The 57,671-nt window shown below is 57.2% G+C and carries 53 protein-coding genes and 1 tRNA gene (1 of these 54 running past the window's edge); 35 read left to right on the top strand and 19 right to left on the bottom strand.

Going from position 1 to position 57,671, the window contains the following annotated elements; translation table 11 throughout:
- Nucleotides 1-761, bottom strand: the 5' portion of a protein-coding gene (locus AC2TEM_RS10425; RefSeq protein ID WP_170422384.1) for a LacI family DNA-binding transcriptional regulator. It extends 277 nt beyond the left edge of the window; 761 of the gene's 1,038 nt are visible here — the first part of the coding sequence; its start codon is at nt 759-761; its stop codon lies beyond the left edge, outside the window.
- A gap of 171 nt (nt 762-932) precedes the next feature.
- Here AC2TEM_RS10425 and AC2TEM_RS10420 point away from each other — a divergent pair, with 171 nt between their 5' ends.
- The 15 genes from AC2TEM_RS10420 (at nt 933) to AC2TEM_RS10350 (ending at nt 13,483) form a co-directional block, all read left to right on the top strand.
- A complete protein-coding gene (locus AC2TEM_RS10420) occupies nt 933-1,124 on the top strand; it encodes a hypothetical protein (RefSeq protein WP_170420469.1) in 192 nt (63 codons plus the stop codon).
- Nucleotides 1,125-1,155: 31 nt separating this feature from the next.
- A complete protein-coding gene (locus AC2TEM_RS10415; protein WP_170392537.1) occupies nt 1,156-2,301 on the top strand; it encodes a TRAP transporter substrate-binding protein in 1,146 nt (381 codons plus the stop codon).
- 102 nt (nt 2,302-2,403) lie between these two features.
- Nucleotides 2,404-2,919 (top strand): TRAP transporter small permease, encoded by a 516-nt coding sequence (locus tag AC2TEM_RS10410; protein WP_170420467.1) that lies wholly within the window; start codon nt 2,404-2,406, stop codon nt 2,917-2,919.
- Between the two features lie 15 nt (nt 2,920-2,934).
- Nucleotides 2,935-4,266, top strand: a complete 1,332-nt coding sequence (locus tag AC2TEM_RS10405) for a TRAP transporter large permease (RefSeq protein WP_170392539.1) — start codon at nt 2,935-2,937, stop codon at nt 4,264-4,266.
- A 36-nt stretch (nt 4,267-4,302) separates the two neighbouring features.
- Nucleotides 4,303-5,610 carry a histidinol dehydrogenase gene (gene hisD / locus AC2TEM_RS10400; protein ID WP_170392540.1) on the top strand — a complete coding sequence of 436 codons (1,308 nt, stop codon included), beginning with the start codon at nt 4,303-4,305 and terminating at the stop codon, nt 5,608-5,610.
- An 8-nt stretch (nt 5,611-5,618) separates the two neighbouring features.
- Nucleotides 5,619-6,356: an SDR family oxidoreductase gene (locus tag AC2TEM_RS10395; RefSeq protein WP_170420465.1), complete on the top strand. Its 738-nt coding sequence runs from the start codon at nt 5,619-5,621 to the stop codon at nt 6,354-6,356.
- Nucleotides 6,353-7,315: an alcohol dehydrogenase catalytic domain-containing protein gene (locus AC2TEM_RS10390; RefSeq protein WP_170420463.1), complete on the top strand. Its 963-nt coding sequence runs from the start codon at nt 6,353-6,355 to the stop codon at nt 7,313-7,315. The genes AC2TEM_RS10395 and AC2TEM_RS10390 overlap by 4 nt, the downstream gene beginning before the upstream one ends.
- An 18-nt stretch (nt 7,316-7,333) precedes the next feature.
- On the top strand, nt 7,334-7,639 hold the full coding sequence (locus AC2TEM_RS10385) for a UxaA family hydrolase (RefSeq protein ID WP_170392543.1): 306 nt from the start codon (nt 7,334-7,336) through the stop codon (nt 7,637-7,639).
- Between the two features lie 12 nt (nt 7,640-7,651).
- Nucleotides 7,652-8,830: a UxaA family hydrolase gene (locus AC2TEM_RS10380; protein WP_170420461.1), complete on the top strand. Its 1,179-nt coding sequence runs from the start codon at nt 7,652-7,654 to the stop codon at nt 8,828-8,830.
- Nucleotides 8,831-9,039: 209 nt separating this feature from the next.
- Nucleotides 9,040-9,456: a universal stress protein gene (locus AC2TEM_RS10375; RefSeq protein WP_170402133.1), complete on the top strand. Its 417-nt coding sequence runs from the start codon at nt 9,040-9,042 to the stop codon at nt 9,454-9,456.
- 155 nt (nt 9,457-9,611) lie between these two features.
- Nucleotides 9,612-10,499, top strand: coding sequence for a helix-turn-helix domain-containing protein (locus AC2TEM_RS10370; protein WP_170402136.1), 888 nt, complete (start codon nt 9,612-9,614; stop codon nt 10,497-10,499).
- A gap of 113 nt (nt 10,500-10,612) precedes the next feature.
- The gene (locus AC2TEM_RS10365) at nt 10,613-11,566 is read left to right on the top strand and encodes an alpha/beta hydrolase (protein ID WP_170420459.1); all 954 of its coding nucleotides are present in this window, start codon (nt 10,613-10,615) and stop codon (nt 11,564-11,566) included.
- Nucleotides 11,567-11,624: 58 nt separating this feature from the next.
- A complete protein-coding gene (locus tag AC2TEM_RS10360; protein ID WP_480439098.1) occupies nt 11,625-12,119 on the top strand; it encodes a nuclear transport factor 2 family protein in 495 nt (164 codons plus the stop codon).
- Between the two features lie 110 nt (nt 12,120-12,229).
- Nucleotides 12,230-12,679 carry a nuclear transport factor 2 family protein gene (locus AC2TEM_RS10355; protein WP_480856179.1) on the top strand — a complete coding sequence of 150 codons (450 nt, stop codon included), beginning with the start codon at nt 12,230-12,232 and terminating at the stop codon, nt 12,677-12,679.
- Nucleotides 12,680-12,790: 111 nt separating this feature from the next.
- The gene (locus AC2TEM_RS10350; RefSeq protein ID WP_170392549.1) at nt 12,791-13,483 is read left to right on the top strand and encodes an SDR family NAD(P)-dependent oxidoreductase; all 693 of its coding nucleotides are present in this window, start codon (nt 12,791-12,793) and stop codon (nt 13,481-13,483) included.
- A 3-nt stretch (nt 13,484-13,486) separates the two neighbouring features.
- On the opposite strand, the gene AC2TEM_RS10345 is transcribed toward AC2TEM_RS10350, so the two are convergent.
- On the bottom strand, nt 13,487-14,323 hold the full coding sequence (locus AC2TEM_RS10345; protein WP_170420455.1) for a LysR family transcriptional regulator: 837 nt from the start codon (nt 14,321-14,323) through the stop codon (nt 13,487-13,489).
- Between the two features lie 91 nt (nt 14,324-14,414).
- Between AC2TEM_RS10345 and AC2TEM_RS10340 the strand changes: the two genes are divergently transcribed.
- Together AC2TEM_RS10340 and AC2TEM_RS10335 are read left to right on the top strand one after the other, a co-directional pair.
- A complete protein-coding gene (locus AC2TEM_RS10340) occupies nt 14,415-15,410 on the top strand; it encodes a zinc-binding dehydrogenase (RefSeq protein WP_170420453.1) in 996 nt (331 codons plus the stop codon).
- Between the two features lie 37 nt (nt 15,411-15,447).
- Nucleotides 15,448-16,188: an SDR family oxidoreductase gene (locus AC2TEM_RS10335; RefSeq protein ID WP_170420451.1), complete on the top strand. Its 741-nt coding sequence runs from the start codon at nt 15,448-15,450 to the stop codon at nt 16,186-16,188.
- Between the two features lie 28 nt (nt 16,189-16,216).
- On the opposite strand, the gene AC2TEM_RS10330 is transcribed toward AC2TEM_RS10335, so the two are convergent.
- Nucleotides 16,217-17,104, bottom strand: a complete 888-nt coding sequence (locus tag AC2TEM_RS10330) for a MurR/RpiR family transcriptional regulator (protein ID WP_170420449.1) — start codon at nt 17,102-17,104, stop codon at nt 16,217-16,219.
- A 130-nt stretch (nt 17,105-17,234) separates the two neighbouring features.
- Between AC2TEM_RS10330 and AC2TEM_RS10325 the strand changes: the two genes are divergently transcribed.
- The 4 genes from AC2TEM_RS10325 to AC2TEM_RS10310 all read left to right on the top strand — a co-directional run bounded on the left by AC2TEM_RS10325 (nt 17,235) and on the right by AC2TEM_RS10310 (nt 21,253).
- Nucleotides 17,235-18,317, top strand: a complete 1,083-nt coding sequence (locus AC2TEM_RS10325) for an alcohol dehydrogenase family protein (RefSeq protein WP_480790503.1) — start codon at nt 17,235-17,237, stop codon at nt 18,315-18,317.
- Nucleotides 18,314-18,892 (top strand): dimethylsulfonioproprionate lyase family protein, encoded by a 579-nt coding sequence (locus AC2TEM_RS10320; protein ID WP_170420447.1) that lies wholly within the window; start codon nt 18,314-18,316, stop codon nt 18,890-18,892. Before AC2TEM_RS10325 ends, AC2TEM_RS10320 begins: the two co-directional genes overlap by 4 nt.
- Nucleotides 18,893-18,917: 25 nt before the next feature.
- Entirely contained in the window at nt 18,918-20,024 is a 1,107-nt protein-coding gene (locus tag AC2TEM_RS10315) for a mandelate racemase/muconate lactonizing enzyme family protein (RefSeq protein WP_480856178.1), read from the top strand.
- A 107-nt stretch (nt 20,025-20,131) separates the two neighbouring features.
- Nucleotides 20,132-21,253, top strand: a complete 1,122-nt coding sequence (locus tag AC2TEM_RS10310; RefSeq protein ID WP_170422380.1) for an aminotransferase — start codon at nt 20,132-20,134, stop codon at nt 21,251-21,253.
- Here AC2TEM_RS10310 and AC2TEM_RS10305 read toward each other — a convergent pair.
- From AC2TEM_RS10305 to AC2TEM_RS10285, 5 genes are all read right to left on the bottom strand, one after another.
- On the bottom strand, nt 21,250-22,332 hold the full coding sequence (locus tag AC2TEM_RS10305; RefSeq protein WP_170420443.1) for an ABC transporter ATP-binding protein: 1,083 nt from the start codon (nt 22,330-22,332) through the stop codon (nt 21,250-21,252). The genes AC2TEM_RS10310 and AC2TEM_RS10305 overlap by 4 nt on opposite strands.
- 3 nt (nt 22,333-22,335) lie before the next feature.
- Nucleotides 22,336-23,991 carry an alpha-glucosidase gene (locus tag AC2TEM_RS10300; RefSeq protein WP_170420441.1) on the bottom strand — a complete coding sequence of 552 codons (1,656 nt, stop codon included), beginning with the start codon at nt 23,989-23,991 and terminating at the stop codon, nt 22,336-22,338.
- A gap of 9 nt (nt 23,992-24,000) precedes the next feature.
- Nucleotides 24,001-25,149, bottom strand: a complete 1,149-nt coding sequence (locus tag AC2TEM_RS10295) for a carbohydrate ABC transporter permease (protein ID WP_170392558.1) — start codon at nt 25,147-25,149, stop codon at nt 24,001-24,003.
- A 12-nt stretch (nt 25,150-25,161) separates the two neighbouring features.
- Nucleotides 25,162-26,169: a carbohydrate ABC transporter permease gene (locus tag AC2TEM_RS10290; RefSeq protein WP_480856177.1), complete on the bottom strand. Its 1,008-nt coding sequence runs from the start codon at nt 26,167-26,169 to the stop codon at nt 25,162-25,164.
- 65 nt (nt 26,170-26,234) lie between these two features.
- On the bottom strand, nt 26,235-27,590 hold the full coding sequence (locus tag AC2TEM_RS10285) for an ABC transporter substrate-binding protein (RefSeq protein WP_170512843.1): 1,356 nt from the start codon (nt 27,588-27,590) through the stop codon (nt 26,235-26,237).
- Between the two features lie 214 nt (nt 27,591-27,804).
- On the opposite strand from AC2TEM_RS10285, the gene AC2TEM_RS10280 reads away from it, so the two are divergent.
- A complete protein-coding gene (locus tag AC2TEM_RS10280) occupies nt 27,805-28,836 on the top strand; it encodes a substrate-binding domain-containing protein (protein ID WP_170420435.1) in 1,032 nt (343 codons plus the stop codon).
- A 1-nt stretch (nt 28,837) separates the two neighbouring features.
- A complete protein-coding gene (locus tag AC2TEM_RS10275) occupies nt 28,838-30,157 on the top strand; it encodes a GH1 family beta-glucosidase (RefSeq protein ID WP_170420433.1) in 1,320 nt (439 codons plus the stop codon).
- Nucleotides 30,158-30,191: 34 nt separating this feature from the next.
- On the opposite strand, the gene AC2TEM_RS10270 is transcribed toward AC2TEM_RS10275, so the two are convergent.
- A complete protein-coding gene (locus AC2TEM_RS10270) occupies nt 30,192-30,731 on the bottom strand; it encodes a ZrgA family zinc uptake protein (protein ID WP_170420431.1) in 540 nt (179 codons plus the stop codon).
- 231 nt (nt 30,732-30,962) lie between these two features.
- Between AC2TEM_RS10270 and AC2TEM_RS10265 the strand changes: the two genes are divergently transcribed.
- From AC2TEM_RS10265 to speB, 10 genes are all read left to right on the top strand, one after another.
- A complete protein-coding gene (locus AC2TEM_RS10265; RefSeq protein WP_170420428.1) occupies nt 30,963-32,231 on the top strand; it encodes an imelysin family protein in 1,269 nt (422 codons plus the stop codon).
- 128 nt (nt 32,232-32,359) lie between these two features.
- Complete coding sequence (locus AC2TEM_RS10260; RefSeq protein WP_170420427.1) at nt 32,360-32,653, top strand: (2Fe-2S)-binding protein; 294 nt, start codon at nt 32,360-32,362, stop codon at nt 32,651-32,653.
- On the top strand, nt 32,601-33,086 hold the full coding sequence (gene bfr / locus AC2TEM_RS10255) for a bacterioferritin (protein WP_170392566.1): 486 nt from the start codon (nt 32,601-32,603) through the stop codon (nt 33,084-33,086). The genes AC2TEM_RS10260 and bfr overlap by 53 nt, the downstream gene beginning before the upstream one ends.
- A 16-nt stretch (nt 33,087-33,102) precedes the next feature.
- The gene (locus AC2TEM_RS10250) at nt 33,103-34,593 is read left to right on the top strand and encodes a di-heme oxidoreductase family protein (protein WP_480856175.1); all 1,491 of its coding nucleotides are present in this window, start codon (nt 33,103-33,105) and stop codon (nt 34,591-34,593) included.
- Between the two features lie 3 nt (nt 34,594-34,596).
- Nucleotides 34,597-35,607, top strand: a complete 1,011-nt coding sequence (locus AC2TEM_RS10245; protein WP_170420423.1) for an imelysin family protein — start codon at nt 34,597-34,599, stop codon at nt 35,605-35,607.
- A 3-nt stretch (nt 35,608-35,610) separates the two neighbouring features.
- The gene (locus tag AC2TEM_RS10240) at nt 35,611-36,696 is read left to right on the top strand and encodes a DUF1513 domain-containing protein (protein ID WP_170420421.1); all 1,086 of its coding nucleotides are present in this window, start codon (nt 35,611-35,613) and stop codon (nt 36,694-36,696) included.
- 102 nt (nt 36,697-36,798) lie between these two features.
- Nucleotides 36,799-38,688, top strand: a complete 1,890-nt coding sequence (gene speA, locus AC2TEM_RS10235) for a biosynthetic arginine decarboxylase (protein ID WP_170420419.1) — start codon at nt 36,799-36,801, stop codon at nt 38,686-38,688.
- A gap of 22 nt (nt 38,689-38,710) precedes the next feature.
- Nucleotides 38,711-39,922, top strand: a complete 1,212-nt coding sequence (locus AC2TEM_RS10230) for a saccharopine dehydrogenase family protein (RefSeq protein ID WP_170420417.1) — start codon at nt 38,711-38,713, stop codon at nt 39,920-39,922.
- 87 nt (nt 39,923-40,009) lie between these two features.
- Nucleotides 40,010-41,179, top strand: a complete 1,170-nt coding sequence (nspC, locus tag AC2TEM_RS10225; protein WP_170420415.1) for a carboxynorspermidine decarboxylase — start codon at nt 40,010-40,012, stop codon at nt 41,177-41,179.
- Entirely contained in the window at nt 41,176-42,018 is an 843-nt protein-coding gene (gene speB, locus AC2TEM_RS10220) for an agmatinase (RefSeq protein WP_170420413.1), read from the top strand. The genes nspC and speB overlap by 4 nt, the downstream gene beginning before the upstream one ends.
- Here speB and AC2TEM_RS10215 read toward each other — a convergent pair.
- Complete coding sequence (locus tag AC2TEM_RS10215; protein WP_170420411.1) at nt 42,015-42,605, bottom strand: HD domain-containing protein; 591 nt, start codon at nt 42,603-42,605, stop codon at nt 42,015-42,017. The two genes, speB and AC2TEM_RS10215, sit on opposite strands and share 4 nt — an antisense overlap.
- A 102-nt stretch (nt 42,606-42,707) precedes the next feature.
- Between AC2TEM_RS10215 and AC2TEM_RS10210 the strand changes: the two genes are divergently transcribed.
- The gene (locus tag AC2TEM_RS10210; RefSeq protein WP_170402209.1) at nt 42,708-43,541 is read left to right on the top strand and encodes a LysR family transcriptional regulator; all 834 of its coding nucleotides are present in this window, start codon (nt 42,708-42,710) and stop codon (nt 43,539-43,541) included.
- A 2-nt stretch (nt 43,542-43,543) separates the two neighbouring features.
- Here AC2TEM_RS10210 and lptF read toward each other — a convergent pair whose 3' ends face one another.
- The 8 genes from lptF to AC2TEM_RS10170 all read right to left on the bottom strand — a co-directional run bounded on the left by lptF (nt 43,544) and on the right by AC2TEM_RS10170 (nt 56,244).
- Nucleotides 43,544-44,683: an LPS export ABC transporter permease LptF gene (lptF, locus tag AC2TEM_RS10205; RefSeq protein WP_170420409.1), complete on the bottom strand. Its 1,140-nt coding sequence runs from the start codon at nt 44,681-44,683 to the stop codon at nt 43,544-43,546.
- Nucleotides 44,684-44,755: 72 nt separating this feature from the next.
- Nucleotides 44,756-46,171, bottom strand: a complete 1,416-nt coding sequence (gene qhpG / locus AC2TEM_RS10200) for a flavin-dependent monooxygenase QhpG (protein ID WP_480856174.1) — start codon at nt 46,169-46,171, stop codon at nt 44,756-44,758.
- Nucleotides 46,172-46,175: 4 nt separating this feature from the next.
- Nucleotides 46,176-47,486, bottom strand: a complete 1,311-nt coding sequence (locus AC2TEM_RS10195) for a radical SAM/SPASM domain-containing protein (protein ID WP_170420405.1) — start codon at nt 47,484-47,486, stop codon at nt 46,176-46,178.
- Nucleotides 47,483-49,243 carry a ferritin-like domain-containing protein gene (locus tag AC2TEM_RS10190; RefSeq protein ID WP_170420403.1) on the bottom strand — a complete coding sequence of 587 codons (1,761 nt, stop codon included), beginning with the start codon at nt 49,241-49,243 and terminating at the stop codon, nt 47,483-47,485. Before AC2TEM_RS10190 ends, AC2TEM_RS10195 begins: the two co-directional genes overlap by 4 nt.
- Nucleotides 49,236-50,909: a hypothetical protein gene (locus AC2TEM_RS10185; RefSeq protein WP_170420401.1), complete on the bottom strand. Its 1,674-nt coding sequence runs from the start codon at nt 50,907-50,909 to the stop codon at nt 49,236-49,238. The genes AC2TEM_RS10190 and AC2TEM_RS10185 overlap by 8 nt, the downstream gene beginning before the upstream one ends.
- Nucleotides 50,910-50,948: 39 nt before the next feature.
- Nucleotides 50,949-52,514 carry an FAD-binding oxidoreductase gene (locus tag AC2TEM_RS10180; protein ID WP_170420399.1) on the bottom strand — a complete coding sequence of 522 codons (1,566 nt, stop codon included), beginning with the start codon at nt 52,512-52,514 and terminating at the stop codon, nt 50,949-50,951.
- Nucleotides 52,515-52,634: 120 nt separating this feature from the next.
- Nucleotides 52,635-55,940, bottom strand: coding sequence for an adenylate/guanylate cyclase domain-containing protein (locus AC2TEM_RS10175; protein ID WP_170420397.1), 3,306 nt, complete (start codon nt 55,938-55,940; stop codon nt 52,635-52,637).
- A 228-nt stretch (nt 55,941-56,168) separates the two neighbouring features.
- Nucleotides 56,169-56,244 (bottom strand) — tRNA-Trp (locus AC2TEM_RS10170).
- 142 nt (nt 56,245-56,386) lie between these two features.
- Here AC2TEM_RS10170 and AC2TEM_RS10165 point away from each other — a divergent pair.
- The gene (locus tag AC2TEM_RS10165) at nt 56,387-57,091 is read left to right on the top strand and encodes a DUF374 domain-containing protein (protein WP_170402235.1); all 705 of its coding nucleotides are present in this window, start codon (nt 56,387-56,389) and stop codon (nt 57,089-57,091) included.
- A gap of 34 nt (nt 57,092-57,125) precedes the next feature.
- On the opposite strand, the gene AC2TEM_RS10160 is transcribed toward AC2TEM_RS10165, so the two are convergent.
- Nucleotides 57,126-57,347, bottom strand: a complete 222-nt coding sequence (locus AC2TEM_RS10160) for a hypothetical protein (protein WP_170420395.1) — start codon at nt 57,345-57,347, stop codon at nt 57,126-57,128.
- Nucleotides 57,348-57,671 lie beyond the last annotated feature (324 nt).

Below are 57,671 nucleotides of genomic sequence, written 5' to 3'. Positions count from 1 at the left end.
ACGCACATCACGGCAGTCGTTTCTGGTGCGGCTGTCATGACCTCGCGCAAAGCAACTTCACCAGTTTCAACGCCGTAAGCGGTCTCGACAAGAAACATTGTATTCGGGTCTTGACCGGCCTCTTGTTTGGCATCCCGAATGCCTTGAACGCGTTCCCTTGCCCGATCATTCGAAGCGGTCGGAGCAGAGATACACGCGATATGCCGATGCCCATATCCAATGACCTGCCGGGCAAGGGCAAACATCGCAGCCCGATTGTCAAAGCCGATGGCCGGCGGGGATTGGTCAGGATCAAATGACCAGGCGATCAGAGTTGGTACACGCTGCTTTTCCAGAAACGCATAGATTTCCGGTTCGCGATCGTACCCAATCAGCAGCAACCCATCTGCACCCCGCGCTACCAACGCACGCACCTGTTGTTCTTCCAGCTCTGAATCATAGGCGGACGAAGCAACCAGAAGCGTTTTACCATGCCTCACCAGCTCTTCCTGAAACGCCTGTAATCCGCGTGCAAAAACAGCGTTCTCCATAGTCGGTATCACGGCGGCGATGGTATTTGTCTGCCTTGCTGCAAGGGCTTGGGCTCCGAAATTTGGCGCGTACCCAAGTTCTCGTACGGCTGCCAGAACTCGTTCCCTTGTGCTTTGCCCTACCCGCTCTGGCGAGTTCAGGCACCGCGAGACAGTTGCGGTGGACACGTTCGCATGTCGGGCAACATCTGCAAGGGTTGGGACTGTGTTTTCGTGACCGCTTTGAGGCATGGTTTTTCTTGTCATTCTGGATGGGCAACTAGCTCAAGACGAATTCTATCAAAAGCACGATTTGTCGGGAACCTACAGCACATATGCAATGTAAGCGCTTGCATAACAAAATGTAAGCGCTTACATTGCAGGCGACTCAGTGCGAGACATTGGATGGGTTGGGGAGGACGCATGCCATACTTGATAGCAGCGATATTACTGCTCGCGTTTGTTGCGAATGTGGTGATCGGAGCGGTCACGAAGGCGCCTCTGGTCAATAATGTCTGGGAAATGCTGATCTTGTTTGCGGCGGCCATCGCCTTTTCGGTCGGCATACTTCGCAGCGAAGCACAAGAAATTTCGGAGGAAAAACAAAAGGAATAAATCCGAAAAAGTCCAAACGGGAGGAGAACACATGGACAAGACTAAACAGGAGCTAGCTTCGGCCGAGCGTCGAAATTTTTTGAAACTCGCGGGCACCGGCTCGTTCACGGCAGCCATGGTCGCCGGTGCGGCTGGGACATTGTGGTCCAGCGAAGCGGCAGCACAGACCGCCGCCGAGGAACGCGATCGCGAAAACGCGGCTGAATTCAAGATGACGCTGGCGACGGCTTATGTACTGGGCGCGTCTCGCAGCTATCCGATCATGCAGCTGGACCTGAAAGAAAACATCCAGAACATGACGAATGGCAAGGTCTATGTGAAACTGGCGCCCGGTGGTCAGCTTGGCGCTGGTGGTGCACTGGCGCAGGCGGTTCAGGGGGGGACCATTCAAGCCGCGCAACACTCGCTGTCGAATTTCGCGCCCTTTGCGAGCGTGGTTGATCTGATCAACCTTCCATATTTCTGTGGGTCCAACCAGCGGTTCACGAACCTGACTTCCTCCGAAGCTTGGAAGGCGGAAGTAGACCCCAAGATCGCGGCATCCGGCTTTAAAGCGCTGATGTATATCGTGATCGATCCGCGCGTCGTCGCTGTTCGCCAGGGAGGCAACGCAATTATCACCCCCGGCGATATGTCCGGTGTCAAATTCCGCGTACCCGGATCAAAAATGCTGCAGCAGTATTATGGCATGGTGGGTGCGAACCCGACGCCTGTTGCGTGGGGTGAGACTCCGTCAGCGATCCGGCAAGGCGTCGCAGATGCGCTTGATCCCTCGGTGGGCGCGCTGCATGTCTTTGGCTTTGGTGAGATCCTCAGCCATGTGACCTTCACTCAGGCGGTGCCGGACAGTCAGGTCTATTCGATCAACCTTGAATGGTTCGACAGCCTGCCGATGGACGTCAAGGAAGGTATCGAATTTGCGGGCGAAGTCACCCAGCAGCAGAACCTGTCAAAAGTGCCTTCGGCACGTGCCTACGCCATGTCTCAATTGATCGCGAACGGCGTCGAGTTCCACTCGCTCAGCGAAGATCAGTTGGGCGAATGGAAAGAGGCCGGTGGCTATCAGCGCAGCGAATGGGACAGCTTCAAGACAGAGCTGGCCGGATCGATGGATGCGTTCGCCAAGCTGGAAGAAGCCGCAGACACGCGTGCGAAATACTACGTGCACGACGCCTGATCGCGTCTTCGGGCCGGCGCGTCCAGCGTCGGCTCATCCGATGTTTGCCCATTAAAAACCCACTAGAACACGTCGCCGCCGCGTGACGGTAGTGAGGATGCTATGTCTCAGCTCTTTCGAGCGATTGATAAAAATGCCGAACGTTGGCTGCTTTTAGTCTTCTACGTCATGCTCGTCGGCACGATGTTCATCGAAGTGGTCCGGCGCGAGGTCTTTGCCTACTCGTCCATCTGGGGCGAAGAAATCGTCCGGTATGCGTTTATCTATCTCGCATGGATCGGTGCTGCCGCCGCGGTCAAGGAACGCGGGCATATCCGCATTGATGTTCTGATGCACTACGTCCCGCGCACGGTCAAAACGCTGCTCTATATCTTCGGCGACATCGTGATGTTCATCGTGGCGCTCGTCGCGATCTATTGGTCGTGGGAGACAGTCCACGTGTCCTGGAAATTCGGGTCTGTCACACACGGCCTGCGGATCAGCCAGGTCTTTTTCCTCATGGCGGTGCCGTTTGGCTTCGCGCTGGTCATCTTTCGACTGGTGCAGTCCTTCGTCCGCGACATTGCCGACCTTCGAACGGGCCGTCCCGTCTACGAAGGCGACAAGCTGTTTGATTAAGGGAGGGCCTGAGCCATGATGTGGCAACAACTCGGCGGTCAAACGCTTGAACTTGGGTGGGATTTCTACGCCTCCGTCATTCTCTTCGTCGCTCTTGTCGCGCTCGCCGTTCCGGTCTGGGCCGCGATCGGCGCAGCATCGATCACAATGCTGATCATGTCCGGCGCATTGCCGCTGAGCCTTGTCGGCGAAAAGCTGTTCTCGGGCATCGATGCCTTCGCGCTGACAGCTGTGCCGCTGTTTATCCTGACCGGAGACGTGCTTGTCCGAACCGGGCTCAGTCGAAAGTTTCTGGACGTCGCCGAAGCCCTGACCTGTTGGGCCAAGGGTGGCTTCGGTTCGGCCACCGTCCTGGTCTGTGGCATGTTCGCGGCGATCTCCGGGTCGGACGCAGCAGGTGCGGCAGCGGTAGGGCGCATGACTATCGACCGGCTGGTCGAGAGCGGTTATCCCCGCCCCTACGCCTGTGCTTTGGTCGCAGCAGGAGCCTGCACCGGCATCCTCATCCCGCCCTCTATCGCCTATATCATCATCGGCCTCGTGCTGGGTATAGCGGTCTCGACCTTGTTCCTTGCTGCGCTGATCCCCGGCCTCTTGATCCTGACGGCCATCCTGATCACCAACGTCGTGATGAACCGGCTGAACCTTTGGGAAGGCGGCGGCATGATGACCGCAGCTGAATGGCGCGCGAACCTGTGGAAGACGGTCAAGTCCGGCTGGTACGCTTTCCTTGTCCCCGGCATCATTTTCTACGGCATCTTCTCGGGGAAACTGACCCCGACCGAGGCAGGTGCCGTGGCGGTCGTCGTGACCATATTCATCGGGTTTATCCTGGGCACACTGAAATTGTCCGACTTCCCGGCCATGCTGGTCAGTTCGGCCAAGGTCAACGGTGTGATCCTTCCGATCATCGCCTTCTCGATCCCTCTGGCCGAAGCTCTGGCGATCATTGGAGTGCCGCAAGGATTTGTCGGAGCTTTGACCTCAGTCAGCAGTAACGAATTCGTACTGATCGCCATGATGGTCCTTATCCTGATCATTGCGGGCTGCGTTATGGAAACGACGCCCAACATCGTGATCCTGGCACCGATCCTCTACCCGTTGGCGCAAGAGATTGAGATGAACCAGATTCAGTTCTGCATCATGATGATCACCGCGCTGGGGGTCGGGTTTATTACTCCACCCTTGGGGCTGAACTTGTTCGTGGTGTCGGGGATTACGGGCGAGTCGATCCTCAAGATCGCCTACCGCGCCATCCCGTTTGTTTTCTTCATGCTGATCGTGACGTTGATGATCGCCTATATCCCGGCGTTCTCTACCTCGCTGTTGCCTGATGTCTATCGATAAGCCGCCGAAAGACGCGGTAAGAAAAGGACCTAATTCATGACCCGTGAATACCTGAAGAAAGCCACGCTGACCGCGCGCAGCGGAGCGTCAGATGTCAGTGAAATTGTGCAGGGAATCCTGACCGACATTGAGACAGGTGGCGATGCCAAGGCGTTGGAATACGCAGCCAAATTCGACAACTACGAAGGTAACGTCATTCTCAGCGATGCCGAAATCCAGGCCGCGATGGATGCCGTGCCAGAAAAGCTGAAGCGCGACATCGAGTTCAGCCACAGCAACGTCAAACGCTTTGCCGAGGCACAGAAAGCGTCCATGACCGACATCGCAGTCGAGGTTGTGCCGGGCCTGACCGCTGGCCAGAAGATGATCCCGGTGGATGCAGCCGGTTGCTACGTCCCAGGCGGGCGCTACAGCCATATCGCCAGCGCGATCATGACCGTGACGACGGCGAAGGTGGCGGGATGTAAGCACATTGTCGCGTGCTCACCGCCGCGCCCGGATGTCGGTATCGCGCCTGCGATCGTCTACGCCGCGCATATCTGTGGCGCCGACAAGATCATGGCCATGGGCGGCGTGCAGGGGGTTGCGGCGATGACCTTCGGGTTGTTCGGGCTTCCCAAGGCTAACATCCTTGTGGGCCCCGGCAATCAGTTTGTGGCCGAAGCAAAGCGTATCCTGTTCGGGCGTGTCGGCATCGACATGATCGCGGGCCCGACGGACAGTCTGGTCCTTGCGGATGTCACTGCTGATCCGATGGTTGTTGCAACTGACCTCGTTGGGCAGGCCGAGCACGGATACAACTCACCGGTTTGGCTGGTGACAGACAATCGCGACCTCGCCGAAGAGGTTATGCGCTTGGTGCCAGTGCTGATCGAGGACCTGCCCGAAGTGAACCGCGAAAACGCTACGGCTGCGTGGCGCGATTATGCCGAGGTCATCCTGTGCGCGGATCGCGAAGAAATGGCGGCGACATCGGATCAATACGCCCCGGAACACCTGACAGTCATGGCCGATGATCTTGATTGGTGGCTGGATCGGCTGACGTGCTATGGGTCGCTTTTCTTGGGCGAAGAGACCACGGTTGCCTTTGGCGACAAAGCCTCGGGCACCAATCACGTGCTGCCCACGAGCCGGGCGGCCACTTACACCGGTGGCCTCAGCGTCCATAAATACATGAAGATCGTGACCTGGCAGCGCTCGACCGCTGATGCGATGAAGCCGATTGCGCAGGCGACGGCCCGTATCTCACGCCTTGAAGGTATGGAGGGGCACGCGCGTACCGCGGATATTCGATTGGCCAAGTTCTTCCCCGATGAAAACTTTGACCTGACAGCCGAAGACTGACCCAACCCGTGACCTATCATCCTGATCTCACTGGACATACCGCTCTTGTGACCGGGGCCAGCTCCGGCCTTGGTCGCAGAGCGGCAGAGGTACTGTCGCATGCCGGCGCTAAGGTCGTGGGCGTGGCGCGACGTGCAGAAGCGTTGGCCGAGCTGGATCAGGTCCATCCCCTGCCCTGGGATCTTTCGGATCGTGATCGGTTGGCGGAGCTGGCCGTTGCCGCGTCGCAGCCGTTTGGGGCACCGGATATTCTGGTGCATGCCGCCGGGATCAACACGCGCGAGGCTGCGGATGATGTATCGCCTGAGGGGTGGGACATCACACTGGGATTGAACCTTGCCGTTCCCTTCTTTCTGTCGCAGCACCTAGTGCCCGATATGAAGGTCAAAGGCTGGGGACGGATCGTAAATTTCGCATCGCTCCAGTCCAGCCGAGCTTTTCCAGGTGGGCTTAGCTATGGGGCGTCAAAGGGCGGCGTGGCACAGCTGACCCGAGCAATGGCCGAGGCCTGGTCATCGAGCGGAATATGCGTAAACGCGATTGGCCCTGGGTTCTTTCGAACCGAGCTGACGGCTGCAGTGTTCAATGATCCTGAACGCGCGAACCGTAATGCTGCGCAGACCTGTATCGGTCGCAACGGTGAGCCCAAAGACCTCGACGGCCCGTTGCTGTTCTTTTGCTCTGATGCCTGTGCCTACGTGACCGGGCAAGTTTTGATGGTCGATGGAGGGTTTACAGCGAAATGAAAGCTTTGGTTTACACTGATGTCGAAACACTGGAATATCGCTATTTCGCGGACCCGGAGCCCGGCCCCGATGAGGTTCTCGTCCGCATCGATAGCGTCGGTATTTGCGGGTCCGACATGCACGCCTATCTGGGCCATGATGATCGCCGCCCGGCACCGCTGATCCTGGGCCATGAGGGGGCCGGTGTGACTGCTGATGGTCGCCGCGTAACCATCAATCCGCTGGTAAACGACCCCAACAGCGCGGCCAGCCGGTCCGGACGTGAGAACCTTTGCCCCTCGCGACAGATCATCTCAATGCCGCCGCGCGAAGGCGCTTTTGCGGAATACGTCGCTATCCCAGAGCGCAATTTGATTGAAGTGCCCTCGCATATCACGCTGGAGCAGGCCGCACTCGCCGAACCGATTGCGGTCAGCTGGCATGCGGTGCGGCTGGGGCTTGCGGCCCTGCACCCGGCAGACGAACGGCGTGCCCATGTGATTGGCGGCGGGGCAATCGGGCTAGCGGCAGCTCTCGCGCTCACTGCGATGGGGGTCGAGCAGGTGACCTTATCCGAACCCAACGCAGCCCGTGCGACCTATCTTCGCGACACCTGTGGAATCGCCGTTGTGGACACACCGGAACAGGATATTCCATTGGTGATCGACGCAGTGGGGTTTGCGTCTACCCGCGCGGTTGCCTCGGCGCTCGTCAGCCCGGGCGGGGTGATTTTGCACATCGGCCTAGGCAGTTCCGAAGGTGGATTGGATATCCGACGCATCACGCTGCAGGAAATCACGCTAATCGGCACCTACACCTATACCGCACAGGACTTCCGCGACACATGCAATGCCATGTTCAAGGGCCGCCTCGGGACGCTTGACTGGGTTGAAACCCGCGACCTGTCCGACGGGGCCGCGGCCTTTACAGACATTCGCGCTGGCAAGACGCTTGCGCCGAAAACCATCCTTAAACCATAGCAAAAACCGGAGACCTTCATGTCAAATCCAGCCCCAAATGAAATACCGCACCTTTTGGTGCATGAAGAGGAAGACAATGTCGGTGTCGTGGTCGTCGAAGGCCTGACTGCAGGCACCGACATGCTGTGCTGTATTACACATGACAACTCGACCTTTCGCCTGACCGCAGGCGCGGATGTTCCGATTGGCCACAAGATTGCGCTCACGGACCTCAAGAACGGCGATACGGCGATCAAATATGGCGAAGACATCGGCAAGATCATCGCTGACATCCCACGCGGCGGGCATGTCCACACGCAAAACTGCAAGACCAAGCGCTGGTAAGGGGTTAATACCATGAGCAAATATTCAAACATGACTGTCATGGGCTACCGGCGCGAAAACGGCCGGGTTGGTGTGCGCAACCACGTGCTGATCCTGCCCGTCGATGACATTTCCAACGCCGCCTGCGAGGCGGTCGCCAACAACGTCAAGGGCACGCTGGCAATCCCACACGCTTATGGCCGCCTTCAGTTCGGTGAGGACCTCGAGCTGCATTTCCGCACTATGATCGGCACAGGGGCCAACCCGAATGTCCACTCGGTGGTCGTCATCGGCATCGAGCCGGGTTGGACCAAACGCATTGCCGACGGCATCCGCGAGACCGGCAAGGACGTGGCAGAGTTCTCAATCGAACAGAACGGTGATTTTGAAACCATCCGGCGCGCTTCATGGGCCGCCAAGGATTTTGTCCACAAGGCCACCGAGGTCCAGCGCGAGGAATGCTCGATCAACGAGCTTTGGATTTCGACCAAATGCGGTGAAAGCGACACGACAACGGGTCTGGGGTCCTGCCCAACCGTTGGCAACATGTATGACAAGTTGCTGCCCGAAGGGATCACCGGGTTCTTTGGTGAAACCTCGGAAATCACCGGGGCGGAACATATCTGCCAGAAACGCGCCATCAACGAAGAGGTCGGCGAGCGCTGGTACAAGATGTGGAAGGCCTATCAGGACGATGTGATCTTTGCGCATCAAACCGATGATCTCAGCGACAGTCAGCCAACCAAGGGCAACATCGAAGGTGGCCTGACCACCATTGAGGAAAAGGCGCTTGGCAACCTCGAAAAGATCGGCCGGACTTCGCAGTATATCGACATTCTGGAACCTGCCGAGCGACCTAACTCGGGCAAAGGCCTGTACTTCATGGACAGTTCATCAGCTGCGGCGGAATGTGTGACGCTGATGGCGGCGGGCGGTGCTGTGATCCATACCTTCCCGACAGGTCAGGGCAACGTGGTGGGCAACCCGATCGTTCCGGTCATCAAGATCACCGCGAACCCGCGTACAGTGCGCACCATGGGCGAGCATGTGGACGTTGATGTTTCAGGCATCTTGCGGCGCGAACAAACCATCGATCAGGCTGGTGATGCTCTGATCGATATGATCCGCAGGACAGCAAACGGCCGTAACACCGCGGCAGAGGCGCTGGGACATCGGGAATTCTCGATGACAAAACTGTATCGCAGCGCATAGTAACCTCAAGGCGGCCATCGCATATGCGGTGGCCGTCTTTCTCTTGAACCGAGGTCCAGAATGGGCGCGGCTCGAGGTGTTTGGCCACTAAGGCAGGGCGGGGTCCTGGGCAACAGATCAGAACCTTTTAATTCTGAAAGTACTTATCAAGTTATGATGCACCAAGCCCTGCTCGTTGACATCGCCGAAACTCACTGGGAGTGCTTTACATGTATAAATCCATATTGATCCCCGTTGCCATTGATCATGAAGAGTTGGTTGCTGAGAAAATCACCACTGCCCGCAAGCTTTTGGCAGCTGACGGAAAGATCACACTACTTACAGTTCTGGAACAGATCCCGGGTTTTACGGCGGAATTCGTGACAGTGAAATCCGAGAACCATCTGACCAACAAAATCATGGGAACCCTAAAGTCGATCGCCGGAGAAGCGACCGATATAAACTGCCAGGTAGAAACGGGAAAGCCAGGGCTGCGCATTACCGAGTTCGCACGGGAAATCGGCGCTGATTTGATTGTTGTCGGAGCGCATCACCCATCGGCAATGGACTATTTTCTCGGATCAACGGCAGCACGTGTTTCTCGTCGGGCATCGTGTTCCGTCTTGATTCAGCGACCGCAATCTTGAAAATTCTCTAAGCGTCGACCCGAACGCTACAGCTGCGCTGCGAGAAGCAGGTGGCCACGGCACCACTCCATGGGTTCGCACCCCTGTTGGATGTTTTCAACCGTGTACGATCGACGCCAGCGAGAATTGCCCAGGTACACTATGGGAGCCGACGATTGCCTTCGAGATATGCGGACATTTACCCCTCGGAACCTTTACTAAACAGCGATGCGATCGAGCGGCCTTCGGCTGCAGGGTTGATGTCCGTTCGGTATTTCCGGGCTGAGCCGGATCAGATGCCCGAGGATGTTTTCAAAGAGCATCACGTGCTTCTCAATCTCCAGACCATTCCGCACAGAGTTCAGAACTGGAGGGATGGTGAGTTGCGGGATTTCATGTTTCACAAGGATGAAATCATCGTCACTCCGGCTGGTATGCGATCGGGTTGGCGGTGGTACGCGACGTCTGATGTCATCGTTATCACACTGGACCCGGCTAAGGTTGAACGCTTTGCTCAGTCCGAGCTGGGCATGCTGCTTGACCCGCAGCAATTTCGGGATTTGCCGCAGTTCTCGGACCCTGATCTGTGCACGGCTGGCGTTATACTGCGCGACGCATTGGAATCGACCGACATGTCTTCGGTCGTGATGTTCGAAGCCATGAGCCGCGTATTCCTAGTGAAACTGCTCCAGAAATATGGAAAACGCCGGATCGAAGATGTTCAGTTGTCATCCCGCTTCACATCCCGGCATTACCAGCGCGTTTTGGCCTTTGTACAGAACCGGCTGGATCAGACCATAACCGTTGAGCAGCTCGCGACCGAGGCGGGAATGAGCCCTTCGCACTTCGCACGCATGTTCAAAGAGACGTTGGGCACGACCCCGATGCAATATGTCATGGCCTACCGAATTGAACAGGCGATGAAGATGATGCAGGACCAGCAGCGTCCTCTGGGTGATATCGCTTTGGAATGTGGCTTTTCCGATCAGGCTCATTTCACGCGCAGCTTTAAACAGGTGGTGGGACAAACCCCCAAGGCTTATCGCGCGGCCAACATGGCTTGATGCAGGATCATTCAAAAACACAGCAGTCCGGTGCAATCAAGTGAACCTCCGGCAACGTATCTCTTTCGTCATCGGGCTTGCGCCCATCCAGACAGACTTTGGGAGATATCGCGATGAAAACCCTCGCTCTGAATACCGCTGCGGCTTTAATGGCCTCGACAGCTGCCGTCGCACAGGTCGAAACCCGCATTGTCACCTTTGAGAATGAAGGTGCCACCCTATCCGGCACACTGTACCTACCCGAAGAACGCGGCGATGCACCATTGCCAACGGTCGTGGTCACAGGGGCCTGGACCTCGGTACAAGAACAGATGCCGGCGAACTATGCCCGGGAAATGGCCGAACGCGGATTTGCCGCCTTCACCTTCGATTTCCGAGGCTGGGGTAAATCCGGCGATCTGCCGAACCAAGCGCGCTTTGTCGAAAGCCCCGAAGCCAAGACCTCGGACATCAAGGCAGCGATCGAATTCATAGCGACCCTGCCAGAAGTGGACGCCGAGCACATCAATGGGCTGGGTATCTGCGCCTCAGCGGGTTATATGGTCGATGCCGTCTCGGGCAACCCGCTGGTTCAGCGACTTGGTTTGGTTGCTCCCTGGCTGCAGAACGCCGAAATTGTTGAGGCCGTCTACGGCGGCGCAGAAGGTGTTGCCGGCTTGCTTCAAGTCTCTCGGGCTGCCGAAGCCGCCGGGGGCCAGATCATTCCTGCCGCGGGTCCAGAAGGTGCCGAAGGCGTGCTGATGCCGATCGGTGGTTACTATTATGAGGCTGACCGTGGGGCGATCCCGGAATATGATGACAAATGGAACAATGCAGGCTGGGAAGGCTGGCTGACCTACCATCCCGCCGACAACCCACAGCGTCTGGACAAACCGCTGACCATTGTTCACTCTGAAAGCGCAGCGATCCCGCAGGGCGTGCAGACCTTCCTTGCCGGATTTGCCGGTGACGCGAACGCGCAGTGGCTCGAGGATGTCACGCAGTTCGATTTCTACGACAACCCCGAGGACGTGACACGGGCGGCCGACGCCGTTGCCGACCACTTCCGCGCCGGATTGGATAATTGATCCTGCTGATCAGGCGTCGGACCTCGCTATCCGACGCCTCATTCCCTTGGAGACCCCAATGACCCGAAAACTTCAACTAGCACTCGCGGTCGCGACCGTTATGGGAGGCAACGCAATGGCCGATACCCCCGAAGACAATATGAAAGTGGTTCAGAACTTTTTTGCGGCTTACGGCTCGAACGACCTTGATGGAATCGCCGCTGTCATGGACGAGGACGTACAATGGCACATTCCCGGCCGCCATCCGCTGAGCGGCACCAAAAACGGTCGGGATGAAGTTTTGGCCTTCTTCGCCCAGTTGGGCGCAGCTGGGTTTCAGGCTGACCCGATCTACTTTGGCGCGGATGAAACCCATGTTGTAGATATTCACCGAGGCTGGTCCAACGCCGAAGGTAAGCCGAATGTCGATACCATCTGGGCGCTGGTCTACCGGATCGAGAACGGCAAGATCGTCGAGGCCACCAATCTCAGTGCCGATCAGGATGCGGCGAATACGTTTTTTTGGTCGCAATACACCTTAGCGCCCGTGCCTGAACGCTTGGCTAATGAATGAAGCAGGCGCAGCAACGTACGTTGCTTTGTCCAACTCTGACAAAGGATCCGGATATGAAACGATCCCTCATCGCCATGCTCACCGCCATAACAATGATTGGAGGCCCTGCAATGGCTGATCAAACCGACATCACCCGCACCCTAACGGATATCGCTGCAGGCGCAGACCGGCATGATTGGACCCGTGTAAGGGATGCCTTCGCCGATCACGTCACCATTGACTACACCAGCCTTTGGGGTGGAGACCCGGCAACCCAACCCGCTGACGAACTTGTTGCGGGCTGGGCCGCCTTCCTGCCCGGGTTCGACAGCACGCATCACATGGTGACCAACCACGCAATCACCTCAGTTTCAGAAACCGCCGCGACAGCGCAGGCTGATTTCACCGCCACCCACCGTCTTGACGATGGCCTATGGGTATTGGGCGGCCGCTATGACTATGCGTTGGAAAAAACAGGTGAACGCTGGGTTGTGACAACGATGACGATGACCGCTCTTTGGGAAACCGGCGACCGTGGTCTCGTCGCCCTCGCTGGTGAACGCGGGGCCGGGGCCAACTGACATCAGTTAACGCCGCATCGTTGCGCGCCGGTTGCCTTGCCAGAGCGATGTTGGCAATCTCACTATTAGGCTTTGCTTTCGGTTAACTGACGAAAATTCAAAGGAAACCTCATGACCGAACAACGTATCGCACTTGTGACCGGAGCCAATCGAGGCATCGGCAAAGAAGTCGCCCTACAACTGGCCCGCGATCATGGATTATTTGTTTTGGTAGCATCGCGCGACCCGCAAAAGGGACAAGCCACGGCCGAAGAGATTGGGCATGGAGCTAAGGCCTTGCAACTGGACGTGTCCGATCAGAGCTCGGTCAACGCTGCCTTTGATAAGATCAACTCCGAATACGGATATCTCGACATACTGGTAAACAATGCAGGCGTTGACTACGACACGGATCAGCACGCGCTCAGCGCCGACCTGGTGCGCGTACGCCGTGCTTTCGAGACCAACTTCTTCGGAGCCTGGGCAACAACCATTTCGGCCGTTCCTTTACTTCAAAATGGTCATGATGCCCGGATTGTAAACGTGTCTTCCGGCTCAGGAGCGCTGACAGGCATGTCTTCCAGCACTCCTGGATATGGCATCTCGAAAACAGCGCTCAATGCGCTGACCATCAAGACTGCGGCTGATTTGAAACCCGAAGGCATCCTTGTTAACGCAGTGTGCCCCGGCTGGGTCGCCACTGACATGGGCGGGGGTGGTCGCCCGGTTCCCGAAGGGGCTAAGGGCGTCGTGTGGGCTGCAACACTGCCCGTGAACGGCCCAACAGGTGGTTTCTTTCGGGATGGGGTGCAAATTGATTGGTAGGATTTATCCCGGTGCCATGAAATCGATCAGTTTCCTGACACGCTCGGGCAACAGACGACGGCTGGGATAAACCGCGTACATGTCTCGTGTCAGCGGGACAGTATTCTCAACTTCCAGTCGTCGCAGATCGCCCTCCACCATATCCTTCGGCAACATCGCTATCCCAAGATTACGACGAGCGGCCTGTGCTATGACATCAAGGTCGCCAATATTATGGGCTATGTGGGCTGGATTCACCGTCTCTCCCGTTTCCAGTACCCAAGGTTGACCCGCCATCAGCGTAGGAAGAGTCTGGAACTTCGGTCGCGTTAAAGGACCCGAAAGCCCGTGCTCTCGAATGAAGCCCTGCCCTGCGCAAAAACAATATGGAACTGACCATAACCGCTTGGCAACAAGACCGGAGTCCGCAAGCGGACCGACCCGAAAGGCGAGGTCGATATTGTCCGCGAAAAAATCCAGCATGATGTTAGTCGTCGTCAGTTCAAGCTGGACCTGAGGATTTTGTTCCGCGAAATCCACCAGCTTTGGCCCTATCGTTGTACGAGCTGCCAAGGGTGGGGCCGTAATGCGGATCGTGTGGTGCCGCGTGTCATCGGTAAAACCCGCAACACGCTGAAGCGCTTCAATCGGATCCTGGCAACGATCCAGAAGACGGCGCCCCTCTTCGGTCAGGCGCACCTGCCTTGTCGTGCGCTCGAATAGCTTAGCGCCCAGATGATCCTCTAACATGGCAATCCTGCGACTAATCCTGCTAAGCGGAATACCCAGCCGATCTGCAGCTTTGGAAAAGCTGAGGTGGTGGGCGACAACAGTAAACAGGCCAAGGTCGTTGTAGATCATAATTCTATTTATGAGATAATACCTTCCAAATTCAACTATTATCACGAAATGGCGTCATCGCTATCTTCTGCGAAACAAAAGGAGATGCATGATGCCGTACGCAATAGAAATCACCCAAACTGGCGGGCCCGAAGTTCTGCGAAGCGTTGACCAAGCTGTCGCACAGCCCGGTGCCAGAGAAATCCTGATCCGTAATCATGCCGGGGCGGTGAATTTTATCGATACGATTATTCGCCGTGGCGAAATGCCAGAGGGCATGATGCCAGACCTGCCCCATGTACCCGGCGTTGAAGGTGCCGGAATCGTCGAAGCGACGGGCAAAGATGCCGTTGGTTTCGCCGTGGGTGATCGCGTCGCATGGATGGGCCCGATTGGTGCGGGCGGCTACGGTACGCATTCCGTAATAAGTGCACCTTATGTAACCAAAATTGCCGATACCATCGCCTTTGAAACCGCAGCAGCAATCCCTGTCAACGCAATGACGGCCTATCACATGCTGGTCAATCTGGGCGGTGCGGCGGCCGGAAGATCCGTACTGGTGCATGCGGCTGCAGGCGGAGTGGGCACGATGGCCCTCCACATCGCCAAGCATCTGGGTATGACTGTGATCGCTTCGGTCAGCACTGAAAAGGTCGGATACGCCCAGGCGCAAGGAGCAGATTTTGTCATCGACTATCGTACTCAGGACGTGGCCACGCTGGTGTCAGAGATCACAAGTGGGCGCGGTGTTGATCTGACGTTGAATCCGGTTTCCGGTGACTCCTTGAAATCAGACCTTGATGCGCTGGCTCCCCTTGGAACGGCTGTGCTCTTCGGATTCCTTGCCGGGCCGCCAGCTGGCGATTTTGCCGAGGATCTGGCGAAACACTTCCAGAAATCTGTCTCAGTGCGGGTCAGCGATATTTACACGTATTTTTCCAACCGACCAACTGCATTCGGCGCGGACATGACCAAGGTATTCAAGCTGTTGGAAACTGGCATTCTGCGTCCTCAGATCACCACATACCCAATCGCCAAGGCCACGGAAGCGCATCGCCGCCTAGAGGCGGGCGAAACCACCGGCAAGTTAGTGCTCAGCATCGATTGACTCATTTAACAAACACGACAAGCAAGGAACCAAAGCAATGAACTCGGTTTTCGAAACGGCCCTCATCGGCAAACACGTTGTTGTCATTGGCGGCAGCAGCGGCATGGGTAAGGCCACCGCAAAGCTGGCGGTGGCGCTCGGTGCGAAAGTTACCATCGCCAGTCGGAGTCTCGCCAAGCTGGAGGCAGCAGCGGCAGACATCGGAGGCGGAGTTCAGATCGCACCGGTCGATACCACCAACGAGACTGGCACGAAGTCCTGGGCCAGCGGCCTTGAAAAAGTAGATCATCTGGTCATCTCTGCCTCAAGCGCAGCGCGTGGGGCCTTCGCCGAATTGCCAACCACTGACCTGCGCGCGATGTTCGAGGCTAAATTTATCGGGCCCTATGTGGCGGCGCGTGAAGTCTTGCCTGTCTTGACTGAAGGCGGCTCCATCACCTTCTTTTCTGGCGTCCTCAGCCGCCGACCCTCTGCCGGTGCAACGGGTCTTGGGGCCGTGAACGCGGCGGTCGAAGCCCTGTCCAAGGGGTTGGCATTGGAGCTATCAGGTCGTGCGCGTGTGAACTGCATCAGCCCTGGAATGGTTGCGACCGAGGCTTACGCGGCAATGTCCAATGAGGCTCGCGAGGCCATGTTCGCTCAGGTTGGTAACAGCCTGCCCGTCGGACGTATTGGTGAGGCCGAGGACATCGCCCAAGCTGTGATAATGGCAATGACAAATGGCTATCTCACGGGCGCTGTGCTGGATGTGGATGGTGGTCACCTGGTGCGTGGCTGAATGGCCAACGCGGATTGGCCTGATCCAATCAGGGCTCTTCCGCGTGATATAGGCCTAGCTGATGGCGACGCTTGTGAAAGGTCGCCACTCTTTCGACGATCTCGTCGCTGGCCACTGCAATGACGAAGGACAAAAGCGTTTCGAGCAATGCGATAGTACTTACTGATGACGGGAAGAATTGCGGCGTATCCGCCGAGATGACGAACCCGTGTTGTGCATTGCGCAGAACAGGGCTGGCTGGGCTGTCAGAAAGACCGACCACCGTCATGCCCTGCTCTCGGGCAACTTGCACCGCCTCGACCACTTCATTCCGATAAGGTTTGCAGGTCATCGCAATTAGTACATCGCGTTTGTCCGCCCATGCCAGATCGTCAATCGGATTTGATCCGGCGCGCGGGATAGCATGAAACTGCACCATGCCCGTCGAGGCCAGATAAACAAAGTTTCGCGCATTCGAATTGTTCACGCCAACGCCCAGCACGAACACGTTACGCGAATTCCAGATATCTTCAGCGGCGGCTTTCAGCTGTTCGGACGAGATATTGGCAAACGTCTCCTCGACGTTGCGCAGAGCGTCCTGAACCATATCCGCATAAAGCCCGCCCATATTGCCGGACTTACGAATATCCTGCAGCCAACGCGCGCGTTCCGGGAAATCGGCCTGCCCGCGCCGGATCGCCTCGCGGAAGGGAACCCGGAAATCTTCGTAGCCTTCGAACCCCACCTGCCGCGCCATTCGGACAATGGTATTGGGTTTCACATTGGCGGCTTCAGCAATTTCGCGTACAGTCGATACGCCCACGTCGCGCGGGTTCTCAAGCACATAGGTCGCAGCCTTGCGTGCCTCGGGTGTCAACTGAGACAGTTCTTCCGCCAGCCGTGCCAAAACTAAATTTGATACATCTGTCCCATTCATGATTGACGATGGTATTTTTGTTTGCATACGGTGTCGAGACCAAATCGACTCAGGGGGCCAGACCGATGTCTTTCAGCTCACTCCCGCGCTTGATTGAGGTCACCGTAAATGCATCGACGGAGTTTGCCGCATGGCCCAATCCGAGACAATGAAGGCGATGGTCACCATGGGGCACGGTGATCTTGATCAGATGGTCTGGCACGAAAACTGGCCCTGTCCCACTCCCAAACCGGGCGAAGTTCTGATCAAGGTCGGTGCCTGTGGCCTGAACAATACCGACGTAAACACTAGGTCCGGCTGGTATTCTAAAACAGTCAGCGATGCGACCACCGGTGGCGCGTTTGAAGAGGTCGGCACTGATGACCCAACCTGGGGCGGAGCGCCACTGGCCTTTCCGCGCATTCAAGGGGCGGATGTCTGTGGGCAGATCGTTGGAGTCGGGGACGACGTGGATCCAAACCGCTTGGGCGAGCGTGTGATAACCGATTGCTGGTTGCGCGATCCGACCGATCCGATGAACAAGGACAAAACCGGCTACTTCGGATCAGAGCGAGATGGCGGCTTTGCCGAATACACAACGATCCCGGCTGTCAATGCGATAGCCATCCAATCAACACTTTCGGATGCTGAGCTGGCAACCTTCTCCTGTTCCTACTCAACCGCCGAAGGCATGCTGACCCGCGCCAAGGTCACCGCGGCTGACACTGTTCTTGTTCCGGGTGCATCTGGCGGCGTCGGTGGCGCTCTGGTTCAACTGGCCAAGCGCCGAAATGCGCGGGTCATCGCGATGGCATCGGAGGTTAAGCACGACAACGTGGCTCTGTTGGGTCCAGATGTCATCCTGCCACGCGCACCCGATGATCTGCGTAAATCGTTGGGGGACGAAAAGATCACGGTCGTTGCCGACGTAGTGGGCGGGTCATACTGGCCGCAGCTTATCAGCATTCTTGAACGCGGCGGACGCTATACCTGTTCGGGCGCCATCGCGGGCCCTATGGTCGAGTTCGATTTGCGGACGTTCTACTTGCGCGATCTGACCTTTACAGGCTCGACCGTCATCGACCCCGAAGTAATGCAAAATCTTGTACGTTATATCGAAGCGGGCGAAGTAAAACCGGCCCTGGCCGCAACCTACCCTCTAAGCCAATTGCATGAGGCACAAACCGCCTTCATCGCGAAGAAACACACCGGAAACATCGTGGTGATCCCATGACGTTGGATGATGTTTTATTGGCTGCCAGGCGATTGCATCAGAACCACCCGGATTTGGCGGGTTTTGGGGGTTGGCCAACAGATTTATTCAGAACGGACTTACAACCCGCACAAATTCCGGCAACCCGGCTTGTCAGCAAATTTGGTCTGAGCGGTACGCCCGAAACACAGGCATTGGTTACGGCCATTGCAGCAACTGCTGAGCAGGCGCACTGGAAACTGACCTATTCCGAATCCGAGGTCGGTGCGGATTTCTTGTCCCGATACGGGTATTACGAATTGTTCGGACCCAGCGGGCATTTCCATTCGACCCAACTACGCGGTTATGTCGCCTATTGGGGCGCAGGTCTGCAGTATGACTGGCACAGCCACCAGGCTGAAGAGCTATACCTGACGCTCGCTGGAAAAGCCTGTTTTAAGGTTGAAGGGAATGCACAGCTTGTCGGGCCGGGCCAGACCCGCCAGCATGAAAGTTGGCAAAGCCACGCCATGACGACAAGCGATCATTCAATCCTGACCTTTGTCTTGTGGCGGGGCGATGGAATGGATGATCTGCCTCGGATGGATGCCGCATGACATACTGCGTCGAGGTGAAACCAAAATGAAAATTACCGGGATTTCTGTCTTTCAAATCGACCTGCCATTGGAGCATCCATACTGGCTGTCAGGCGGGCGATTGAAGTTTGAGAAGCTCGATGCGACGCTGGTCAAGATTGAAACCGACAAAGGGCTTGTTGGTTGGGGCGAAGGCACGCCCTGGGGGCATACCTATGTACCCGCCCACGGCCCCGGCATACGGGCCGGGATCGAGACGATGGCACGGTTTGTTCTTGGCCTCGACCCGCGGCGAGTTCTGGATGTTGAACGCGCGATGGATCAGGCCCTACCCGGACATCTCTACGCCAAAAGCCCGATTGACATGGCGTGTTGGGACATAGCCGGTCAGGTTGCTGGTCTTCCGATTGCTGATTTGATGGGGGGAGGGTCGCGTACGCCGCGCCCAATCGCATCCTCCGTAGGAGCCAAGACAATCGAAGAAACCCGCGCCGTCATCGAACGATACCGGCAGCGCGGCTATATCGCTCATTCCGTCAAAATCGGCGGCGATGTGGCCCGTGATATCGCCCGAATCCGTGACGTGGAAAGCCTGCGCAATCCCGAAGACATCATCCTCTATGACGTCAATCGCGGCTGGTCGCGGCAGCAGGCATTACGCGTGATGAGTGCGGTCGAAGACCTCAATGTCATGATCGAACAGCCTTGCGAAACACTGGATGACATTGCCGCGATCTCAGGCAAACATGCTTCGCCTGTTTCGGTTGATGAAAGCCTTGTTACCCTTCAGGACGCGACGCGCATAGCCCGCGATGGCATTGCCGAAATATTCGGCATCAAGCTCAACCGGGTCGGCGGGCTGACCAAAGCGGTCCGAATGCGCGATGTCGCGCTGGCGCATGGGATCGACATGTTTGTAATGGCAACCGGTGGTTCTGTGCTGGCGGATACCGAAGCGCTGCATCTGGCGGCGACAATTCCGGATGTGAATTGCCATGCTGTCTGGGCCTGTCAGGACATGATCACCGTCGATATCGCCGGTGGGCGTGGGCCGAGAAACGTGGACGGCCACCTGCATCTTCCCGAAACACCCGGCCTTGGCGTTCACCCAGATGAAGATGCGTTGGGTGATCCTGTGGCGATCTACCGGTAACGATACACGCCTCTTGTGCAAGTTCGATAACGGTCATCTGCCGAGGTTGACCTTGCCGCTTCGCCATGGGAACGATGCGCGATGGCTTAGTCGAACAGGATAGCGCGATGAAGATCGAACCCTTTGGCGTCGAAATTTGGATGGATGAATGGGAAACCCGCTGCGCCTATAACCTTGCAGAGACTTGCGTCGAGAGCCTGAGTATCGCCGAGCTTTTGAAGCTTTCCGGCAAAAACTCGGATGATCTGTCTGAATTGCTTGGGATGAAGATGACCTATGGCGCGATCCGGGGCTCGGACCGGCTGCGCGATGCGATTTGTAACCTATATGACCAGCAAAAGCGTGAGAATGTCATCGTCACCCATGGCACGATCGGTGCCAACATGCTGGTCCACAAAACGCTGGTCGAGCGCGGCGACAAGGTGGTGGCCGTCGTGCCCACCTATCAGCAACACTATTCCATCCCGGCCAGCATCGGCGCGGAGGTGACGCAGATCCATTTACGGGCCGAGAACGCTTATTTGCCCGATCTTGAGGAGCTGCGCGCCGCCGTAACTCCGGGCACCAAACTGATTGCAATCAACAACCCCAACAACCCAACCGGTGCGATGATGGATCGCGCGTTCCTGCTTGAGATCGTCGAAATCGCACGCTCCGCTGGAGCATGGTTGCTGTGTGATGAAGTCTATCGCGGTACCGGGCAAGAAGGTTCGGGCATGACGGATGCGGTTGCAGATCTTTATGAGAAAGGCATTTCAACCGCGGGCATGTCCAAGGCGTTTTCGCTGGCAGGGCTGCGACTGGGTTGGGTTGCGGCCAACCCAGAACTGATCGAAGCGGTTTCGATCCATCGGGACTATGACACGATCTCGGTCGGCATGATCGACGACCATTTCGCGGCGCTTGCGCTGGAAAACCACGACAAGGTTCTGGCGCGCAGCCACGCCATTACGCGCGGCAACCTCGCCATGCTGGAAGAATGGGTCGAAAGCGAGCCCAAAATCAGTTGGGTCAAACCCAAGGCCGGAACAACCGCGCTGTTGCACTACAACTTCGACATGCCCTCGCGCGAGTTCTGCGTGAAACTGCTGCAGGAAACCGGCGTGATGTTCACACCGGGCTCTGCCTTGGGTCTCGAAGGCTGTGTTCGGATCGGTTACGCCAATACTCCGTCGATCATTCGCGAAGGGCTGGAAAAAGTTTCCACCTTCCTTGCGAAGCTCGACTAGCGCCTCATCGACTGACCGTTGTGGAACAGATGCACCTTTTCGGGTGCCGCCGTGACCGAGACGGTTTTTCCTCGCAGATTGCGCTGAACACCAGGTAGTTTTGCAATCACGGCCTCCCGTCCATCCGGGACTGCAAAGTAAAGCAGCGTGACCTCACCCAAAGCTTCGGTGAAATCCACCAAGCCGGAATAAATTGGTGTTCCATCAGTGATGTTTAAGTCCTCAGGCCGGACACCGATATTGACCTTTTTGCCTTCGTCAGCGGCATCCGTCGGGATTGATGAGATTGCCACGCCGCCATCATCCAGCGTGACGGTTGTTGTCTCTCCTGTCGCGGTAATAGTCCCGGGCAGCAGGTTCATTGCTGGTGAGCCGATGAACTGCGCGACAAACTCGTTATCTGGCGTCTCATAGAGTTCCAGCGGCGTGCCAACCTGCGCAACTCCCTTATTGGCCAAAACCACAATGCGGCTGGCGAGTGTCATCGCCTCGACCTGATCGTGGGTGACGTAAATCATCGTGCTGTCGGGCATCGCCTCTTTCAGGCGTGCAATCTCGATCCGCGTCGCCACGCGCAGGGCAGCGTCGAGGTTCGAAAGCGGCTCGTCGAACAAATATACTTTGGGGTCGCGCACGATGGCACGACCGATGGCAACGCGCTGGCGTTGTCCACCAGACAATGCCTTGGGCAGGCGATCCAGCAGGGGTTCAAGCTGTAGAATCTGGGCCGCGCGCTCCACGGCGGCATCAACCTCAGCGCTCGGCATCTTCGCGATCTTGAGCGCGAAGGCCATGTTTTCGCGCACCGTCATATGCGGGTAAAGCGCATAGGACTGGAACACCATCGCGATGCCGCGTTGCGCAGGTGGCACATCGTTCACCACCTGCCCTTCGATCTCAAGCGTACCGCCAGTGATCTTTTCAAGGCCCGCGATCATCCTCAGCAAAGTGGATTTTCCGCAACCTGACGGGCCGACAAAGACAATCAGTTCGCCTTGCTCGATCTCGAGATCGATATGTTTCAGAACATCGATAGGACCATAGGATTTGGCCACATCCGTAAGCTTGAGTTCCGACATGGTTTACCTCTTTTCCCGAGCCAATAGACAGAATTGAGCGGCATCCAGCGTCACGTTGCTTTCCCCGCGAACGCCGCCCAACTCCTCCCCGATCACTTGCCAGTCACCTTCTGGCAGGGTCACGTCAACCGGACAGTCACCCAGATTGAAGGCGCAGAAGACCTGCTCGGCTTCATCCTCTCGGGTGAAGGTCAATACCGAACCGACTTGTGACATCCCTGTCTGCGCGCCGGACATCAGCGCTGAGTGCGCATGACGCAATGCAATCGCATGGCGGTAGTGGTGCAGCATCGACGCTGGATCTTTTTCCAACCGATCCACCGCCCGCTCGGCCTGCGCAGCGCTGACTGGCAACCAGGGACGGCTCGTGCTGAACCCGGATTGTTCGTCCTGTGCGGCCCAGACCATCGGAGTACGGCAGCCATCGCGACCTTTGAATTCAGGCCAGAATTCAATGCCATAGGGGTCTTGCAAATCTTCGAACGCAACATCTGCCTCGGGCAGGCCCAGTTCCTCACCCTGATAAAGACAGGCTGAGCCACGCAGGCACATCATCAGAACGGCGTGCTGCCGGACAGCTGCATCGTCCAACCCCCAACGCGAAGCATGGCGTTGCACGTCGTGGTTTGAGAAGGCCCAGCATGGCCATGCATCACCCGCCTTGTCCTCAAGCTGGTCAAAAACCTGCTTTGCGTAAGCTGCCGTCAAAGCCCGCTTTTCGAGGAACTCGAAAGCATAACACATGTGCATCCGTTTATCGCCGCTGGTGTATTCGCCCATAATCTCAAGCCCGCGCTGCGCGTCGCCGACCTCACCCAGACATGCGCGGCCCTCGTATTCATCGGTCAGGGCGCGCAGCCTTTCCAGGAAGGCGATATTCTCGGGCTGACTTTTGGAATAGAGGTGATCCTGATGGTTATACGGGTTCACCATCGGCGCAATGGATGAGTTCCTTTGATCCATCGGCAGACCAGGATTGTCACGTAGCTGGGCGTCGTGGAAATAGAAATTGATGGTATCCAGACGGAAGCCGTCGACCCCCAGTTCCAGCCAGAAGCGCGCCACATCCAGCAGGGCATCCTGGACATCCTTGCAATGGAAGTTCAAATCTGGCTGCGAAGTCAGGAAATTGTGCAGATAATACTGCAACCGCCGCGCATCCCACTGCCAAGCCGAACCACCAAAAATCGATAACCAGTTATTCGGAGGTGTCCCGTCAGGCTTGGGATCGGCCCAGACATACCAATCGGATTTCGGATTATCTCGGCTGGTGCGGCTTTCACCAAACCACGGGTGCTGATCTGAGGTGTGGGATAGCACCAGATCGATCATCACCTTCAGCCCGTGTGCATGGGCCTCATCTAACAACACTTTGAAGTCCGCCATAGTGCCGAACATTGGATCGACATCGCGGTAGTCGCTGACGTCATAACCGAAATCCTTCATCGGAGATTTGAAGAACGGCGAAATCCAGATTGCATCAACCCCCAGCGAGGCGATGTAGCCTAGCCGCTGGGTGATACCCTTTAAGTCTCCGATCCCGTCACCGTTGCTGTCCTGAAAGCTGCGCGGATAGATCTGATAGATCACCCCGCCCCGCCACCAATCTGACGCCGACTTGGTTTTTTCGAATGCTGTCGCGTTGGTCTGCACGTTCATCACACGCCCTTATTTTACGGAACCGGCCAGCAAGCCGCGAACCAGATATTTCTGCATTGCAAAGAAGACTGCCAACGGCACCGCGATTGAGACAAACGCCGCCGTGGCCAAGATTTCCCAGTTACCGCCCCGCGTACCCAGCAGCTCGACGATACGGTTGGTCATTACCGTTGTCTGGCCGCTGGCATCGATCAGGAAGACTTTGGCAACCAACAGATCGTTCCATGTCCAAAGGAACTGGAAGATCGCAAAGGATGCCAGTGCCGGAAAGCTAAGCGGCAGGATCAACTTGGTAAAAATCTGAAACTCGGTTGCGCCATCTACCCGGGCGTTCTCAATCAGGTCACGAGGCAGCCCGGCCATGTAGTTACGCAATAGGTAGATCGCCAATGGCATCCCGAACCCGGTATGGGCCATCCAGACCCCCAGGTATCCTTTGCCGATCCCGATATTGAGATGCAGTTTCAGCAACGGGATCAGCGCCAGCTGCAATGGCACCACCAATAGGCCAACCACCGCAGCGATCAGCAGGGCACGCCCCGGGAAATCCATCCATGCCAGCGCGTAAGCCGCAAATGCTGCGACAAGAATCGGGATAATCGTCGCCGGGATCGTCACCGTCAGGGTATTGAAGAACGCCTTGCCCATACTGTCGGAACTGCTTTCGTTGAAGAGAACATGGGCATAGTTTTCCAAGGTGAATTCAGGCGGCAGAGTAGTCGTCACAAACACGCGAGGGCCGCGCTTGCCCGAAAACTCTTCTGCGTTTTCCATCCGATAGTCACCGTTGGCCTGAACCGTGATCGTCCCGCCACGACGAAGCTCAGCCGTTTCGCCCGGAGCAAAGGCATCAATCGCACGGGAATTCACACCCCATCGCGAAATGTCCGAGGCCCGATCACCATCGAAGATATTGCCTTCGATCACATAGAGACCATCCTGCAGAACCTGCGTTTCCGGCGCAGCCGCGCGCAGAGTCAGGTTCTGCTCCGACGGGAAGAGCGCCCGCCACCAGCCGCTGCTGGAAATCTGGTCCGCCGTTCTGAATGACGAGATCAACAAACCGAGTGTTGGGAAAACCCAAAGCACCACAAGCAGCACAACCGAGGCGTGAACGACCCATCTAAGGGCTGGGCGGGTTCCTGCAATATCGCTCATAACCCCGTCCTCCTACTGCATTTCTTTGCGCGCATTGCGCACGTTCCAGATCAGGATCGGCGTCACCAGCAACATGATCACCATGGCGGATGCCGATCCCACGCCCCAGTCATTGGCGCGGAACATCTTGTCGTACATGTAATTGGCCAGAACCTGCGTCTCCCACTGGCCGTTGGTCATCGCAAAAACGATGTCAAAGACCTTGAGGACCACGATGGTGATGGTGGTCCAGACCACCATGATCGTGGTTTTGATCTGCGGCACTTTGATCTTGAAGAAAATCTGGAACGGATTGGCCCCGTCCAGAATGGCGGCCTCGATGGTCTCTTCCGGGATGCCGCGCAGCGCGGCGGACAGAATGACCATGGCAAAGCCGGTTTGTATCCAGACCAGCACGATCATCAGGAAGAAATTGTTCCAGAAAGGCAGGGTCAGCCAGGTGTGCGTTTCGGTTCCACCAAAGAAGATGTAGATCGCGTTCAGGACGCCGATCTGATCCTGATCGGCCGGACGTGCATCATAGACCAGTTTCCAGATTACCGAGGCGCCAACGAAAGAAATCGCCATCGGCATAAAGATCAGCGACTTGGCGACGTTACCCCAGCGGATGCGATCCGTCAGCTGCGCCACGAGCAGGCCAAATGCGGTGGACATGGCAGGTACAACAATCAGCCAAAGCATGTTGTTGCGCATCGCCTCCCAGAATTTCGGCTCGGCTACCATCTGGGTATAGTTGTCAAAACCCGCCCATTCATATCCACCACCGGCGACCCGATCAGTCAGCGATAGGCGCAGCGTCTCAAACACCGGATAGGCAAGATAGACCCCAAGGGCGAGGATCGCGGGAAGCAGAAACAGCCAGGGCCGGATCATATTCGCGCGGTTGATATTGCGACCCGAGTTCGGTCCACGCGCAGGGAACAGGACTTTATCCAGAAATTGGTTGGACAGGTAGAAATAGCCCACGCATCCCGACACACCGATTACGATTGTTAGCAGGCCCTGAATTGCCGGATTCATGGCGTCCTCTCCCTTGCTAGGGTTTCGGGCAACCTGATTGAAAGGTTGCCCGAAGGTTCAGCGGATTACTTGATTGCGTCCCAAGATGACTGGATTTCGCCGGTGACTTCTTCGGCGGATTTCCCGCCAGTATAGTCAACCATGCCGGTCCAGAACGTACCCGCACCCACGGCGCCCGGCATTAGGTCCGAGCCGTCGAAGCGGAAGGTGGTCGCGCCCAGTAGAATGTCACCCAGACCGCGCAGAGTATCATCCTTATAGGCTTCGGTGTTCACGCCCTTATGCGGGGTCAGGAATCCGGTTTGTGCCATCATGACTTCATGTGCAATCGGCTGCTTGAGGAACTCCATGAACGCGCTGGTCGCATCCGATGGATTGCTTACCGCCATCAGAGTACCGCCACCCAGAACCGGGTTACCCAAGTCCTTGTCTGCGAAAGACGGCATGTAAAAGAAATCTGCATCCAGGCCGAACTCGACATCTTCGGGGAAGAAGGCCGGAACAAAGGACGCCTGACGGTGCATGTAGCACTGGGGCGGCGATGAGAACATTCCTTTGGGGCTGTCGCGGAAGTCAGTCGAGGCGACAGCATCTGACCCACCCGAGACCTTGGCGTCATCACGCGCGAACCAGCCAAACTCTTCGATTGCGGCGATAACGCGCGGATCATCAAACGGAATCTCGTTTGTCACCCACTGGTCGTAAACCTCGGGCGGCTGAGTCCGCAGCATCATGTCTTCAACCCAGTCGGTCGCAGGCCAACCGGTGGCAGCACCCGATCCCAGGCCAATGCACCACGGGGTTTCGCCATCGGCGACGATCTGCTCGGTCAGGGCCTTCAGTTCTTCCATGCTCGTCGGCACTTCGTATCCGGCATCCTCGAAGTTTTCCGGGTTATACCAGACCAGAGACTTGACGTTCACATTGTAGAAGAAGCCATACATCTGGTCATTGCCGTCGGCGTCTTTGTAAGTGCCAAGATCAACCCAGGAATCGCCAGCCGCATAATTGTCACCAACCCAGGCCGCCATATCTTCACCCAGCGGTGTCAGCTGCCCTTTGGATGCCATGATCGCGGCCAGTCCTGGCTGCGGGAAGACCGCGATATTGGGGGCTGATCCTGCCTCGGCATCGATAACGATCTGCTGCTCGAAACTGTCGGAACCGGTATAGATCACATCTGCGCCAGTCGCCTCTTCGAAATAGGCAATCATGTTGTTGAAGTAACCGTCTTCCGGGGTCAGCCACGGACCAAAAATCGTGACCGTCTGACCGCTCAGATCCGGGGCGCTTTCGGCCCAGGCATTATAGCTGTCCCAGTTGAACGGCCCCTCGCCCGGCGCGAAGACCAAATCTTGTGCTTGTACCGACCCGGCCAGCAGAGCGATCGCCGCCGCACCCGAATAAAGTGCGTGTCTCATGAGTTCTCCTCCCAATATTTTCGGCGCAAACGAGATTCGTTTTCAAAGCGCTTTGGATGCCGTACTTTATCCGCTAACATTCAGACCCTGTCAATATCTCGCCTACTAACACCTAAAAAACTGCCATTCTAAGACATTCTCTCGAAACATGTTGACTGAGCCAGGTTTTCACAACAAAACAAATGGGCATCAATTTGAAGGCGCTTTGAGTAAAATGAACCTAAAGCAACTCTCTGAGATCCTCGGTCTTTCACAAACAACCGTCAGCCGCGCGCTGAACGGTTACCCGGAGGTCAGCGAAGGGACGCGCATCCGGGTTCAGGCTGCTGCGAACAAGCATGGTTACCGCCCCAACAGCCGCGCAAAGGGGCTGGCGACAGGGCGGTCTATGGTCATCGGCCATGTGATTCCCACCTCGTCCCGGCACGAAATGGTCAATCCGATTTTCGGAGATTTTGTGGCAGGCGCAGCCAAAACCTATGCGGCGAACAATTATGACATGATGTTCACGCACGCGCCGGACACATCAATTGAAGAATCCTATCGCAGCCTGTTCAATCGAGGCGTCGTAGACGGCGTGGTCCTGCAAGGCCCCAAGGTACGAGAGCCGCGCATCTCGGTATTATCGCGCCTCGGCGTGCCCTTCATTGTTCATGGCCGGTCGACCTACGCCAAAGAGCCCTATGATTGGATCGATGTGAACAACCAGCGTTCTTTCGAACGCGCTACTCGGTTTTTGATCGATCTGGGCCATCGGCGCATCGCCTTGATCAACGGGCTCGAGGAAATGGATTTCGCGCGTCGGCGGAGGAACGGCTATCTGGCGGCGCTCAAAGAAACCGGGATCTCGCCTGATCCACACCTGCTGCGCAGCGCCGAGATGACCGAGATTTATGGGCATCAGACAGCCTGCGACATGCTGAAGCTCGACGACCCGCCAACAGCAATTTTGGCTTCTTCGATTATCTCTGCGGTTGGAATCCGGCGCGCACTTGAAGAACGCGACCTGAAAATGGGGCGCGATATCTCGGTGATCGCTCATGATGACGAGTTGTCCTACATGCGCAATGGTATGGATGTTCCAATTTTCACCGCAACGCGCTCGTCGGTCAGACACGCGGGCGAGGTGGCTGCCGAAATGCTGATCGAGCGGATCAACGCTCCGGATGACCCACCCAAAACGCGCTTGCTGGAGGCTGAACTTGTCGTCGGCAGCTCGACGGGGCCAGCCCCACAAAGGATGTGATATGAAGTACAAACGCGCAGATTTCCCGCCAGATTTTCAGTTTGGCGTGGCGACGTCGGCCTATCAGATCGAGGGACACGCCAATGGGGGCGCAGGCAAGACCCATTGGGACAGTTTCGCCGCAACTCCAGGTAACGTCGCCAATGCAGAAAACGGAGATTTGGCCTGCGATCACTATAACCGGTTCGAACAGGATCTGGATCTGATCCGGGGCGCAGGCTTCGACTGTTACCGTTTTTCAACCAGTTGGGCGCGCGTGCTGCCCGAAGGGCGCGGACCGATCAATCAGCAAGGCTTGGATTTCTATGATCGCCTGACCGATGCGCTGCTTAAACGCGGCATCAAACCCTGCGCAACGCTGTATCACTGGGAACTCCCGTCACCGCTCGCCGATCTGGGCGGTTGGCGAAACCGGGATATCGCGAATTGGTTTGCAGACTTCACCGAGATCATCATGGGCCGCATCGGCGATCGGATGTTCAGCGTCGCACCTGTCAACGAGCCTTGGTGTGTAAGCTGGCTGAGCCATTTCGAAGGCCAACATGCCCCCGGCTTGCGCGACATCCGGGCAACCGCGCGCGCGATGCATCATGTATTGCTGGCCCATGGCCGCGCAATCGAAACTATGCGTGGATTGGGCATGTCGAATCTTGGCGCAGTGTTCAACCTTGAATGGGCGGAACCTGCTGACGACAGCGATGAGGCACAGACTGCGGCGGCGCTTTACGACGGGATTTACAACCGCTTTTTCCTGGGCGGCGCATTCAAGAAATCCTACCCTCAGAGTGTTCTGGAAGGATTAGAGCCGCATCTGCCGGACAACTGGCAGGATGATTTCGACACGATAGCTGCACCTGTCGATTGGTGTGGGCTCAATTACTATACGCGCAAGTTGATAACGCGCGCAGATACGTCTTGGCCTTCCTTGACCGACGTCCCCGGCCCCTTGCCAAAAACGCAAATGGGGTGGGAAATTGATCCGGCAGCCCTGTCCCGTTTCCTGATCCGGACCGCGCAAGAGTATACTGGGGACCTGCCTATCTACGTGACCGAAAATGGCATGGCGAGCGCAGAACGTCAAAACGACGCTGACAGAATTGACTACTTGAACCAGCATCTTGCCGAAGTGTGTAAGGCCCTTGACCACGGCGTTCCGATCAAGGGATATTTCATCTGGTCCCTTCTCGACAATTACGAGTGGGCGCTGGGATATGAAAAACGGTTCGGGCTGGTCGATGTAGATTTCGAGACGCTGGAAAGAAGGCCAAAGGACTCCTACCGCGCGTTGCAGGCCGCATTGGTTCGGGATCAGTCTGGTTGACCGTCAAGCTTTGCTACTGCGGGCACACGCCGGTTCAGTCTGTCACCTTCAAATGTGGCGTTTGGCGTTCCACCGTAAGGTTTTGTGTGGCCGAGGATGACGTCAGCTCAACAAACAAGCGCTCGGCGCGCGCAAACCGTTCGAAATAGGTGAACTGAATTGAATTCACTAACGACGGCTCCTGACACTGCACCAGATAATCGGCCTGAAATTCGGTGTGATGCGCGGCATTATCGCTGACTTGCCCCTCATCCTGAACGAAGACATCACCAACAAGCGCGACATTGGCCGTTGCAGTCACACACCCCGCTTCAGGCGGCACCTCAAAGATCTCAAGCGGTTTAGAAAGGTCCGAGATTGCGACGGCAACATCCGCCCTCTCATCTTCGTTCTCGGCAGTGTGCTCGAACCCAACAATATCTACGCCTGGCACTTCAAGCGTCAGGCTAAATCCGGTTTCAACGAATGAAATTGCCATATGACCCGCGCCATGAGTATGCGCTTCGATGGCGGTCTCTGCCTGCGCCATCAGCGCGGCTGGTATTAGCGCAAGAACAACGGCCGCGCGTTTCATTCTGTTCACCATTAACCAAACAAACCGTAGTGCATTTTAATACAATTGTGCCTCAGCGCAATGTTCGCCGGGTGCATCGGGCTCCCCAGATATGGTTAGTCAGAAATAGGAATAATACCTGATAATAAAACTCAGGTTGACATTGCTGACTATTTCACTAAGAAATTGCCACGTCCAGCCCCGCTGTGCCTGCCGGGGTCCGAATCCCGCTAAGAAAGAAAAGTGTTCCACATGACCAGATTGTTCAACGCGGCCAGTGCCCTGACCTTGTGTATCGCAAGTACAGCTGTCGCCGAGGCCCCGTCCAAAGCCGATGTTCTGACCACATACTCCAACATCGCCGAAGCCAAATATGACGACAGTCTGATTGCAGCAAAGAATCTGCAAGCTGCCGTCAACGCCCTGATTGCTAACCCATCCGATGCCACTCTGAACACCGCACGTACCGCATGGGTCGCCGCGCGCGTGCCGTATCAGCAGACCGAGGTTTATCGCTTTGGAAACGCCATCGTCGACGATTGGGAAGGCAAGGTGAACGCATGGCCTCTGGACGAGGGCATGATAGATTATGTGGATTCCTCCTACGGCGGCCCCAGCGATGAGAACGAGTTTGCCGCGCTGAACGTCATCGCCAACCCCAGCTTTGATCTGTCTGGCGAGACCATCGACGCCAGCGAAATTACCCCTGCCCTGCTGTCGGATACGCTGCACGAGGCTGACGGGATCGAGGCGAACGTCGCCACCGGCTTTCACGCCATCGAATTCCTGCTGTGGGGTCAGGACCTGAACGGCCACGGCACGGGCGCAGGAAGTCGCCCTTATACCGATTATCTAGTTGGTGACGGCTGTACAGGTGGCAACTGCGATCGCCGCGCCCAGTATTTGACAGCGGCAACTGGTCTGCTGATCAGTGATCTGGAATGGATGACTGCCCAGTGGGCCGAAGATGGTGACGCACGTGCCGCGCTTGCCGCAAATGAAACTGCTGGCGTTAGTGCGATCCTAACCGGCATGGGTTCGCTGTCCTACGGCGAGCAGGCGGGTGAGCGTATGCGCCTCGGCCTGATGTTGAACGACCCCGAGGAAGAGCAGGACTGCTTCTCGGACAACACCCACAACAGCCATTACTATGACGGCCTGGGCATCCAGAATGTGTATTTGGGCAGCTATACCCGCATCGATGGCACGCCTGTTTCGGGTGCATCCCTATCGGATCTGGTGACCGCAGCCGATCCGACGCTTGATACAGAGATGAAAGCCAAGCTGGCCAACACCATGCTGGCGCTAGGCCGTATCAAATCAACCGCCGAAGCGGGTTTTGCGTATGACCAGATGCTGGAACGCGGCAATGAAGGTGGCGAAGCGCTGATTATGGGTGGCGTCAATGGACTGGTCGATCAAACCAAGACCATCGAACGCATCGTGACCGTGCTGGAGCTTGACCAGATCGATTTCGAAGGCTCGGACAGCTTGGATAACCCTGACGCGGTATTCCAATAGGTATCATGGCCGGGCGCATTTTTAGTGCTCTCGGCCTTTCTCAACATCGAGTGTGGCGTCTTGGCACTGGACGCGCCCTCAATAACCAACTATTTCACTCGGAAATAGCATATACCGACTGAGTCGCCATGATCGTTTGCCATTGCACCAACATCTCTGACCACGATATCCGAGCGGCGATCGATTGGATGCGCGCGGCAGACCCACAGACCATCATCACTCCCGGCAAGATCTATCATGCCCTTGGCAAGTCAGCGGATTGCGGTGGATGTATGCCGCTTTTCCTAGACACAATGCGCGCAGACGATAATCTTAAAGTCCCCATGCAGCTTCGGTCATTACGATCCGAAGTATCACAGGAGAAAGCACATGAAGGGCGATCCCAAGGTCATAGAATACCTCAACAAATCACTGCGGCATGAACTGACGGCGGTCAGCCAGTACTGGCTACATTACCGCCTGCAAGAGGATTGGGGGCTTGGCCATATGGCCAAGAAAAGCCGTGAGGAATCCATCGAGGAGATGGGCCATGCAGACAAGCTGATCGAGCGGATCATCTTTCTGGAGGGCCACCCCAACCTGCAGAAACTTGACCCACTCCGCATCGGGCAGACCCCGAAAGAAACACTGGAATGCGATCTAGCCGCCGAACAAGACGCGCGGGCGCTTTATGTCGAAGCGCGGGAATACTGCCGCGAGGCCGGCGACTATGTGTCCATGGGCCTGTTCGAAGAATTAATCAGCGACGAAGAAGGACATATCGACTTCCTCGAAACGCAGCTCGACCTTTATGAAAGGATTGGCGAAGCCAATTATGCGCAACTTAACGCATCCAAGATGGACGAAGGCGAGTAAGCTTGCCCTTGCATCGGTGGCCGCACTCACGGCCACCTCTTCCCAAGCCACCGAGCTGCGGGACTCTCATCTAAATTTCCTTCCAAGAACTGCCGAAGAACGCGCCCGGATCGATGCTGTCACAGCAACGCCGGAAGAATTCAGTGTGCCGCAACGGTTCGAAGAACTGTCTGCTGGTGCTGCGACCGTGCGGGCTCGTACTGATGCGGACGCGTTTTCTCAGCCCTCCGCCAATTTAAGCTTCGAACAGGAGCTGGACTTCAAAGTCGGCAACGGGTTGTTCAAAAAGATCTGGGTCTCGTCTCCGTCGTCCACTCTGGCTTCGGACGGTTTGGGTCCGCTATACAACGCCCGCTCGTGTCAGCGCTGTCACATCAAGGACGGGCGCGGTCATACGCCTAACGGCCCGGATGACAATGCCGTCTCGATGTTCCTGAGAGTTTCGGTTCCCGGCAAGCCAGAGGGCGCGCCTGCCGAGATCGAAGACTATATCGCCACCCTGCCTGATCCGAGTTATGGCACTCAACTGCAGGATTTCGCTCTGGCAGGCCATCCCGCAGAATATCGGCTGGACATCAAGTATGAGGAAGTCCCCGTCGCGCTGTCCGATGGCGAAATGGCCTCGCTCCGCCGCCCCAGCTATAAGGCCGCCGATTTAGGCTATGGCCCGTTGCACCCGGACGCGATGCTTAGCCCTCGAGTTGCGCCGCAGATGATCGGACTGGGGTTGCTGGAATCAATTCCGGTTGAGGACTTGCTGGCCAAAGCCGATCCTGATGACGAAGATGGCGATGGTATCTCGGGCCGTCCGAACATCGTATGGTCGACGGAATTTGGCGAACCAATGATGGGCCGCTTTGGTCACAAGGCCGGGATGCCCACGGTGATGGAGCAATCGGCGGCGGCCTTCGCAGGTGATATCGGCATATCAAGTCCGCTTTACCCCGCGCCGTACGGCGATTGCACCGAATTACAGGCCAACTGCATTGAGGCACCGCACGGAGATAACGATGCGCGGGGTTTCGAGATTGACGCAATTGGCATGGACCTCGTCGCCTTCTACAGCCGCAATCTCGGTGTTCCGGCGCGCCGAGACACCGATGACCCTGAAGTGCTGCGCGGGAAAGAAGTGTTTCTTGCTTCGGGCTGCGCATCCTGCCACACGCCTGCTTATGTCACCCACAGGATGCCCGATAGGCCCGAACAGAGCTTCCAGCTTATCTGGCCCTATACCGACCTGCTGTTGCACGACATGGGCGAGGGTCTGGCCGATCACCGCCCCGAGGCCCGCGCAACGGGCCGCGAATGGCGCACGCCGCCTTTGTGGGGCATCGGCCTGACCCAGCGCGTCTCAGGCCACACCCAATTCCTGCACGATGGTCGCGCGCGATCCCTGCTTGAAGCCATCCTTTGGCATGGTGGCGAGGCGCAGGCCGCCCGTGACACGGTTGTTTCAATGCCAAAAGCCGACCGCGACGCTCTGATCCGCTTTCTTGGGAGCCTCTGACCCATGCGTAGCCTTACTTTCGCCGCCGCCCTGCTGGTGCCCTTGGGCGCCTTTGCACAGGATCGTGTTCCGATTTTGATGGATGTGACCGAAACGCATATTCTACCGCGCTTTGCAGAGCTGGCTGACGCAACCGGTGCTTTGTCGACCACAGCCCAAACAGATTGCGAATCGGAGTCAGACGACCTGCGCGCTGATTACGCCACGGCATTCGATAGCTGGATTTCGGCCAGCCATTTACGTTTTGGGCCGTCCGAGGCTGACGATCGCGCTTTTGCACTGGCTTTCTGGCCAGATACCAAAGGATTCACGCCCAAAACCCTGTCCCGACACATCGCCAGTGAAGACACTGCCGTCGACGACCCTGATGCCTTTGCCGAAACCTCAATCGCCGGGCGCGGCTTTTTTGCATTGGAACGAATGCTCTTTGATCCAGCGATGACAGAACAAGGAAGCGCCGACTATCGTTGCGCGCTTATCCGCGCCATCACCACTGATATCAACCGAAATGCCGTCGCGATCAACGCGGACTGGCAAAGCTACGCACCACGACTGACGCAGCCGGGGGACAACAGCCCCTATCGCTCGGGCGATGAGGCAATGCAGGAGCTGTTCAAGGCGCTTACAACGGGGCTAGAGTTCACAGCCGACACACGCATTGGACGCCCTTTAGGAACGTTCGAGCGTCCGCGCCCGAACCGTGCTGAAGCGCGGCGGTCCAAGCGGTCGTTGCATCATGTCACGCTGTCTCTGATCGCCCTGCGTGACTTGGCCGCCCGTCTGTCCTTTGACCACCCTGAGATTGCTGCAGATCTGGATGCCGGTTTCGCGCGGGCCATCGACCGGGCTCAATCACTGGACGACCCCGCCCTCGCCGGTGTTGCGACACCGCAAGGTCGCGTCCGCATCGAAGCGCTGCAGCAATCGATCAACGCCATTCGCGAGATCGCCGCGACCGAGCTTGGCCCGACGCTCGGCATCAGCGCCGGATTCAACTCACTGGATGGGGATTGACCATTGACGAACCGCCGCGAATTTCTTGCAGGCCTTGGTGCCGCCAGTCTTGCTTCGGTGCCGGGCTGGGCGTCCGTCGGCGCGCCCCGCTATCTGGCCGCTGCCTTATTCCCAGATGGTAGCTACCGCCTGTCCGGCCTGGATAACTCGGGCGCAGTTTTGTTCGCTATACCGCTACCCGTGCGCGGGCACGCCGCCGCGGCCCATCCGTTCAAAGCCCAAGCGGTCGCCTTTGCCCGCCGCCCCGGGACCTTTGCAATTGTAATTGATTGTACAGATGGTTCTGTCCTAAAGCGGCTGGAGGCACCCAATGGCCGCCACTTCTACGGGCATGGTGCATTCTCGGCTGATGGAACACAGTTTTTCACAACCGAAAACGACTATGAGGCCGCAGAAGGTGTGGTTGGCGTCTGGGACGCGATCAGCTTCGCACGGCTGGGAGAGTTCTCGTCAGGTGGGATAGGCCCCCACGACATGCGCTTGCTGCCCGGTGGCGACATATTGGTCATCGCCAATGGCGGCATCGAGACACACCCCGACAGCGGTCGGACCAAGCTAAATCTGCCAACGATGCAGCCCAACCTGAGCTATCTCGACATTTCGGGTTCGATTTTGGAGCAAGTGGAGCTACCCCGCGCGCTGCACAAAAACTCGATCCGCCATCTTGCGGTGCGTGACGATGGTCTAGTGGGTTTTGCAATGCAATGGCAAGGCAGCCAGACCAAGTACCCTGCCCTTCTGGGTCTTCACCGAAGGGGCGAAAAGCCTCGCCTTTTGTCAGCGCCCGAAACGCAGCAAAGAGAGTTGCAAGGGTATGCTGGCAGCATTGCCTTTTCCACCGATGGCCAATCGGTTGCGATCACCTGTCCGCGAGGCGATGCATTGCACCGCTTCGACGTAAATAGCGGAACATTCATCGAAGCTTTAGTGTTCGAAGATGTTTGCGGTTTAGGCGCCGGCAAGGCTGGGTTGGCGTTTACCACCGGAACCGGTGCATTTGGCACTCTGACAACCACCGGCGCCGAAATCACCGCGCGGTCGGATTGCCAGTGGGACAACCACCTGATCCCGATCCGTACATACGGCTAGAATTCGGCGGCGAACCCTCTCACAGTTTACACTTGGACGAATCAAACCGCTGCCGTATTGGCAGGCGCTAAACCAGCACACCCAAGTTAAGGACTGATCTGATTGAAACAGACGCCCGACGCACCGCATTCCATCTACGGGGTTGAGAAATGGGGCCATGGCCTCATTGAGGTGACAGAAAGGGGCGAGATAGCTCTGCGCAATCCGATGGCCCCCGAGGCCGAGGCAATCAGCCTGCCGGGTATCCTCAGCGATCTTGACGACCGGGGGATCAAAGCCCCGATGGTCTTGCGTGTTGCGTCTTATCTAGAGCATGAAATCGCGCACCTGAACGAGAGCTTTGCCGAGGCAATCGCGCGCGTAAACTATAAGGGCCACTATCGCGGTGTTTTTCCGATCAAGGTGAACCAACAGGCGCAGGTGGTCGACCGGATCGTCGAGTTCGGCAAGAAATACAATTATGGCCTTGAAGCAGGATCAAAACCCGAACTGGTGGTGGCCCTGGCCCATCGCCTGGCCCCCGAAGCGCTGATCGTCTGCAATGGCGTCAAGGATGCTGAATTCATCCAATTGGCGATCCTGTCTCGCAAGATCGGGTTCAACACCGTCATCGTGCTGGAAAGCCCAAAAGAGGCCAATACCGTCATCGAGGTCTATAACCAACTGGGGATCGAGCCCCTGATAGGCGTTCGGGTCAAATTGACCAATCAGATCAGCGGCAAATGGGAAGAAAGTTCGGGCGACCGTTCCGCCTTTGGAATGAACACCGACCAGCTTGTTGCCACCGTGGACAAGCTCAAAGCGGCGGGATTGCTGCACTGCCTCAAGCTGCAACATTCGCATCTGGGTTCACAGGTGCAAGACGTTAACGATGTGCGCCGCGCTGTTGGCGAGGCATGCCGGTATTACACCGAACTCTCGCGTGAAGGCGTACCACTCAGCTATCTGGATCTCGGCGGCGGCATGGGGGTGGATTACACGGGCGAAAAAAAGGCCGCGGAAAACTCGATCAACTACACGGTCGAGGAATATTGCGCCAACGTAGTCGAAACCGTGGCTTACGCCATGGACGAGGCTGAAATCGACCACCCCACACTGATCACCGAAAGCGGTCGTGCGGTTGTTGCGACGTCGTCCATGCTGGTCTTCAACGTGTTGGAAAGCACACTCTACGACGCCCCGAACGGACCAATGGCCGAGCCCGATGACCACCACATGGTTTCGGACCTCGCCGCAGTACACGGCTATCTAAGCAAGGATCGGCTGCAGGAATGCTGGAACGACGCAACTTTCTATCGCAATGAATTGCGCGCGCTTTTCAGACGCGGGTATGTCGACCTGCGCCAGATGGCCCGGGCCGAGCGCATCTACCTGTCCCTTATGGCCCGTCTCAAGGCCTTGGCGGCATGTGATGATCTGGACACGGAAGTGGATGACCAGCTTGAGAAGGTCGCAGACATCTACCATTGCAACTTCTCGCTGTTCCAATCCCTCCCCGATGTCTGGGCCATCGACCAATTACACCCGATCGTGCCGCTGCAAAGCCTGAATGAAACACCAGACCGACGCGCGGTCCTGTCCGACATCACCTGCGACAGCGACGGAAAGATCGACCGATTCATACTGGCCGACGGCGTGTCCCCCAGCCTGCCAGTGCATTCGCTGCCCGAAGAAGGCGAGTATTTCATGGGCGTCTTCTTCGTTGGTGCCTATCAGGAAACACTTGGCGACCTGCACAATCTGTTCGGCGACACCAATGTAGTCACCATCGACCTGCGAACCGACGGTGGCTTCGACTTGCTGCATGAACAAGAGGGCGACACAATTTCTCAAGTCTTGTCTTATGTGGAATTCGACCCGCAAGACTGTGTCGCCGCGTTCCGCAAAATGGTAGACGAGGCGATTTCGACCGGTACTCTGCAAGCCAAGGACCGAAAAACCCTGTTGAGCGCCTATCGCGACTCGATCAACGGCTACACCTATTACGAATAACCCCTTGAGAGGAGACTATCCCATGGGCAAAACACTGGTTGTCGGCGCGGGCGGCGTGTCCCACGCAGCCGTGCACAAAATGGCGATGAATTCGGACATCTTTACCGAGATCACGCTGGCCAGCCGCACGAAATCGAAATGCGACGCCATCGCAGCGGCCGTTAAGGACCGCGTCGGTGTGGAAATCGCGACTGCCGAGTTGGACGCCTACAAGGTTGAAGATACAGTCAAACTGATCAAAGAAACGGGTGCAGAAATCCTCGTAAACCTGGCCCTGCCGTATCAGGATCTGGTTCTGATGGACGCGTGTCTTGAGGCCGGCATCCACTATCTCGACACCGCGAACTATGAGCCCGAGGACGAGGCCAAGTTCGAATACCACTGGCAATGGGCCTATCAAGAGCGGTTCAAAGAGGCTGGTTTGACTGCCATCCTCGGATCGGGCTTCGATCCGGGTGTTACATCCGTCTTCGCCAAATGGCTGAAGAAGCACAAGTTGGATACGATCCGTCAGATCGATGTGCTGGACGCGAATGGCGGCAGCAACGATCAAGAATTCGCCACCAACTTCAACCCGGAAATCAACCTGCGCGAAGTGCTGGCCGAGGTGCGCCATTGGGAAAACGGCGCATGGCAGCACAGCCCGGCGATGACCCACAAGGTCGAGTTCGACTTCCCCGCCATCGGCCCCAAGAACATGTACCTGATGTATCACGAGGAACTGGAGTCGCTCAGCACCCACTTCCCCGAGATTGAGCGCGCCCGCTTCTGGATGACCTTCGGTGACGCCTACATCACTCACGCCAAAGTGCTGGAAAATGTCGGCATGACCCGCATCGACCCGGTGATGCATGACGGCAAGGAGATCATCCCGATTCAGTTCTTGAAAACCCTGCTGCCCGATCCCGGCGATCTGGGCGCGGAGACCAAGGGCAAAGCCTGCATCGGTGACATCGCCACAGGTCAGGCCAAGGACGGCTCGGGCGAAAAGACCTATTATATCTACAACATCTGCGATCACGAGGAATGCTACCGTGAGGTCGGCAGCCAAGCCGTCAGCTACACCACCGGCGTCCCCGCCATGATCGGTGCGGCGCAGGTGCTGAAAGGCAACTGGACCCAGCCGGGCGTGTGGAACATGGAACAGCTCGACCCGGACGACTTCATGGACATGCTGAACACCCACGGCCTGCCGTGGCAGGTCCACGAACTCGACGGCCCCGTCGATTTCTGATCCGCATCAGCTTCATCTGGCTATAAATATCTCGGGGGGTCCGGGGGCAGCGCCCCCCGGCCTCTCCACAATCCGGAGACACCCGAATTGTCCGACATGATGACCACCCAAGCCGGAGATGCCGGAGCTTTCCGCAATTTCGACTTCAACCGCGTGCCCACCCCTTGCTTCGTGGTCGATGAGAAAGCCGTAGAGCGCAACCTGACCATCCTCTCCGAGATCGGCACCTGTTCCGGCGCACATGTCCTGAGCGCGCTTAAGGCGTTTTCCATGTTCTCGCTGGCCCCACTGGTGCGCCGACACCTCGGCGGCACTTGCGCGTCCGGCATCTATGAGGCGCGGCTGGGGCGCGAGGAATATGGCGGCGAGGTCGCAACCTTCTGCGCCGGATATAAAGACGCGGACATGGACGAAATCCTGTCGCTATCGGACCACATCATCTTCAACTCACCCGCGCAAAAGGACCGCTTTCTGGCAAAAGCCCAAGCCGCCGGCGTACAGGTCGGTCTGCGCATCAATCCGGAGCATTCCGAAGGCGAAATCCCCAAATACGACCCTTGCGCGCCCTGCTCGCGTCTGGGCACGCCGGTCAGCCAATTGACCGCCGAGACTATGAGTGGCGTGGACGGGCTGCACATGCACACGCTCTGCGAACAGGGGTTCGAGCCGTTGCAGCGGACTTGGGACGCGGTTGAGACAAAACTCAAACCGTACCTTGGCCAACTCAAATGGCTGAACTTCGGCGGCGGGCATCATATCACCCGTGATGACTATGACCGCGACGGGCTGGTCGCCTTCATCAAATCCATCCGTGAGACACACGGTATCGACGTCTATCTGGAACCCGGTGAGGCAGTGGCCCTGGATGCGGGCATTCTGGTTGGCGAAATCCTCGACTTGCCGACCAACGGTATGACCCTTGCGATCACCGATATCTCGGCCACCTGCCATATGCCGGACGTCATCGAAGCCCCCTATCGCCCCGCCCTCATGGATGAGGCCGAGGTGGGCCATACCTATCGCCTGGGCGGCCCGTCCTGTCTGGCGGGCGACGTGATCGGTGACTACACATGGGACAAACCACTGGAAATCGGCCAGCGCTTTGCCTTCCTCGATCAGGCGCATTACTCGATGGTCAAAACCAACACCTTCAACGGAGTTCCGCTGCCGACTATAGCGCTGTGGAACAGCGAAACGGACGAACTGAAAATCATCAAACAGTTCGGCTATGACGACTTTAAAGGCCGCCTCTCATGAGTATTTTCCTCGACAGTGAACTGTCCGCATCCGAGAGCACCGAGGACGCGCGGTTCCGTGTGATCCCTGTGCCGCTGGAACGCACTGTATCTTACGGGGCGGGCACCGCCAAAGGCCCGGACGCAATTATCGAAGCCAGTAATGAACTGGAACGCATCACTGGCCACGCCGAGCCCTGCGTCGAGGGGATCTTCACCGAAGAACCCGTTGACTGCGATGCAGCATTGCCAGAGATAATGGAACGCCTAGCCCAACGCACGGAAGCGGCCGTTCGCGCCGGCAAAATCCCGGTGACGCTAGGTGGAGAGCATTCACTTAGCTACGGCGCAGTGTTGGGTGTTGCCCGCGCTCTAAACCAACCGATTGGTATCGTGCAAATCGACGCCCATGCTGATCTGCGCAACGCCTATCAGGGCGAGAAACACTCTCACGCCTCAGTCATGCATCTTCTTGCCGAAGAAGGTATCCGTCTGGCGCAATTCGGCGTTCGCGCCTTTTCGACCGAAGAAGCCCAAAGCCGCCTGAGAAACCACGTGTTTCATGTGGACGCCGAAGAACTGGTTACCGGCAACATCCACTCGGTTGATCTGCCCAAGGATTTTCCCGAACTGGTGTACGTCAGCTTTGACGTTGATGGGCTGGACCCGGCAATCATGCCCGCCACTGGAACACCCGTCCCAGGCGGGCTGGGATATTATCAAGCACTGCGCCTGGTGGAACACGCCCTGAAGGGCCGAAAATGTGTGGGTTTCGACGTCGTCGAACTGGCCCCGAACGGCAATGCCGCCTGGGATTTTACCGCCGCCCAGATCGTCTATCGACTGATGGCCGCCTGTTAACCCTCGGCGGTCTCATTCAGTTCCATGTGCCCTTCGCCTCTGTTCAGAACGCGGCGTAGCATGGGTTCGAAGAACTCCAGCGGTTTGGTCGGATAATCCGGGTCGAACGCCTTCTGATCATATTCATGACAAAAATAGCGGCAGTCCTCCCAATACGGGCTGTCGCGATATTTGTCGCGGGCATTCCGATCACCACCTAGATGATGATTGTAGTAGTAGCCCTGAAACACGCAGTGGTGCTTGAGAATCCAGTGTGTCTTCTCACTGACATAAGGCTTCATCATCGCGGCGGACAGTTCCCCGTGATTATAAGGCGACAAGATATCGCCGGTGTCATGGATCAGGGCAGCCACAACCAACTCTTCATCAGCGCCGTCCTCATACGCTCGTGTCGCGGCCTGTAGGCTGTGCTGATAGCGATTCACCGGATACGGCGTCCATTCTTCATCCAGTGAACGAATGGCGTCCAGTATGCGATCCGGCAAAGCAGCGTTGTAGCTCTCTTCATACTCCATGACCGCATCCCAGTCGGCCTTGGTCGCCTCTTCAAAACTGGTCCAGGTGGGTTTGTGGCTCTTGTCCAGCATCGCGCGAATCCTTTGGCTACGTTCGTCAAATCACTTTAAAGCGGCAGATATAGGCAAAAAAATGAATTGATTTTATCAATACGATCAAAAAATACTTTCAATATGCAAACCAAATCTCTGGAAACATTTTTAAGCGTAGCGGAAACCGGTGGGTTTCACTCAGCGGCCCGTAAATTGAATGTAACCCAAACCGCAGTCAGCGCCCGGATCAGGGCCCTGGAAGACGCAACAGGCAAACCGCTGTTCTCGCGCGGGGCAGGCGGAACGGTATTGACCGAGTACGGTCGCCAATTCAAACCCTATGCTGAACAGATGCTGTCGCTGTGGTCGTTCGCAGCCAACGACCTGCCTGAACAGATTCAAAATCGGTTGGCACTGCGTCTGGGTGCCCAGTTGAGCGTGTGGGATCCGTTACTGGTGGACCTTGCTGTTCGCTTTGAACAACGGTTTGGACAATTGCTTTTAACCCTGAATTACGACCATGATTTGGATATGGTCGACGCCGTTGCGACCCACGTACTTGACGCCGCGCTGACCCATGAAAAACCTGCGGACCGGCGCGTGGTATTCCACGAACTTGCGCCCGAACGGCTGTCTTTGGTTCAAAGCAGGAAGGATGCGAACACCGACGCTGAACGGGTATTTGTCAACATAGAACTGGGCGAGACCTACCGGGATCATGTCCGTTCCACAGCGCGTCTCGCGACAGGGCAAACTATCTTTCTGGGTAATTGCTTGATGGCTTTACGCTATCTCCTACAGCGTGGCGGGTATGGGTATTTCCCGGACTATGTCATCACTCAGCATCTGAACTCGGGCGAGCTGTTGCGCGAGAAAGATGCGCGCGACTTAATGCTACCGCTGTATTTGGTGGTCCGTTCGGATAGTCAAGAAGTTGAAAACATCCTGCAGTGCCTGGAGGAACTTCGCCGCTGACTTCAGACCGGTGACGGCTTTGTTGCTCCGTTTCTAACCCTTTTTCGCAGCAAGGGTCGCCCCGCGGCCAGTAAAAACAGAACCGACACAAGCACGCCCATAACGGCGGGAAGATACAGCAAGCCCCAAAGTCTGGGATCATTGATGACGAACGGGGATACGAATCCCCGAACTCCCTCAAGCAGGACCAGAATGGTAAAGGCACCCAGGATCTGAGGCCAAAGCCCAAAGCGCGAAAAGCTACCCAGCATCAGGGTCGAATATCCGACCAATGCGACCGCAATACATATCGCAATCCACGAGAACCTCTGGTGCAGCTCATCCACCAGATGGCCGATGCTGTGATCATCTTTCACTGAGACCGCTTCGCGATCCCAGATCAACTCGACCGTCGGGATGGCTTCAAGGCTGCGATGGCCCATACTCGAATTCTGGGTCAGTTCGGAAATGTCGTAAGAGGCGTCTTCGAACAACGTGGATGACAGCGTGTTACCAGCCTGATCATACCGCAGCGCAATCCCATCCAGCATAACCAGATGAATGCCCGAAGCCTGATTGACCAGATAGGCCGTAGCACTGGAATAACTGACCGGGTTAATCCCATCGCGACGGTCCGAGACGAAGACTTCGCGCAGCGTTCCGTCCAAATCGATATCGCCGATATAGACGGTTACACCTTCTGCTGGATGCAAGAATTCGCCCTCATTCAACAGCTGTGCGGTGACATCTCCGGCAACTTCATCCTGTCTTAATTCCAGTTGATCAACCGATGCAGGTCGCAAAAAGACGCTGATGACAGCCATCATCAGTCCCGCACTGAGCCCGAACACCAAGACCGCGCGCGCCAGTCGCCACGGGCTGGAGCCTGTTGCCAGCATCACCGTCATCTCGCTTTCGCGGCTCAAACGGTTGGTGGCGTAAACAGCGGCCGCAAACACCGCCATGGGCATGACCGTCCGGATCAGCGTCGGCAAGGTCAACGCCGTGAACTCCAGGAACACCATCGCCGATTGGCCGCCGCTGATGACCCGATCAAAAAGGCTGACCGAACGCGTGATCCAGAACACCCCGACAAGCACAAGGGTGAAAAAGCCAAACAGCACCAGCAATTGCCGCAGGAAATACCCATCAAAACGCGACATGCGACCTCTTGTTTCTTGGCGATTGGCGTTGCGGCGGACTTTAGGTGATTCAACGCGCCGAGGAAACCTCGATTAAGCCTGATCAGCGGCGGGGATCACGATGCGATGATACCAAAGCCAGCGCAGAATGCGCGACGCCGTGTGCGTGGCCAAAACCTCTGACCAGCTCTTGATGATGTTCAAAGTGGTTGTCGGGGCGCCCAGCCGCTCTAACAACGGTCCCAGCATTGCGCCCTCCAGATTTGCAACTGGCCTTGGAAGATTCGGGTGCCCTATGACAAGGCCGGGTTCGATATGCGAAGCGGTTTGCAAGCCGGAAGTGATGAGCTTGGCCTGAGGTGACAGGATCAGGGGCTGATCATCACGCAACGCCTCCGTGTTTGGATCGAACGCTGGGGACTTTACCCAATCCAACGGCTTTGCGCGCTCAGCCCAGAAGGGCGAAGGATCAACAGCATGCTGCCGTGCATAGAAATCGGCTGCGAGCGCTGCATGGGTCTGCATACGCTCGATTTGCCGATCCGCATAAAAAGACAAGGCCAGATCACTATGTTCGGGGGTTGTCAGAAGCGTGTTCACCACAGCTGCGGCCTGCACCGCCTGCCCCATCGCCAATTGCACTCCCTGCGACGACAAAGCGTCGACCGCGAAGCTGGCCTCTCCGACCCGCAGAAGGTCGCGTGTTGGTGGTGTTGTCTCGGCCTGGCTGGTCGCATCCGCCCGCCGCACAGGCCCGATACGGCGCTGTTCCAGACAGGGCGCTAGTAGTGTCGAACGGGCCAGAAGATTCAGATAGAGATCGCGTCGATCTGCGGGTGGCAGCCCAATGCAGGCGCCGGGATCGATAAAAACCATTGCGTTGACCACTCCTCCCGGTAACAACGCGCCCCAATACCAATGTCCTTGTCCCGCCTCGACCCGGGCTTGCGGGCCAAAGCCCGGCGGCACGTGCCAATAAGCATAAAGCGCCAACAAAGGTTGGGATGCAGGGAGAAACCTGCGGCCCAGCCCGGCTTGCCGTCCCGCTGCGTCCAGCAGGATTTGTGCCTGGATCCGAAAGGCGCCCGTGTCGGTCCGAACGGGAATCTCCCAACCAGACTGCTGGCGCACCGGGCGGTATGCGCGCGCAGGTTGGACGACCTGCGCCCCTGCCGCTTGTGCTGCACGTAACAGCACCGCATCAAACTGGCCCCGGTCAACCAAAAGTCCGGGGTGATCACCGTCGACGCCGCGACGTTCGAACGCTCCGGCCCAATGCAAAAGCGATCCGCTTGCACGCAGAAAACCGGTTTGGGAAACGGTTTCGTCGACCCCCAACAGGTTCAGGATCGGCCAGATAGATGGCGGCAATGACTCGCCGACATGCTGGCGCGGGAACGTTTGCCGCTCGATCAGGCAGACACGCCGACCTAGCTGAGCCAACCTCAGCGCGGCAGAACTACCTGCCGGGCCGCCTCCGATCACGCAGATTTCGGTCTCAATCTCCATCCGTTCAGGCAGAGGCCACCTGAGCGGACACGCCAAAATAATCCGGACGTGCTTCGGACAAGCGGACATAGGCTTGAAGGCAATAGTGCAACCAACCTCGAATGTAGTCGCAAGCGGGGCGTCCGCGATGGATGACCTCGTGATGACAGCCGCCGCCGCACAGATACCGCGCCCAGCAAGTGCCGCACGGGGACTGGGTGTGCACGTGACGGTTCGTCAACCAATTTTCTCGCCGAAGATCAGGGCCATCATAGACATCGCCCATGGCTCCGGCTTCGTCTTCAACAAAGCGATGGCAAGCGAACAGGCCGCCATCAGCGGACACGCCAAAATACCCGCCCCCTGCCCCGCAGGCATAGGGCCGATGGGTGCCTCGGTGGATCTCCTGCATCGCCGCTGCCATGTTCGAGAATGGGTAGCGCCGCCCTTCGATTACCGCCGCCTCGAAAACTTCGCCGCAACGGATCATCTGCGATAGCATATCGTCCAAATCACTCCGGTTCAGTTCATGCTGACCGTTGGGCGAGGCCAGCATGGGCGAGAATCCAATCGAATGAAATCCCATTCCCACAAACCGATCCAGCGTCTCTGGCAGGTTCATATTCTTCGGCGTAACCGTTACCCGGGCACCAACCTGCATACGGTGTTGAGCTGCCAGCAAAGGCTCGACCCGCTTCAGGATCGTATCAAAACTACCCCGACCGCCACGATTTGGGCGCAGCTTGTCATGGACCTCGCCCACGCCATCCAGACTGATGGTGACAGCAAATCCATGCGCTTCGAAAAACGCCGCATCCTCGGGGCGTAGCAGGGTCCCGTTGGTTGTGATCGAGAACCCGACGCTCAACCCGTTGGCCTGCGCCTGATCGACGGCATATTCCGTAGTGCGTTGCACCAGATCGCGGTTGATCAGAGGTTCTCCACCCAAATAGGCGAGGTTGATCCGCACACCGGGTTCGGCTTCGGCCACCAGCCGATCAACCGAAGCCTTGGCGACTTCCCATTCCATATTCCGCGCGGGTCCGCCAAATTCTCCCCCTGCAGCATAGCAATAAGTGCAAGCCAGATTGCATTTCTGCGCCACTGCCAGTGACAGCGACCTCACGGGCATACTCTGAGGCGGCGTGTCATCGATGAAAGGTGTTCCATCCAATCCCATGGACCTGAGGAAAGCGCTCTGACTTCTCTTGTCCATCGTTGCGAATTGGTCCGCCGTCCCCTCAGGCACATCAAACACGCGCGATCCATCAACGGCCAGCATGTGATCTCCATGCCCTGTGTCAAAGAAATGCACCTGCGCGGCGGGTGGGATCACGCCTTACCCTCCGTCCAGAACGGGATGCCAATCCCCTTGGCGGCCAGCGCTTCGCCCTCGACGCGGAACAGCTTCATGTCATCGCGCACCTGCTGGATGTAGGCCTGGGAGTCTTCAAATTTGCCATCCGCTTCAAGCGTATAGGCGTTGGCTAACCCATCCTTGACCTTAGCGTAGAGTTCCAGCGCCGTCCTGGCCTCCTCTTCAGTGCCAACCTCAATCTGACGCAAATAGGCAGGCGTGCCCTCTCCCGTATCGTATTTGGCCAAAACGTCCTTCATTTGACTGAAGCGCAGGAAGTGCTCGTCCCCGTCAGTGTCGATCCGTACCGCCAGCGCATAAAGGCGGCGTTCCGGGAACAAATCCTCCTGCTCCAAAGTCGCCACACATTGCGCATAAGCGCGGTCGATAAAGCCTCCGGGGCGCTCGATCTCGATGAAATCCGCAAGCGCTTCGGCCGTTAGTGGCCTCAGTGCGCGCGGCTGAGTCTTACCCTTGCCCGCCGGCAAGGTTTCGGACGGGGTCAAGATGGGTTCATACCCCTCGGGCTCAAGCTCCCAAAGCAACTGGTTCGCCCAGCGCATATGGGTCATCTCGCCAATCGCGACCTCCAGCACCGAACGCCGGGCAAATATCAGATCGTCTTTCAGCGTCGGCCATTTTTGGGTATCCGCCGTCTCGGGATCAGCCAGAGAGAAATAGGCGTAAAGATATTGCAGGCTCAGCGTCATCTCCATCGCGGCCAGACGCGTCTTGAGGTCCTCGATCATCGCCTGCGGCGTGTCATAGGGCTCCACGCCTGGCATTTCGGGATCAACTTCATAAACCTCGCCCGTTTCGCGGCCTTCAACGACGATAGGCAATTCGCTCCACATCTGATTCACCTGATAATGGTCAATCTGGTAGGGGCGGTTTTGTTCGACCGTATTCAGCGCCGCGACGTTACCGGACGGAGACTTGTCCGAGCGCAGCCAATCCAGATAGGTCTCGGCCTCGATCGGGTTCTTTGACTGGCCCGAGGGCAGCTGATCGTCATGGGCTACCTCGGCCATCACCACATCGGGGTGGTTTGAGGGCCAGTAGTGGCAGCCGCAGTCACGGAAATCATGGGACCACGGATTGCACAGGCTCTGCGTCAATTCACCGGGGTCATAGGCTTCGCTGAAGACACCCGCCTCGGTCCGGTACTGGCGGCGGAAACCGTGCAAGACAACCTGCTCGGTATCCACGATGCCCTCATGATTGCGCCGTTCCAGAGCAATGCTGACCGGTTTGTCATCGCCATGTTCCAGACTGCGGATAAACCGCCAGATCATCAGCCCGTCATAGGGTGTGCCGTCTTCCTCCTTGAAAGTGATGCGCTTACCGCTCTGCTCGACCCATGACAGGAACCAGCGCCCCTGGCTGAGCTTTGCGCCCACGTCGCCGCTGTAGGCCTCCAGCAAGGTCTGTACCCAGTCTTCGGCGCTATTGTCGGGCAGCATCGGGTCGTAGAAATAATCGACAAAGACCAGATGGAAGCCTTGCGAGTTTTTCGGCGCCTCGGGCACGGGGTTCAGCGGCACCCGTGCCGCGTTGAACACCAGACCGGGGAAAAAGCGCCGGTCCAGGTTACGTACATCCATTTCCAGACCGGGAAAGCAATTGCCCACCGATCCGTCCAGTCGCGTGTTGTCGGGGTTGCCCGGCACCTTATACGCCGCGCGGGCGGTCAGGTTGCGCGGTTTGACGCGGATTTGGCCGGGTTGATCAGACATTCTGAGCCTCCGTTTCCTGTGCAACCAGATAGTCGATGAACGAGATCACCAGATGGTACTGCCTGCGCGACAGCGACAGCGGGTAATAGTTGGAATCGCGCATATAGGGCGGCATCCGCGCGTCGTGCATCGAGTCGCGGATAATCCGAGGATCGCGAAAATCCGGGTTCGGATTTTGATCAGGGTTCGGGTCGGTTTCAAACTCGGTCAGGATACCATATGGTGGACGCAGCAGTGTTTTAACGAAATCCGGGCGACGGCGTAGGAAATCCAGCAGGTTGGCCTCGTCAATCAACTGCTCATGCACGAACTTCGTCGCCACTGTATAGGGCAGCCGATCATTCGGCACGGAGTTCGAAAAGACCGAGATCGGTTGCGGGCGGATCAGTTCGTCGATCTTGTCCGGCGGCCTTGCATCCTCCTCCGTCATGGATTTCGCATCGGTTGACGGCAGGCCCGGCGTCGGGGAAATCCCGGTTTTCGCCTGTAATTTGGCATTGTCCTTCAAACCTTGCGCGCGGATATCGTCGAGGTTGATCAGGCTGTTGGTCTCGAAGGCGCGGCGGAAGATATCGACCACCTCGTCTTTGGCCTGGGTGTAGTTTTCTTCAGTTACCGAGATTAGCGACAGATCACGATCGGCCAGATCATCCTCAAGGCTGTAGAACGGCCGCGCATCAGGTGCAAAATCGGGTGGTCCGGTCATGATCGTGGCGCGCGCGGTCAGGCGTTCGCCACGTACTGCCAGCGTCGCCTCGATCACGCCATCGCTGGTGTCATCGGCCACTCCCCAGGATTGGTCATTGCCCACACGGGCACCGTCGTAACTATCGTGCGGCTCAGGGTCGTCCGAGGTGCCGGACATCATGATCCATTTCGACCAAGGGGTGTCGGGGTTCAGGATGCGGTTCTGTTCGGGCACGATTTCGTGGATGCGACCATATTCCGATTTCGGCGGGTCGTTCTGATAGCCCGGTACGGCCAGCGTCGCCGGACCGTATGCAGCATCAGGCGGGCCATAAACCTCACCTTTCGGAGGCATAAAGCGCAGGCGCAGGATGCTGCGGTCGATGAACTCCCCTTCGACCGGTTCATCATGACCCTGCACAGGATGCATCACACGGATTGAGCCTAGCGGGATCGGGTTATGCTCATAGACCATCGGCTGTTGTTCGGACGTATACGGGCTGAAGGCCAGCAGGGGTTTCGGGGTGAAATCCTGACCCGCAATCTCGACCCGTGCACGAAACCCGCAAGCCGCGTCGCCAGTCCGGCGCTCGGCCTTGGTGTTCCCGACGGTGACCGAATAGCGCACGTTTTGCAGCGACAGGCCCTGATCGTCGAGCAGATCGAGCGTCACCGGTGTCTCATATTCCTCGCCCGTCTCGGCATCATGCATCCGCGCCCACAGCTCAAAGAACGGGGCAACCGGGCGCAACGCGCCGCCTTCGTCGCGAAAGCGGATTGTGTCAGGATCAGGAAGATAGGCAGTGACACTGCCATCTTCGATCTCGCGAAAGGTTATGTTCGACCGGATGACCGTTTTGTTGTTGCCATGGGCATCCATGTCCTGCCGCCACTCATAGCTTTCCAGCGGTGTCTCGCCCGGTCCCAGGCGAGCAACCGCCATGGGTGGCAGAAAGAATATCTCTTGGATCGTGTCCATACTGGGCCCTCCCCCGTTTGGCCTTGGCAGCCCCCGCTTTCAGGGGTTCGAATAGCTCTCGTATGTGATCGTTGGGTCGTCGAAGATCGACTTGGACGTATCTCGGATGATGTCTGGCGGGGCTTCATCCGGCACTGGCGAAATGCTCTGCTGATAATGGAAGAAATTATGCGGGTCGAATTTCTGCTTCACGAACAGCAACGAGTTGAAATACTCGCCCCAGTATTGCCAGCGATAGTTCTTCTGAGTCCGCCGTGGATAGTTCTGATAGACGCGGTCAATGAAATAGCCCTCTTCGGTCATCAGCTCCATGAATCCGTCGAGCCACGGCACAACGATCTCTTTTTCTTCTTCCGATACCCAGAACACATCGACGTAGAAGTTCAGCGACACATCACGGTGAATGAAGGCATTGCCTTGTTTGCCCAACGGCATCCGATTGATCGCCCCCCCATAGGGTTCGATGGCCACAGCGCCATAAGCGTTGGGCGTGCTGTCGAGATAGTCTACGACGCGCTGCCATTCGGCTTCGTTGAGCTGGCGTTCAATATATCCGGCCTGCTTATCTTCACGCGCCTGATCGGGGACGACGGGGATGTCATATTTGTCGTCATATAACCATGAGTTGATTTCTTGATAGGTGCCATAGTTCTGGTCGTCCTCACCCATCTCGCCGCCGATTTCATCGCTCAGCAGGGGCTGGACAAACGCGTTCCCCTCTTCGGACGTGCCATCATAGAGCGCCGACACCAGCAGTACCTTTCGATCTCCCTGATAGGCCAGAAAGATATAAGCCCCGAAACGGTCATCTTCGCAGGTGCGCATGTAGTTGGCCTGCAGGTACTCCAGTGCCTTGGCGGCTTTGTCCAACGGCCATGTGATGTGGCAACCCCAGACTTCATACAGCTGGTGCAGCTGGTAGCGGATTTCCAGCAACACACCAAAGTTGTTGCCGGTCCCACCTCGTATGGCCCAGAAGAGGTCGGAGTTCGTGTCTTTGTCCGCGATCACGATACTGCCGTCCCACAGCATCACGGTGACACCCAGAACGCTGTCGCAAGCCATCCCAAGCCGGCGTGAGGTAAAGCCATAGCCGCCGCCCATCATGAAACCCGCCACGCAGACATCCTGACAGGCCCCGCCCGGCACGTGCAGGTGATAAGAGTTTAATTCCGAATTCAGCATCTTGAACGGTGTGCCCGGACCGACATAGGCCATCGGCACCTTTGGATCGACGGTCACGTAACGCATTCGGCTGGTATCCAGCACCATCTGGTTATTGACCGAATACCCCGCCGTGCTGTGACGCCCTGACCGCGCAACAACCCACAGATCATGCTCGCGCGCGAAAGCAAGGCTGGCGCGTACATCCTGAATGGTCTCGCAATAGACGATGATCTCTGGGTAGTCCTGGAAAGCCGGATTCCAAACCTGCCGGTCATTGTTGTAATCCGCGTCGGTTGGCAGAGTGACCGTTCCGATCAGTTTCTTCTCAAATTCACGTATCTCATCGGGCGTGATCGAATGGTACTGCTGCAGCGCCAGATCGGTACGGCTTTGCGCCAAGACATCCTTGGCCAGAAGTGTTTTGCTGATCTTACGCATTAGGTCTCCTCATACCACAAGAGCGGGGCGCCGGACTGGTGACCCAGCGCTTAAAAGTCGAAATTCAGGTATCATCCCAACTCTGCCCGCGCCCAAGCTGGCAGCAAGTTGGCCTTCGGGTCAAGTAATCGTTTCCATCAACGCTCGTGCGTCTTTGAGGTCCGGCAGTTGGGCATCTTGATGGAAATGCGACATGACCGAATTCAACGCCTCACCAACCGGTTCGCCTCGGCGTTGCCGCCACTCCGCCAACGCAACCGCCGCACGAAGCTCGTAAAGCCGCGCGCCTTGCCTTTGCGCTGTTTCGATAGCACGCAACAGCAGTGGTTCAGGATCGCCCCCGGTCTTGGCTACAAGGGCGGCCTCAATACGCAGTTGATCGGCCTCGGCCCATTTCTCTTCGGTTTTGCTCAGAACATCTCTGGCGTGCGTCAGAGTCTGATGCGCAGCGTCGTGATGGCCGGCGTTTGTCTGAATCTCGGCAATCAGCGAAGGGAAGAAAGTCTTGTAATTTCCGGCCCCAACCGACCACCAGTCTTCCGACGCCTGACGCAGGTCCTCGATATGTTCGACTTCAGAGGTCGTGGTCGCCTTTGCCCAGCTTTCCCATAGCCGCGCAATGGTCGCCATAAAGGGTAGCGAATGCTCCTCGGCGACTTCGGACAGCGCCTTAACATCCCTTTGCAATGCAGGGATGTCGCGCGCCAGCAGGTGAACCTTGCACATGTAAACCAAGATCTGCGCCACACTATGCGCGTGCTTGAGGTTCTTGGACCATTCCAGCGCTGTATTCTGCACCTGCAGGGCATCTTGATGCCGACCCATCAGGCAATAACATGTGCCCAGAAATGCTGATGTAATCGCGGCATGATCCGTTCCATAGACATAGGCTAGCTGGCTGTGCTGATCAAAATCATAAAGCGCCCAAGCTTGCTCAAGATGGCGCTTTGCATCTGACAGGTTGCCCAGATGCAATTGCACCGCCCCCATGGCGCGATGACCGACCATGCGGTGTTCGGTCTTGCCGCTTGTCGCCGCCAGATCGAGGATCTGCGCAGCCACGCCTTTCGCCAATCGATATTCGGCACGCACAAGATGGAATGCATATAGCCCGTTGAGCACAGGAAACAGCCGCTCGGTCTCGTCAGCTCGGTGACATAGTTCGCGCAGACGCCCATAGGCCTCACCCGTCGCATCCCCCGAAATACCGCTTGTTGAGCGCAGGACACCGGCACGCAGAATCTGGATGTCGATCTCTTGCAAATCCCGTGCACGGCTCTTTGGCAGATCGGCAAGCTGATCCAGAGCTTTCGACAGATGGGTCAACGCCTCGGCCTGGGCCGAGCGTTCGATCGCTCGACGCCCCGCGCTTTGCCAGTGCATCACGGCCTCATCCGCGCGTTGGGCCAACGTGTAATGCTGTGCCAGAACCTCGGGCTGAGTCTGGGCCAGTTGCGGCTGGTTCTCTAGCAACGCACCCGCCGCGCGGTCATGCAGCGACTGCCGTTCCGTGCGCAGCAGGCTGTCATAAGCCATGTCGCGAATCAATGCGTGGCGGAAGATGAACTCATCCTCTGCCGCATCCGGGGCTTGAAGAATGATCCCGGCCGATGAGAGCTGTTCCAGTCCGGCCTGCAGAACCGTCGGAGACAGAAACGAAACAGAGGCCAGCAACGCGATCGAGAACTGCCGCCCGAACACGGCGCCGGTTTGCGCCACTTCTTTGGCCTTGCCCAAACGGTCTAGACGCTCCATCAGCGAATCCTGCAACGTGCTGGGAACTGAAAGCGATGGCAGGGGGCCGCGCACGACATACCCCTTGTCGCTCAAGCGCAATTGCCCCGATTCCAAAAGACCGCGGGTCACTTCCTGGACATAAAGCGGAATGCCATCCGTCTTGGCCGCAATAAGGTCGCAAACCTCGGGTGGTACAGGGTGCCCCCCCGCCACCTCAGCTACGATCTCAGCCACATCCCGATTGGTCAAACGCTTCAGAGGTATACGCAGGGTATTGTTGTGGTGACCCCAACCCGGATCGAAACCGGTACGTGCTGTTACGACGATCAGCACCGGTAAGTCCCGAATATGTTCGATCACCCGATCTGTAAGAGACAAGGTGGTCGGATCAACCCAATGCGCATCTTCGAACAACAGCAACACCGGTCGTTCTCGCGCTAACGTCGCAAGCTGTTCTGTCACTGCCTCCAACGTCTTCTCAAGCTTCACTTGCGGCGGCAGGTCGAGAGGCCCCAGCGTAGCATCAGCATCAACGCTCAACAAATCGGCGATCAGGCGCACATGCTCAGGCGGGTGATGGCGCAAGAGGTACGAGAGTTTTCCCAGTTTATCCTCATCGTTGTCTGTCGGCGCAAATCCTGCTGCGCGTTCCAGATGCTGAATGATCGGATAAAGTGCCGAGTTGGCATGAAAGGGCGAACACTGGAAGTTCAGGCGAAGCGCGCCTTGATCCAGCACTTCTTGGCTAAGCCCCTCAATCAGGCGTGATTTGCCGATCCCCGCCTCGCCAGTGACAAGAACCGATTGTCCAGCGCCCTGACTTGCCTCATTCCATTTGTCGGTCAGCTTGCGGAACTCTGCCTGGCGCCCAATGAGCCGACCAGAACCGGCATCAGGCATTATGTCAAATCTGCGCTCGATCCGCGCCTGCCCTGTGACGCTCCAGGCTTGTATCGGTTCCGAAAACCCTTTCAGTGCGAAAGACCCGCGATCCTGCAGTTCAAATGCATTGCCCACCAATCTGCGAGTGGATGGGCTGATGATCAGTGTATTGGGCTCGGCCAAACTCTGCAAACGTGCTGCCAGATTGGGTGTCCGCCCCATGACCACGTCATGTTCCTTCAACCCTTCGCCATGGATCTCGCCCACAACGACAAGACCGGTCGAAACACCGATCCGCGCAGTCAGACGCTCCTGGCCTTCCATGCGATTCAATCCTTCAAGAATATCCAGACCCGCATGAACGGCGCGCGAGGCCGCATCTTCCACCGCGTGAGGATACCCGAAATAGATCATCGCCCCGTCACCCATGAAATCGGCGATATGTCCACCAAAGCGAGCAACCGAGGTCGAGCAAATTTCCTTGAACCGCCGAAGCAGCTCCCCCAAGTCTTCGGGATCAAGCCGCTCGGACATGGCAGTCGAGCCAACCAGATCAACAAACATAACTGTCAGTTGCCTCCGCTCGGCGACAATCTTCCCACTGCCTTGCACCGGGGTCGGATTGGCATCCCGCGCCTGCCCCAATGCGGCCATCAATCGGCGCCTTGGTCCAAGTGGCAGCCCAAGGTCGATCAAATCATGTTCGGAGAGATGTGCGAGATCGGCCAATGTAACTTCGTTCGACGCGAATACCGGCGCATATTTCGACAGCCCGTGTTCTTCAAGGAATGCGTCGATCTCTGTCATTATCCCCGTTGTCCCCGATCGTCTCCGGGTTCCCCTACCCGGTCAGGCTTGCATATTGTGACACAAAAGCCGAACGACTTTAGCACATTAGCTGGACAGTCCTGATGGCTTTTCCTTCAGCCTTGATCAAGCTTTTTCTTTATTGCCGCACACGTCAAGTGAATTGCGCCACACGTATGCACCAAGCCCGCGCCTCTGTTGCAGGAATTTCGCTTGTCCGGTGGGAAATGGCAGGGGCAGCAGGGTTCGAACCCGCGACCTACGGTTTTGGAGACCGTCGCTCTACCAACTGAGCTATACCCCTAGGCTGGGCCATCAGATATGACAGAGGCGCAGCGGACTCAAGAGGCTTTTTGAGTTTTCCGAACACTTTACCGCTGACAAAAAAGTTGCGCCCGGCGCGCAGTTCTTTAAGACAAGGCTCGGCCAGCAGGAGGACCGCAGCCTTGAGCATCCGCAAGAAAATCGCAGACAGCGAAGCCGTGCTGAACTGGGTCGCGCGACGGATCGCAAGCTATATCCGGTTGGTGCATCGCAACACACGCTGGCAGCGCATCGGTTACGAAGAGCTGGATCAACTGGCCGAACAGGGCGAACCGGTCATCGTGGTGCTGTGGCACCAGAGACTGGCACAATCGCCATATTTCTTCCCTCTGGACAAGGGCCGCATCTGCTCGATCACTTCGGCAGCGCGCGCGGGTAGCATGGTGGGGCGAGTGCAGAAGCTGTTCGGGATGGATACAATTGCAATGTCCAGCCGCAAGCGCCACGTCGCTTTGTCGCGCGAAGTGCTGGGAAAGATGAAACAGGGTATCTCGATTGGCATTGCCGCCGACGGCCCTCGCGGACCCGAGCGGGTATCCTCGACCGTACCGCTGGTCTGGGCTCGCACATCAGGTAAACGAGTTTTCGGCATCACCTATTCCGCGCGGCACGGGCGCGAAGCCGGAACTTGGGATCGTCTGCTGATGCCTCGCCCCTGGCGCAACGACGGCGTATTTCTGTGCCGCGAATGGACCGATCCAGTTCCACGCAAGGCCAGCGAAGAGCAGATTGAGGCCCTTCGTCTGAGCCTTGAGCAGCATATGAACGACATCACCGCCGAGGCCGACCGGATGGTCGGACGTGAGCCATGGGCAAAGAGCATGTGAACCCAGAACCCGGCGTGAAACGACTATTGCGCCGTTAGGCCGCGTCTGCGCTGGTTTTGACCGAGGTCGCTCCTCTCGCCATGCTGTCCGACATTTCAGCAAGCTTGATATCAAATCGCTTGCGCTCTCGGCAAAAGTCGCTGATTTTGCACTCAACTTCCTGTTCGTCGTCACCGAGAACAGCGGCTCGCATATCATCCAAATCCTTGCTGTGAAGGATTTGCGTTCCATAGTTCAGAAATTCAAAACCAAACATCTTAGTCTCCCCTGATCGCCGGGACGCACTCGATTTGCGCGTCACCCTTGCTGTTGCAATAGAGAGCTGGGAGTTCAGTCTTCGTTTGGAGTGGACGGTAGATTAAGAATGCGAGATCGACAGCTGTTTTGTTCAATGAACTCAGCTTGCCCGAGATCATTCGACGAATAATCTCAATGCGCCGAGAAGATTGGATGAGAAAAGGCCGCCCCATGTGGAGCGGCCTTCTTTAGTTCACCGATTTGTCGGGCCAAAGCCCGACTACCGTGATTACTCGATGATTTTCGAGACGACGCCGGCGCCGACGGTGCGGCCGCCTTCGCG

The sequence above is a fragment of the Ruegeria sp. HKCCD3925 genome (assembly GCF_057221175.1).
Note: the sequence above shows the minus strand (reverse complement) of the source record. Positions and strands in the feature narration are given on the sequence as shown.

Excerpts from the sequence above, each read along its gene's own strand:
- qhpG (WP_480856174.1), bottom strand. The coding sequence starts at position 46,171 with ATGGAGATTGAGACCGAAATCTGCGTGATCGGAGGCGGCCCGGCAGGT.
- AC2TEM_RS10280 (WP_170420435.1), top strand. The coding sequence starts at position 27,805 with ATGAACCTAAAGCAACTCTCTGAGATCCTCGGTCTTTCACAAACAACC.
- speB (WP_170420413.1), top strand. The coding sequence starts at position 41,176 with ATGAGTATTTTCCTCGACAGTGAACTGTCCGCATCCGAGAGCACCGAG.
- AC2TEM_RS10260 (WP_170420427.1), top strand. The coding sequence starts at position 32,360 with ATGATCGTTTGCCATTGCACCAACATCTCTGACCACGATATCCGAGCG.
- AC2TEM_RS10305 (WP_170420443.1), bottom strand. The coding sequence starts at position 22,332 with ATGTCGGAACTCAAGCTTACGGATGTGGCCAAATCCTATGGTCCTATC.
- AC2TEM_RS10190 (WP_170420403.1), bottom strand. The coding sequence starts at position 49,243 with ATGTCTGATCAACCCGGCCAAATCCGCGTCAAACCGCGCAACCTGACC.
- AC2TEM_RS10350 (WP_170392549.1), top strand. The coding sequence starts at position 12,791 with ATGACCGAACAACGTATCGCACTTGTGACCGGAGCCAATCGAGGCATC.
- hisD (WP_170392540.1), top strand. The coding sequence starts at position 4,303 with ATGACCCGTGAATACCTGAAGAAAGCCACGCTGACCGCGCGCAGCGGA.
- AC2TEM_RS10185 (WP_170420401.1), bottom strand. The coding sequence starts at position 50,909 with ATGGACACGATCCAAGAGATATTCTTTCTGCCACCCATGGCGGTTGCT.
- AC2TEM_RS10340 (WP_170420453.1), top strand. The coding sequence starts at position 14,415 with ATGCCGTACGCAATAGAAATCACCCAAACTGGCGGGCCCGAAGTTCTG.
- AC2TEM_RS10335 (WP_170420451.1), top strand. The coding sequence starts at position 15,448 with ATGAACTCGGTTTTCGAAACGGCCCTCATCGGCAAACACGTTGTTGTC.
- AC2TEM_RS10355 (WP_480856179.1), top strand. The coding sequence starts at position 12,230 with ATGGCTGATCAAACCGACATCACCCGCACCCTAACGGATATCGCTGCA.
- AC2TEM_RS10345 (WP_170420455.1), bottom strand. The coding sequence starts at position 14,323 with ATGATCTACAACGACCTTGGCCTGTTTACTGTTGTCGCCCACCACCTC.
- AC2TEM_RS10180 (WP_170420399.1), bottom strand. The coding sequence starts at position 52,514 with ATGCGTAAGATCAGCAAAACACTTCTGGCCAAGGATGTCTTGGCGCAA.
- AC2TEM_RS10320 (WP_170420447.1), top strand. The coding sequence starts at position 18,314 with ATGACGTTGGATGATGTTTTATTGGCTGCCAGGCGATTGCATCAGAAC.
- AC2TEM_RS10270 (WP_170420431.1), bottom strand. The coding sequence starts at position 30,731 with ATGAAACGCGCGGCCGTTGTTCTTGCGCTAATACCAGCCGCGCTGATG.
- AC2TEM_RS10265 (WP_170420428.1), top strand. The coding sequence starts at position 30,963 with ATGACCAGATTGTTCAACGCGGCCAGTGCCCTGACCTTGTGTATCGCA.
- lptF (WP_170420409.1), bottom strand. The coding sequence starts at position 44,683 with ATGTCGCGTTTTGATGGGTATTTCCTGCGGCAATTGCTGGTGCTGTTT.
- AC2TEM_RS10420 (WP_170420469.1), top strand. The coding sequence starts at position 933 with ATGCCATACTTGATAGCAGCGATATTACTGCTCGCGTTTGTTGCGAAT.
- AC2TEM_RS10230 (WP_170420417.1), top strand. The coding sequence starts at position 38,711 with ATGGGCAAAACACTGGTTGTCGGCGCGGGCGGCGTGTCCCACGCAGCC.
- AC2TEM_RS10365 (WP_170420459.1), top strand. The coding sequence starts at position 10,613 with ATGAAAACCCTCGCTCTGAATACCGCTGCGGCTTTAATGGCCTCGACA.
- AC2TEM_RS10360 (WP_480439098.1), top strand. The coding sequence starts at position 11,625 with ATGACCCGAAAACTTCAACTAGCACTCGCGGTCGCGACCGTTATGGGA.
- AC2TEM_RS10325 (WP_480790503.1), top strand. The coding sequence starts at position 17,235 with ATGGCCCAATCCGAGACAATGAAGGCGATGGTCACCATGGGGCACGGT.
- AC2TEM_RS10375 (WP_170402133.1), top strand. The coding sequence starts at position 9,040 with ATGTATAAATCCATATTGATCCCCGTTGCCATTGATCATGAAGAGTTG.
- AC2TEM_RS10385 (WP_170392543.1), top strand. The coding sequence starts at position 7,334 with ATGTCAAATCCAGCCCCAAATGAAATACCGCACCTTTTGGTGCATGAA.
- AC2TEM_RS10215 (WP_170420411.1), bottom strand. The coding sequence starts at position 42,605 with ATGCTGGACAAGAGCCACAAACCCACCTGGACCAGTTTTGAAGAGGCG.
- AC2TEM_RS10380 (WP_170420461.1), top strand. The coding sequence starts at position 7,652 with ATGAGCAAATATTCAAACATGACTGTCATGGGCTACCGGCGCGAAAAC.
- AC2TEM_RS10245 (WP_170420423.1), top strand. The coding sequence starts at position 34,597 with ATGCGTAGCCTTACTTTCGCCGCCGCCCTGCTGGTGCCCTTGGGCGCC.
- AC2TEM_RS10275 (WP_170420433.1), top strand. The coding sequence starts at position 28,838 with ATGAAGTACAAACGCGCAGATTTCCCGCCAGATTTTCAGTTTGGCGTG.
- AC2TEM_RS10315 (WP_480856178.1), top strand. The coding sequence starts at position 18,918 with ATGAAAATTACCGGGATTTCTGTCTTTCAAATCGACCTGCCATTGGAG.
- AC2TEM_RS10330 (WP_170420449.1), bottom strand. The coding sequence starts at position 17,104 with ATGAATGGGACAGATGTATCAAATTTAGTTTTGGCACGGCTGGCGGAA.
- AC2TEM_RS10390 (WP_170420463.1), top strand. The coding sequence starts at position 6,353 with ATGAAAGCTTTGGTTTACACTGATGTCGAAACACTGGAATATCGCTAT.
- AC2TEM_RS10210 (WP_170402209.1), top strand. The coding sequence starts at position 42,708 with ATGCAAACCAAATCTCTGGAAACATTTTTAAGCGTAGCGGAAACCGGT.
- AC2TEM_RS10300 (WP_170420441.1), bottom strand. The coding sequence starts at position 23,991 with ATGAACGTGCAGACCAACGCGACAGCATTCGAAAAAACCAAGTCGGCG.
- AC2TEM_RS10410 (WP_170420467.1), top strand. The coding sequence starts at position 2,404 with ATGTCTCAGCTCTTTCGAGCGATTGATAAAAATGCCGAACGTTGGCTG.
- AC2TEM_RS10295 (WP_170392558.1), bottom strand. The coding sequence starts at position 25,149 with ATGAGCGATATTGCAGGAACCCGCCCAGCCCTTAGATGGGTCGTTCAC.
- AC2TEM_RS10290 (WP_480856177.1), bottom strand. The coding sequence starts at position 26,169 with ATGAATCCGGCAATTCAGGGCCTGCTAACAATCGTAATCGGTGTGTCG.
- bfr (WP_170392566.1), top strand. The coding sequence starts at position 32,601 with ATGAAGGGCGATCCCAAGGTCATAGAATACCTCAACAAATCACTGCGG.
- AC2TEM_RS10310 (WP_170422380.1), top strand. The coding sequence starts at position 20,132 with ATGAAGATCGAACCCTTTGGCGTCGAAATTTGGATGGATGAATGGGAA.
- AC2TEM_RS10415 (WP_170392537.1), top strand. The coding sequence starts at position 1,156 with ATGGACAAGACTAAACAGGAGCTAGCTTCGGCCGAGCGTCGAAATTTT.
- AC2TEM_RS10175 (WP_170420397.1), bottom strand. The coding sequence starts at position 55,940 with ATGACAGAGATCGACGCATTCCTTGAAGAACACGGGCTGTCGAAATAT.
- AC2TEM_RS10285 (WP_170512843.1), bottom strand. The coding sequence starts at position 27,590 with ATGAGACACGCACTTTATTCGGGTGCGGCGGCGATCGCTCTGCTGGCC.
- AC2TEM_RS10160 (WP_170420395.1), bottom strand. The coding sequence starts at position 57,347 with ATGTTTGGTTTTGAATTTCTGAACTATGGAACGCAAATCCTTCACAGC.
- AC2TEM_RS10405 (WP_170392539.1), top strand. The coding sequence starts at position 2,935 with ATGATGTGGCAACAACTCGGCGGTCAAACGCTTGAACTTGGGTGGGAT.